The 49,303-nt window shown below is 35.4% G+C and carries 31 protein-coding genes and 1 pseudogene; 18 read left to right on the top strand and 14 right to left on the bottom strand.

The features are described 5' to 3' along the window. Together BMW37_RS10605 and BMW37_RS15155 are read right to left on the bottom strand one after the other, a co-directional pair. Nucleotides 1-458 (bottom strand): inverse autotransporter beta domain-containing protein (locus BMW37_RS10605; protein WP_177168647.1); only part of this gene is annotated, 458 nt, incomplete at its 3' end. Nucleotides 459-926: 468 nt separating this feature from the next. Next, nucleotides 927-1,073, bottom strand: a complete 147-nt coding sequence (locus BMW37_RS15155; protein WP_218139525.1) for a hypothetical protein — start codon at nt 1,071-1,073, stop codon at nt 927-929. Between the two features lie 220 nt (nt 1,074-1,293). Here BMW37_RS15155 and BMW37_RS10595 point away from each other — a divergent pair, with 220 nt between their 5' ends. Both BMW37_RS10595 and BMW37_RS10590 read left to right on the top strand, forming a co-directional pair. After that, a complete protein-coding gene (locus BMW37_RS10595; RefSeq protein ID WP_093320766.1) occupies nt 1,294-3,246 on the top strand; it encodes a tetratricopeptide repeat protein in 1,953 nt (650 codons plus the stop codon). A 214-nt stretch (nt 3,247-3,460) separates the two neighbouring features. Next, on the top strand, nt 3,461-5,263 hold the full coding sequence (locus BMW37_RS10590; protein WP_093320763.1) for an inverse autotransporter beta domain-containing protein: 1,803 nt from the start codon (nt 3,461-3,463) through the stop codon (nt 5,261-5,263). A 243-nt stretch (nt 5,264-5,506) separates the two neighbouring features. Here the strand turns inward: BMW37_RS10590 and BMW37_RS10585 are convergent, their stop codons facing one another. The 4 genes from BMW37_RS10585 to BMW37_RS10570 all read right to left on the bottom strand — a co-directional run bounded on the left by BMW37_RS10585 (nt 5,507) and on the right by BMW37_RS10570 (nt 10,945). Beyond that, nucleotides 5,507-6,136 (bottom strand): IncC plasmid conjugative DNA transfer DtrJ family protein, encoded by a 630-nt coding sequence (locus BMW37_RS10585; RefSeq protein WP_093320760.1) that lies wholly within the window; start codon nt 6,134-6,136, stop codon nt 5,507-5,509. After that, the gene (gene traD / locus BMW37_RS10580; RefSeq protein ID WP_093320757.1) at nt 6,133-7,968 is read right to left on the bottom strand and encodes a conjugative transfer system coupling protein TraD; all 1,836 of its coding nucleotides are present in this window, start codon (nt 7,966-7,968) and stop codon (nt 6,133-6,135) included. The genes BMW37_RS10585 and traD overlap by 4 nt, the downstream gene beginning before the upstream one ends. Nucleotides 7,969-8,017: 49 nt before the next feature. Continuing rightward, nucleotides 8,018-9,601 carry a MobH family relaxase gene (gene mobH, locus BMW37_RS10575; protein ID WP_093320753.1) on the bottom strand — a complete coding sequence of 528 codons (1,584 nt, stop codon included), beginning with the start codon at nt 9,599-9,601 and terminating at the stop codon, nt 8,018-8,020. 132 nt (nt 9,602-9,733) lie between these two features. Next, nucleotides 9,734-10,945 carry a hypothetical protein gene (locus BMW37_RS10570; RefSeq protein WP_093320751.1) on the bottom strand — a complete coding sequence of 404 codons (1,212 nt, stop codon included), beginning with the start codon at nt 10,943-10,945 and terminating at the stop codon, nt 9,734-9,736. A gap of 811 nt (nt 10,946-11,756) precedes the next feature. Here BMW37_RS10570 and BMW37_RS10565 point away from each other — a divergent pair. From BMW37_RS10565 to lipB, 6 genes are all read left to right on the top strand, one after another. Next, nucleotides 11,757-13,217: a catalase gene (locus BMW37_RS10565; RefSeq protein WP_093320748.1), complete on the top strand. Its 1,461-nt coding sequence runs from the start codon at nt 11,757-11,759 to the stop codon at nt 13,215-13,217. Between the two features lie 208 nt (nt 13,218-13,425). Further along, complete coding sequence (locus BMW37_RS10560; RefSeq protein WP_093320746.1) at nt 13,426-14,412, top strand: glucokinase; 987 nt, start codon at nt 13,426-13,428, stop codon at nt 14,410-14,412. Nucleotides 14,413-14,485: 73 nt separating this feature from the next. Next, nucleotides 14,486-15,016 (top strand): cytochrome b, encoded by a 531-nt coding sequence (locus tag BMW37_RS10555; protein WP_093320743.1) that lies wholly within the window; start codon nt 14,486-14,488, stop codon nt 15,014-15,016. A gap of 45 nt (nt 15,017-15,061) precedes the next feature. Further along, complete coding sequence (gene ycaO, locus BMW37_RS10550) at nt 15,062-16,825, top strand: 30S ribosomal protein S12 methylthiotransferase accessory factor YcaO (protein ID WP_093320741.1); 1,764 nt, start codon at nt 15,062-15,064, stop codon at nt 16,823-16,825. A gap of 142 nt (nt 16,826-16,967) precedes the next feature. Then, a complete protein-coding gene (ybeD, locus tag BMW37_RS10545; protein ID WP_093320738.1) occupies nt 16,968-17,231 on the top strand; it encodes a DUF493 family protein YbeD in 264 nt (87 codons plus the stop codon). A 92-nt stretch (nt 17,232-17,323) separates the two neighbouring features. After that, the gene (lipB, locus tag BMW37_RS10540) at nt 17,324-18,082 is read left to right on the top strand and encodes a lipoyl(octanoyl) transferase LipB (protein ID WP_218139524.1); all 759 of its coding nucleotides are present in this window, start codon (nt 17,324-17,326) and stop codon (nt 18,080-18,082) included. A gap of 168 nt (nt 18,083-18,250) precedes the next feature. Here the strand turns inward: lipB and BMW37_RS10535 are convergent, their stop codons facing one another. Further along, nucleotides 18,251-20,506: a UvrD-helicase domain-containing protein gene (locus BMW37_RS10535; RefSeq protein WP_093320736.1), complete on the bottom strand. Its 2,256-nt coding sequence runs from the start codon at nt 20,504-20,506 to the stop codon at nt 18,251-18,253. Nucleotides 20,507-20,640: 134 nt separating this feature from the next. Further along, nucleotides 20,641-23,334, bottom strand: coding sequence for a DNA topoisomerase (ATP-hydrolyzing) subunit A (gene gyrA, locus BMW37_RS10530; protein WP_093320733.1), 2,694 nt, complete (start codon nt 23,332-23,334; stop codon nt 20,641-20,643). Nucleotides 23,335-24,071: 737 nt separating this feature from the next. Here gyrA and trpB point away from each other — a divergent pair. From trpB to BMW37_RS10510, 4 genes are all read left to right on the top strand, one after another. Further along, nucleotides 24,072-25,280 (top strand): tryptophan synthase subunit beta, encoded by a 1,209-nt coding sequence (trpB, locus tag BMW37_RS10525; RefSeq protein ID WP_093320731.1) that lies wholly within the window; start codon nt 24,072-24,074, stop codon nt 25,278-25,280. A gap of 1 nt (nt 25,281) precedes the next feature. Then, a complete protein-coding gene (gene trpA, locus BMW37_RS10520) occupies nt 25,282-26,088 on the top strand; it encodes a tryptophan synthase subunit alpha (RefSeq protein ID WP_093320778.1) in 807 nt (268 codons plus the stop codon). A gap of 237 nt (nt 26,089-26,325) precedes the next feature. After that, a complete protein-coding gene (locus BMW37_RS10515) occupies nt 26,326-26,769 on the top strand; it encodes a DoxX family protein (RefSeq protein ID WP_093320728.1) in 444 nt (147 codons plus the stop codon). A gap of 336 nt (nt 26,770-27,105) precedes the next feature. Continuing rightward, nucleotides 27,106-28,416, top strand: coding sequence for an MFS transporter (locus BMW37_RS10510; RefSeq protein ID WP_093320776.1), 1,311 nt, complete (start codon nt 27,106-27,108; stop codon nt 28,414-28,416). 154 nt (nt 28,417-28,570) lie between these two features. On the opposite strand, the gene nrdG is transcribed toward BMW37_RS10510, so the two are convergent. The 4 genes from nrdG to ybbA all read right to left on the bottom strand — a co-directional run bounded on the left by nrdG (nt 28,571) and on the right by ybbA (nt 35,377). Then, nucleotides 28,571-29,080, bottom strand: coding sequence for an anaerobic ribonucleoside-triphosphate reductase-activating protein (nrdG, locus tag BMW37_RS10505; RefSeq protein WP_093320774.1), 510 nt, complete (start codon nt 29,078-29,080; stop codon nt 28,571-28,573). A gap of 10 nt (nt 29,081-29,090) precedes the next feature. After that, nucleotides 29,091-31,265 carry an anaerobic ribonucleoside-triphosphate reductase gene (nrdD, locus tag BMW37_RS10500; RefSeq protein WP_093320726.1) on the bottom strand — a complete coding sequence of 725 codons (2,175 nt, stop codon included), beginning with the start codon at nt 31,263-31,265 and terminating at the stop codon, nt 29,091-29,093. Between the two features lie 825 nt (nt 31,266-32,090). After that, nucleotides 32,091-34,598 carry a putative ABC transporter permease subunit YbbP gene (gene ybbP / locus BMW37_RS10495; RefSeq protein WP_093320724.1) on the bottom strand — a complete coding sequence of 836 codons (2,508 nt, stop codon included), beginning with the start codon at nt 34,596-34,598 and terminating at the stop codon, nt 32,091-32,093. Nucleotides 34,599-34,600: 2 nt separating this feature from the next. Then, on the bottom strand, nt 34,601-35,377 hold the full coding sequence (gene ybbA, locus BMW37_RS10490) for a putative ABC transporter ATP-binding protein YbbA (RefSeq protein ID WP_093320771.1): 777 nt from the start codon (nt 35,375-35,377) through the stop codon (nt 34,601-34,603). Between the two features lie 201 nt (nt 35,378-35,578). Between ybbA and BMW37_RS10485 the strand changes: the two genes are divergently transcribed. The 4 genes from BMW37_RS10485 (at nt 35,579) to BMW37_RS10470 (ending at nt 43,362) form a co-directional block, all read left to right on the top strand. Next, on the top strand, nt 35,579-36,223 hold the full coding sequence (locus tag BMW37_RS10485; RefSeq protein WP_143047635.1) for a GDSL-type esterase/lipase family protein: 645 nt from the start codon (nt 35,579-35,581) through the stop codon (nt 36,221-36,223). A 6-nt stretch (nt 36,224-36,229) separates the two neighbouring features. Next, nucleotides 36,230-38,455: a primosomal protein N' gene (gene priA, locus BMW37_RS10480; protein WP_093320718.1), complete on the top strand. Its 2,226-nt coding sequence runs from the start codon at nt 36,230-36,232 to the stop codon at nt 38,453-38,455. A 208-nt stretch (nt 38,456-38,663) separates the two neighbouring features. Continuing rightward, entirely contained in the window at nt 38,664-40,226 is a 1,563-nt protein-coding gene (gene ptsG / locus BMW37_RS10475) for a glucose-specific PTS transporter subunit IIBC (RefSeq protein ID WP_093320714.1), read from the top strand. Nucleotides 40,227-41,088: 862 nt separating this feature from the next. Beyond that, on the top strand, nt 41,089-43,362 hold the full coding sequence (locus tag BMW37_RS10470; protein WP_093320711.1) for a hypothetical protein: 2,274 nt from the start codon (nt 41,089-41,091) through the stop codon (nt 43,360-43,362). A 432-nt stretch (nt 43,363-43,794) separates the two neighbouring features. Here BMW37_RS10470 and BMW37_RS10465 read toward each other — a convergent pair whose 3' ends face one another. Continuing rightward, a complete protein-coding gene (locus BMW37_RS10465; protein ID WP_093320709.1) occupies nt 43,795-45,585 on the bottom strand; it encodes an ABC transporter transmembrane domain-containing protein in 1,791 nt (596 codons plus the stop codon). A 580-nt stretch (nt 45,586-46,165) separates the two neighbouring features. Between BMW37_RS10465 and hcp the strand changes: the two genes are divergently transcribed. Next, complete coding sequence (gene hcp, locus BMW37_RS10460) at nt 46,166-47,800, top strand: hydroxylamine reductase (protein ID WP_093320706.1); 1,635 nt, start codon at nt 46,166-46,168, stop codon at nt 47,798-47,800. A 110-nt stretch (nt 47,801-47,910) separates the two neighbouring features. On the opposite strand, the gene BMW37_RS10455 is transcribed toward hcp, so the two are convergent. Then, entirely contained in the window at nt 47,911-48,501 is a 591-nt protein-coding gene (locus tag BMW37_RS10455) for an MltR family transcriptional regulator (protein ID WP_093320704.1), read from the bottom strand. 598 nt (nt 48,502-49,099) lie between these two features. On the opposite strand from BMW37_RS10455, the pseudogene BMW37_RS10450 reads away from it, so the two are divergent. Next, nucleotides 49,100-49,303 (top strand): annotated as a pseudogene (locus BMW37_RS10450) (IS982 family transposase); the annotation flags it as partial.

The raw sequence follows: 49,303 nt of genomic DNA, 5'->3' as shown, positions 1-49,303 counted from the left end.
AAGTATTCACCACCTAGGCTAACACGGTCATTTTGACCGGTTAGGTCACGGTCATAAAATGCATTAACGCCCCATAAATAGTGTTCATCTAATTGACGATAGCCTAAACCAAGATTGACAGTATTACGATTATCATAATGACGGTAACCAAATTGGGTAAAGGTGACATCAGACCCATTATCTTTAAGTGCAAACAACATATCAATCAACGAATCATCAAATTTTTCAGCATCGAAATCATAATGTGTTTTGATACGGGAATTTCCGTATTGATTTAGCCAAGCTTCAAGGCCATTAACGGCTTGAGTTTGAGCATAATTGCTAACTGTAGCTGTTGCATGTTCGTTAGTTTGTTCAACTGCTGAAGCAATGGGTATAAAAATGAATTGGAATAGTTGAGAGGCAAGGGCAATATTAGCAACAGTACGCCCGTGATTGGTATTAAAAATATATAGCATAAGATAAGGTAATCCTTGTTAAAGTATTACCAGATTAGCAGCCTAACTCATATATCAGCCACGACAGAAACCCCTACAGCATAAAATAAGCTGCAGTATGTACAATGACTAAATAATCTAAGTAATGCTATCCTGGTGTTAGCATGAATTATATGATGCGAATTATTCTTTTTATGGTTTATTGTGTTAATTAAGACAATACAAGAAAATAAATCTAAACAGTATTAAGTCTTACGATACATAGAAATCAAGGTTTTATTAACCATTTTATATTGAAGTAACAACATGCGTTGATTCAGCATTGTTTCTACTTAATGCAAGCTTACTAAAATATAAGCTAAAAAGCACAAAAAAACATTTTGAAATACATCACCAATAATATCACTATATACACATAAATCGACAATTAATTTTACATTAATTTACCTACTAGCAGTCTGTAATTATTGAATTATACAACAGCTAAATCTAATTACTGTTTAATTTTTCAACAGATCTATTAGCTTTAGTTCCTTTTGTGCGAACTACAATAACATCATAATCATTGTCAAAAACAAGTCCCATTATTGCCATAAATGTTTTAGTTTTATCTGATTGAATTTTTCCTAATAACATAGCAAGCTTAGTTCCAAGAGCCTCTGTATTTTTAAGTTTATGAACTGTTTTCTCGATACATTTTTTCAATTTCATTATATAGAAAATGTGATGGTCAACTTTTTTGCACTGGTATAGATTTATAAGTGAACGCAACAGCAAAAAATGTTACAATTTGACAACTTAAAGATATATATTTACAAGCTGTTTCACATAAAGCTTATACATTAAGAGAAAGTTTATGCATAAAATTTTACTGGCTGTCTATATTATTTTGATATCTTATTCCGTGATGGCTGATGATTTGCAAGCACTAGAACGTAAAGCTCTCAGCGGCGATACTGCTGCACAAGTCTCTCTAGGTGGAAAGTATTTTTATATCGATCGCATGCGAGATTATACTAAAGCAAAAGAATACTTTGAATTAGCGGCAGCTAAAAACGATCCTGAAGCACAAACTGCACTTGCCAAGATGTATAAAAATGCCACAGGGGTGAAACGAGATTTTGCTAAAGCAAATTATTATTTGGAACTCGCTTCTAATCAAGGATTTGCAGAAGCCTATCTTGTACTGGGCTCTGTATACCGTTATGGACTAGGTGTAGACCAAAATTTTAATAAGGCGGCAGAGTACTATCAAAAAGCAATTGATGCGGGTGACACAAATGCTGCAACTGAACTCGCTTGGCTTAATTATTATTGTTTAAACTTTAAAAATGAGCCTGAACCAGATTCCGAAGAAGATATTTCATTTATTGGCTCGCATGAGAATGCTAAAGAGTTGCTTGAGCTTGCTGCATCAGCTGGGGATACTGCCGCAATGATTGAACTTGGAAAAATGTATTATTATGGCACTGGTGTAGAACAAAGTTTCACGTCTGCCTATCACTATTTTGAATTAGCGTCTCAAAACGATGATAAAAATGCTTCTAGATGGTTAGGTTTAATGTATTTAAAAGCAAATGGTGTGACCAATGATTATTCAAAAGCCAAAGATTACTTAGAGTTATCAGCTAAACATGGTGATTCAATTGCTCAATATGAACTAGGCAAAATGTACAAACATGGACTAGGTGTGAAAACTGATTATTTAAAATCATTTGAGTATTTTAAGGCCTCAGCTGAACAAGAAAATGCTTATGCGCAGTATGAAGTAGGAATGATGTATAAAGATGGGTTAGGAGTTCAGGAAGATTTTAGAAAAGCCAAGCATTATTTACTATTAGCGTCGATCGCTGGCATAAAAAATGCTGAAAACCAACTTAATATTATCACCAATCATTGCCTTAATTATAAAAACTACCCATTCACTGATCTTTATCAACATGCCCTAAAAGCCCATGCTGAATTAGAAATAGCAAAAGTACTTGAATACGCTGCTTATCAAGGAAATCAATACGCGCAATTTAAATTAGGGAAAATATTTTATGAAGGCAATTTAGCGATTAAGCCAGACTATAAAAAAGCGAAAATTTTTTTTGAACTTGCCGCAAATCAAGGTCATGCCGAAGCTCAATACGAACTTGGTGGCCTATACCATAGTGGAAAAGGTGTAACACAAGACATGAAAAAAGCAAAGGAATATTATGAACTTGCTTTTAAACAAAATAATGCAGGTGCCCAAATGGCTTTAGGTATTTTAAATCAATACGGATATGTCAATAACACTATAGAATACAAAAAAGCGCTTGAATATTATTCCCTTGCAGCTAAACAAGGATTAATTAAAGCAAAAACACAAGCAGACATCATAACTCATTATTGTTTAGATGAAAAAATTGCCAAAGGGATAACAAATGAACATATTTCTAATTATAAATTTGGTTATCAATTTAGCAGCGATGAAAATCAGTCTTCAGTAGACACTAAATTAATAGCAAAACCAGTTAAATGGAATGACCAGGCTCAGTTTCAATTGGGTAAATTATATTATCCATCTCCTAAAGCAAAACATTATTTTGAGCTATCAGCTAGCAATAAAAATACCGAAGCAATGTTTTATTTAGGTGAAATTTACCACAACCCAAGTCGATATCCAAGTGGAGGATATGGCACTGAATTTGAAATAGATTATGCAAAAGCAAAAGAATATTATCAAGCTGCCGCTGATAACGGTATTGAAAAAGCAACCCATGCGCTTCAGGATATCTATATAGATAAATGCCTTGGTATTCCTGTTCTTGGCTATGAGTAACTTATTTAAAAAAAACATACAGCATAGAATGCACTAGCAGCAATCATTAAGATGCTTTTAGTATAAACACGTATTACTTTATCGCGATCAAGTATTTAAAATAAGTCATAATCAGAACTCACTGGTGTGTAATAGTCTTGTTATTCTTGGTACAGCGTGTTTTAAGCCATCAATTTGCATTATAAGATATCAAAAACTTTAAGAGAATTATGATATGAAATTAAAGATAAAATCCACACACCATCTAATTGCAAAGATAGGATTATGCACGATATTTTACATTCCGATGACTTATTCATTTGATGGGACAACACAGATTAGAGTGGGAAATGAGAAAAACATAGAATTATTGATTCCATTAAAACAAGGTGATAATTACACAACATTTACTCAAGCAGGCGTCACAAATGATGCTTATTACTTAGGTTTTGGGCATAGAGCTGAAGCTGAAAATTATCTGTTTGGTCTCAATTCATTTTTAATCACTAATGACGATCATAACCAACAACTAAGCATAGGGTTTGAAGCGTCTAATGAAACATACAACTTTAAAGCTAATCAATATTTTGGATTAGATAGCTGGAGGCTGAATGGGGATTATTTGGGTAAAACTGCAGATGGTTTTGATATGGGATTTACTGCTCGCCCCGCTAAAATACCGAGTTTATTAGGCAGAGTAACATATTCAAAATTCGAAGAACAAACTGAAAGATTTAGACTAGGTATAGGTTATCAACCCATACCTTTGCTTTCATTTAATATGGATTATGACATTGAGCAAGATGATGTTAATGGGTATATACAACTTACTTATCGTTTTGGTGAAAAATTATCTGAACAGCTAGATCCAGAAAACCTACCAAAATATCAATCTCTTAAATCGCAAAGATTAGATTTGGCCCAATTTGATACTAGTTTGCATCAAAGAAAAAAAATGCAAACCAAAACACCCCCAACACTTGAAGTTCCATTTAGAAGATTAGAACTCTCTTCTACTAAATCCGATGCTTTAGTAGGTGAGATAAATACTTTGGAAGTTAAAGTTTTTAAAGTAAAAGATGGAATCATTTATTTAATTGATGATGTTGTCATTAAATTTAAAAATGAGGAGATGGTTCTTGGCGTAGCTACGAGTAATCAGGGCTTAGCCAGGCTAGATTTTAGTTCGCAAACACCAGGGATATTCCAGATTTATTCACAACTTGATGACCTTATCTCAAATACTGTAGAAATTGAATTTAATCCATTAATCCAGGATAATATAAAACCACTCCCTCCAGTTATAGAGTCATCTCCCCCCCCAGAAGAGAATGCAGTGATACCACCAGATGAAACAATTCAAACTCCACCCGAGGAAACTGTGGTAATGCCACCTGACGAGACGGATCAAACTCCACCTGATGAAACTGCGATAATGCCACCTGACGAGACGGATCAAACTCCACCTGATGAAACTGCGGTAATGCCACCTGACGAGACGGTTCAAACTCCACCTGATGAAACTGTGGTAATGCCACCTGACGAGACGGATCAAACTCCACCTGATGAAACTGTGGTAACGCCACCGGAAGATAATAAGGAAGATTTAATTCCTGAAACTAATCCAAATTGCCAATCCGCAGGTGGGCCAATGAATAGTCCTAGTGTAAGCTCTCAAAAAAGTTTAAATGGTGATCCGCCTTCTATTCAAAATTTATATTTGCATGGCAAATTTGGCACTGGCGAAATAATCACTGTGAATTATACTTTTAGTCCCGGTAGTGGTGACAATGCCGCTTTCAAAAGAAATTTTTCGCCATATGAGTTTGCACCCAAAGGATTAGCCTATGATCTCATAGACCCATTTACTTCCACTCGCCATCCTAATCAAGTGAATGGATTTAATACATTTACTTTACCACCTTTAACTGCTGAACAAGCTGGTCAAATTATGGAAGTTGCTATGTTGCCAATTGATGGTTTTTTTAGAGTTGGTTATGAGGTTGTAATGCAAACGAACTTTTTACCTTGCCAATAAGAAATACTAACCGAGGTAATCTTATTAAGTGATCATGGCATACTTATTGACTTGAAAAGCAATAGTGAAAGTATAAGTAGGAAAATTAGATTCGTCTTTCATAACAATTTACTTACGGTTGTAAAATAGAACAATCTAATCATCGAATTGACTTACGTGAAATTGGTTAGGTTAAATATCGTAACAGTCGTGAGGTGATAGGAGCAGTTAAAAACTAACACGGACATAAAAACTGATAATTGACTATATTTTCTTTTGCCTGTTTGCAATAACGCTCCCTAATAGTCCGCAACCGCATGAGATAAGTAAAGGAACTAACCATGGATAAATAGCTATTGGAATAATAATTAATAAGATAGCCATAAAAAATAATATAAGTGCTGATTTGAATCCATACCGATGAATCGTTGGGCTTGAGTAACTAAAATTAGATTGACCTATTTTTAATTTAATATATCCACTTGTGATGGCACTGATTAAAATGATCACCCATACCGGCCACCACAGTAGCAATAAACTCATTCGCTGGATAATATTTTCTAGTGCACTGAATAATGCGGCTAGTCTATTTTCTATCCAATCAAACCAAACATCTCCTAAGCTACTCATTCCTCTTGATTTTAATTTTTCTAATTCAGTGGGAAGCAAAAAATGAGTCACTTCAAATTTCACATGACTTTCAATAAAAATCTGATTATAAAATATATTTCCTCGCTCACTTGTAAAACTAAGCGTCTCATTCCCATAAAAACCATAATCACGTTGCCATTGAGCCTTACCAATTTCGTTATGCCAATCATAAGAAATAAACACCAAAATAATGATAAGCTCCGCGCCTAAAATCAATAAAATTAACCAAAGAGGATGCTTCATTTTTTCATCTGAAGGTTATCTGCCACCAAAATAGGTAATCGTCCTTTGATAAGCCTTCCTCCTGAAATCATAGCTAAATATTCTAAATTAGGTAATTGTCCTAACATAGCTGATGGAAAAATCTCCATTTCTTCTTCCATTAATCGTTCTGCGTAACTGCCACTATATTCCATTAGATCATCCCCTTTTGTACTACCACCTTGGTCACGAACAACTGTATTAACTCTGACTTTGGGCAGATTCTCTGTCACATACTGCTGAGTTTGCGCATCCATCACTCTAAATACTATTAAGTTATTGATATTACCTAATACTTGCCTTGCTTTTGCTTCACTACCGGTCCTAGCAGCAAAATCAGAAAAGGTTTGTGTCGCTATAATACAACGCATTTTTGCCCCTCTACCTTTGTTTAATAATTGAATAAAAGGATCATTAATCACTTCAGCAGCTTCATCTATAAAGATATTAACAGGCTGATTATCGATACCATAATTGTAGCGGTCACCCGATACCGCAGTTAAATCAGATAATATTAAAGAACCAATAGCGCTACCAACCATTGCATCAGTCAAGGAATCAAGTCCAATATACGCCACACTAGCAGTTTGAATGATTCTTGCGCTATCAGTAAGCGTAATATTAATATCAGGATCAGAGCGTTCAGGTGAAAGCAATGGCCCTAATTCACTTGAGGTCAACATATTTAAAATTGGCATTAACGAAGCTACCATCTTAGAATAGTGAGTTTTATCATGCTTGAACATACTCAATAATCCTTCAAGATCACTATTTGGTGCTATTGATTGGATATGTATAAAATAATAGTCATACAAATAATGAGCTAATTTATATGCGTTGCGGTTGGCTTTAGCTTGTAAATTGGTAAAATCCACTTCAAATTGCTTAAAACTAATTAAGCACCATGCACTAACTGCCTCAATGACTAATTCATCAGGCCCACTTTCTAAATAGTACCGAAGCGTTTTTAAATCAGGCTTTCTACCAATAATTAATAGACCTTGTACGATGTTATTTAAGGCCATTTGCCCAAATGCTTTAAATGGATCAGCGCCCGTTTCAGACGGAATTAGTGCAGCAATACGACTTGCGATTTCAGTTCCTCGATTAAAATTACGCAGTGGATTAATTCTTGCAGATATTTCTGGAAAACCGGGATGAAAAAAAACAAATCTCCCTAAATCCCCACTTGCTATACATGCTCGTTTTGCGTTATCACAAAGCTCCTTGTCACCTTTAGGATCAATAATAATTACAGCTTCATTTCTCAAAATAGCCTGGGTAATCAGCGTATCAAAGCAACGGGTTTTTCCAGCGCCTGTCGTTCCGACAATAAGCGTGTGTCCTTCTGTATGCGCTAAGGGTTGATAAATCGCATCATCGCCTAAATTTAGGCCATGTATCCAGTTAGAACCAAATGCATCAGATGGCATTTTACGTGTAAGATCATGCTTTAATTGATATCTTTGATAATCTATCAGTTTTTGTGTATGAGCAGCTGTCCATTCAAACCCATACCCTAACCATAAGCTATTCGGTGTGGACTTCATAATCAATTTCACTGCAGATAGCGTCGTAAAGGTTAATTTTTTGCCAGAGATGCCTTTTTGTAGAACCCACATTGACCTTGCACCTGGAAGGGTAATTAAAAACATGATGAGGGCATATCCCATCCCTAAGAAAAAAATAAACTTAGGCAGTCTGGAATTGAAGCTTAAGCTGAAAAACGCTAAAATGCTGCTCCCCCAAATAATTAGGAGATAACCTTCATATATTGGCCGCCATGGCATCTGATAATCAGTTTTTAATTTCATTATTCATCCAAACTAAAAGTATTATTTATAGCAACCAAAATACATTCCCCTATGTTTTGTTGTTCAAAATTAATTCGGTCAACGTCATAAGAATTCTAATCTGACCATTAGGCTCAAATTGACAAAGTTTATGTTCCATTAACGCACTAATTAAATCACTATCACTTATCCCTGATGTCTGATTAATTTGTCTAAGCTCATGTAAATTCAGATAAAGCCCATCTTCATCCTCTTTGATTAGTATTATCCATTCAGTGCTTAACTTAGTCAGAATAGTGTTAAAGATTTTATTTGTTGTCTTTCGCTGAGATTTGGCTTCATCAGATGACGAATTTAAATTTGAAAACATCGTAGGCTGACTGTTATCATTATCAGAGATATTATTAGCCAGTTCTGTCAATTGGCTGGCATCAACTTCTTCCTGCGTCCTGTTTTTTTCTAAAAGGGGGGCATTAACACAATCAAAACAATTCTCAAAAGTAGTTAAGTCTTCCTGCCAATTTTCAAGATGTTCTATTAACCAAGCTGGATCATTTATTTTTACCATATTCAAAAATATAGATTTATTTGTTTGAGTTAAACATTTTGGCGCAAGTTTAAAAAAACCATCTCTGGTTAAATCAAGTGAAACAATGTCTCCGGTAATAAATAAGTCAAGAAGTGAATTTTCATCTAAATTTAAACCTGTTAACTGCAATTTTGAGGCCCTAGCAATCATCTCTGAAATAGCTTGACGCCAAACCAAATAGAGTTCTGCTTTATCTCCTTTTCTACTTCTACACACCCATAGCCTTGCGCCCTTTTGATTTAAAGTCCAAATACCTTCTTGAACAAATGTTCGCATTAATTGTTTTAAAATTAGAATAGTTGGAGTTTCAGAGCCATTAGCAAAATTTCGATTATGCTTTTTCAAATCAGCTTCAACACTTAATTGATCTGCTTTAATCACTAGTTTTGACAAACGACTTTTTTTATCACCATATGATAGTGCTGTAGTTAAAGCTAAAATAATTTCTTGGTTACTGCTTGAAAGCCAAGACATAGTGACAGGTGATAAAACTAAATTCATCCCTACCACTCCAAAAGCTTCATGCTGTTTAAATCGTTCTTTTTGCCATTTGACACAATAGTTCACAACTCCATATTGTGCTAGCCAATCTTTAAATGAGCACTCATACGGATTCCAATGAATATTTTTGTCTTGGCAAGTGATTTTAAAATCTGTTAAAACTCTTCCCATATCATGCAATAACCCAGCGAACAAGGCTGCAACTCTCCACTTTAAATCCAACTCCTTTTTCTCTTTCGGTGATCCTGTAATGGCAAATAGATGTTCCTCAGCAAGCACCAACGTATAATACCCCACTTCTAAACTATGTATTAAAAGTCCATATTCGTAGGCATGGTGGTGTAACTCAGAACTTGGAAGAAAAGATAAATAGTCAACTAGCTTATCTAAATTAGGCTTAATGTACTGTACATATTCAATTTCATTGATTGCAATCATTTTTCTAATTTTAGATAGAAGATTTAAGACACAGTTCGGGGTATGGTTACACTGGAGAGATAGGCCTCTTAAAGGAGAGAGGATAATGTCAGTATTATTCTCAGAGAAGATACTATTTTGTCTCATATTGCATCCTAATTAAAATCATTATAATGCAATATAATTAAGGAATTAGGAGACAGAAAAACTTAATATTTTAAAATTTCTCCGAATTAATTTATCTATCTGATAATTGATATTTTATGATAAATTTTTGGTTTAATGCATATCAATATTCAGAGAATCAAATGGAATAATTGCCCAGTTAATAAATTTGCAAGATCGCTGATATTCTGGAAAACCCTCTGGGATTAGCATCAATCCATCTGGAGTTAATGCCCAGCCAGATTCATCCATCCATTCCCAATTAGACGCTTTTTGGTAATCACATTCAGTATCCGAAAGATGTACTTGATGGTGAGTTTTTATTTGTTCCACGGCCCAAGGGGCTATTGCACTAGGCTCAGCAAAATTTAATAACTCCGTTAAAGTCATCCTATTACCTGTTCTTCGATTAAACGTTATTCCCTTTATTATTTCTACAGGGTGTGCTCCACCACAATCCATATGAGTTTCTAGCTGAATGCTTAGGAATTTATCACTTAAAAAAACCGGCATCATGGTAGTTGAATACTCTTCATAATGAAAACAAGTTGCAAAATCTGCTAGCATCCTTCTAAAGATAATCTCTAGCTCAGAGTTAATTTTATTATCTGCATTTTCAATATTTGGTGCTATTGTATCAGTGTTTTGCTCTGCATTATTTTGAACGATTAAATTACCTTTATTTTCATCATCAATTACTAACTTAAAAAAATCAAATCCTGATATCGATTCATTAAACCAAACAAATGAATGTTTTAAATTATCCGGTAAAATCAAAGGAAGATGATTTCTTTTATTATAATTCATCTGCATTGATTGGTAATCTATTTCCTTGAACTGAAACTTTTTCTGCCTTAAATATTCGTATGGATTTTCGACTGAAAGCTCAAGTAAATAATCCGAATCTGAAGGGCTTGTTACTATATACTGTATTTTATGAAGATATACAGGTTGTTCATTTGTTGGTAAGGTGCTAGTTTCTATTCGTTTGCCAATGAATCCTGCATCTTGATATAGTAATTGAATATAGGTTGAAGAATCAGTACGTTCAAACCCTTCAAATAGCTTGAGTTCTTCTTGATTTTCAATGCCTATTACAGGCATATCCACTAATAATTTTTGTTTAAAATATCTACCAATATAGCTAATTTCAGGTTCACGTTCATCATCCGTTAATTCCAAAATAATTTCTTCGTTACCAATTCTACCAGTATAAGTTGCCGCCTGAGCACAAACTGAAATAAACAATATTGCTGATATCAGCACAATTAGGATAAAGCGAATACGCTTAATATAATTATTGTTCAAAAATAATAAATACGGCATAGGTGTCTCCTTGACAGAAAATCAAATCATCCTTTTAAAAATCAATCATATAAAAATAAAAAATAATAATACAAATACTATTAGTTCAATAACAAAAATTAAATAGGAATCTACAACCCTAAATAGATAGAGAGCTCAGAGATAATGAAACTAAGTAAATTTTATGGTATAACATTTTAGTGCACTGTATAGGTAATGATACTTAAGCTACTGTAAAATAGTCATCAAATTCCATAAAAGTTTATAATGATTTGTAGTTTTATTTTATTTAAATATAACAATACCTTAAAAATTATTCACTTAGTAAACGCTTAAATATACTCTGTAAAAAAAACGAATAAAAATATATCATCATTCATTTAAACTCTAGACAAATAATCTAATATTTTATTTTTAAACAATATTCATTCAACTGCATATTTACTGATTTGAAACGTGCAAAATATGCTTTAGTGTGCATATTTACAAAATAGTCATATCTAACGATTTACCACAAGGTTCTGCTTATGTATCTTCTATCTATCAACTTAATTGCTAAAATTGATTGGTATTAAACTGTATCATGCTTTAAGGTTGATTATGTTATTCATTAAATATCTCAATTTTATCACCAACAAAATCGAATATAATTTTAATGAAATAATTAAAATAGCAACAATTATTGATAAGTGTCATGACTTTTATAAACTGTCATGTCTTTTTCATTTAAGTTCATTACACTGTTTTTAGCGTGAATGAATATTGAAGTAATTGTGACATAACAGCTAAATAATGTATATTAAATCAAAGTATTAACCTATGGAGCGTATTTATGGATAAAAAAGTAACATGCCCCGTTATGACCACAACGGCAGGCTCACCAATTGCAGATAACCAAAATAGCTTAACTGCTGGAGCAAATGGGCCACTACTTATGCAAGATTGGCAATTAATTGAGAAATTAGCACATCAAAACCGCGAACGAATTCCTGAACGTGTTGTTCATGCTAAGGGTTGGGGGGCGTTTGGTACATTTACCGTAACAAAGGATATTTCTGCTTATAGCTGCGCTAAAATATTTAGCCAAGTTGGCAAAAAAATTGATATGCTTGCAAGATTTTCTACCGTAGCAGGCGAATTAGGTGCTGCTGATGCTGAAAGAGATGTGCGTGGATTTGCGTTAAAATTTTATACGGAAGAAGGTAACTGGGATATCGTTGGCAACAATACACCCGTATTTTTTATTCGTGATCCTCTAAAATTTCCTGATTTTATTCATACTCAAAAACGCCATCCTGTCTCACATTTAAGGAGTGCGACAGCAGCTTGGGATTTTTGGAGTTTGTCTCCTGAATCACTTCATCAAATTACAATTTTAATGAGTGATAGAGGTATTCCGGTCAGCCCACGCTTTATGAATGGATACGGATCGCATACATATAGTTTTTGGAATGCAAATGCAGAACGATTTTGGGTCAAATTCCATTTTAAAACACAACAAGGACACAAAACATTAACTAATGAAGAAGCAGAAGCTGTAATTGGTAAAACACGTGAGAGTTACCAAGAAGATTTATTTGGTGCAATTGAATCAAAAGATTTCCCTAAATGGACTGTTTATGTCCAGATTATGCCTGAAAGTGATGCTGAAAAAACATCATATAATCCATTTGATTTAACAAAAGTTTGGCCACACAGCGACTATCCCTTAATCGAAGTTGGGGTAATTGAACTAAATAAAAATCCTCAAAACTATTTTGCACAGATCGAACAAGCTGCATTTTCTCCAAGTAACGTTGTACCAGGTATTGGCTTTTCACCAGATAAAATGTTACAAGCCCGCATATTTAGCTATGCAGATGCACACCGTTATCGTCTTGGTACTCATTATGAAGCGCTGCCAGTAAACGCACCAAAATGCCCTGTTCACCATTACCATAAAGATGGTTCGATGAATTTTTTTGCTCATGAAGCAGGTAAATTGACAGGCCATGTGGATGCCTATTATGAGCCTAATTCTGTTGGCGGAGCTCAGCAAAATGCTCAGTTTAAAGAGCCGGCTTTAAAAATTTCGGGCGATGCAGATAGGTATGATCACAGATTAGGAAATGATGATTTTTCACAACCAAGGGCATTGTATCAACTTTTCAGTGATGCAGAAAAATCAAGACTATATAATAATATCGCCGCATCAATGAAAGGAGTACCAGAACACATTATTACAAGGCAATTAGCTTTATTTGAAAAAATAGACCCTAATTATGCAAAAGGTGTTCAATCTGCATTAAAATAATGTTAAACACTATAGATTAACACAATCCCCACCTCAAAAGCTCAAAGCCTGGAAGCAACACTTCCATGGCTTTTTTTATTGCATGTTTAAAATACATTTTAAATATGCTTATCAATAAATGCTAATTGAATAACACACCTGATAGTAATCTAGTCTATAATGGTAGATAATTAATTCATTTTATTATTCACTTAATGAGGATATTTTTATGTCTGTTTCAATAAAATTATTAGTTGGAGATATAGGTGGAACTAATGCAAGGCTTGGGCTATGTGACTTTGCAACAGGTGAGATAAGTCAAATTGAAAATTACCCTACAGCTGATTATCCAGGTATTGAATCTGTTATCGAGATTTACCTAGCTAAACACGCTACCCCTTCAAATATCAAAATTGATAAGGGATGTCTTGCGATAGCGACAGCTATTACTAGCGATAAAATTAGCATGACAAATAATCATTGGTCATTTTCTATTACTGAGGTTAAAAATAGATTCGGTTTTACATCGCTCTTTATGATAAATGATTTCACTGCTGTTTCCATGGCTATTCCGATGTTATCAGATAAAGATGTCATTCAATTTGGTGGACAAGCTGCTCATAAAGATAAACCAATTGGAGTGTATGGGGCTGGAACTGGGCTGGGTGTGTCTTATCTTATCCCTGCAGATGGTAAATGGGTGACCTTCCCTGCAGAAGGCGGTCATGTTGAATTTTCCCCATCTAATGATGAAGAAATAGCCATTTTAAACTATACGCGTAAATTCTATCAAGGACGTGTTTCAGCAGAGCGGATTTTATCTGGTATGGGATTAGTGAATATATATAACGCACTATGTGAAATGCAAAATATCACCCCTGAACAGTTAGAACCAAAAGACATTACTGAACGTGCCTTAAGTCAGTCATGCAAAATTTGTCAACGAACCCTTGAAAATTTTTGTATTTTACTTGGCCGTTTTGGTGGTAATCTAGCATTGACTTTAGGGGCATTCGGCGGGATTTACTTAGCAGGAGGAATAGTCCCCCGTTTCTTATCTTTTTTTGAACAATCTGATTTTAGAAAAGGATTTGAAGATAAAGGTCGATTTAGCGAATACATGGAAAAGATACCCGTATTTCTGATAACGCACCCTCAAACAGGACTTCTTGGTTCAGGGGCATTTATCAGGCAAGAGCTAGGAATAAAATTATAATACAGTTAGTTACTGATATAAATTAGAATTTATCACAGGGAAGTGATATTTTTAATATTTAAAGGAGAAACTTTTGAGAACTAAATATACTAAAATTCAAATTTCACTTCACTGGTTAACACTGATACTCGTTATTGCTGTTTTCGCAACAATCTATATAAGTGACTGGTTTCATGGGCCTATTAGAACAATGCTAAAGAACGCTCATTTTAATCTTGGCGTGTTTATTTGGTTAGTAATAGCATTTAGGTTATTCCTTAGAATTATTTTTAAAGCTCCGCCTATTGAGCCTCCCCTTAATAGAAAACAACAGATTGCATCTCGTGCTATGCATGATAGTTTATATCTTTTATTTTTAATCCAACCAATATTAGGGCTTATCACAAGAGCTTATGATGGAAGAACTTGGACGTTCTTAGGTATACCCATTGAACCCTTCGTAACTATAGATGAGACTTTTTCTTATACCCTCAGGGAAATTCATGAGATAATAGCAATTATTCTTATGATAATGATTGGGCTTCATGCATTTGCAGCGCTTTTTCATCACTATATAAAACGAGATAATACATTGATTAGAATGTTGCCTTCATCAAAAAAATAGGCATATTCTATCTCCCACCAATCACTGATTTTATTGGAATTTTTAATGCAAAAAACTTATATTCCTGGCAAAGATGCTGCTCTTGAAGATTCAATTGATTTTTTCCAAGCTCAACTATCCAAGTTAGGATTCAATATTGAAGAAGCTTCTTGGCTTAATCCTGTACCAAATGTCTGGTCTGTCCATATAAAAGATAAAGAATGTGCGTTATGTTTTACAAATGGCAAAGGAGCAACGAAAAAAGCAGCGCTTGCTAGTGCACTAGGTGAATTTTTTGAAAGACTGTCAACTAACTATTTTTTTGCGGATTTTTATCTAGGTGAAGAAATAGCAAATAGCCCTTTTGTCCATTACCCATCTGAAAAATGGTTCCCAATTTTAAATGATACAACTCTACCAGAGGGGCTCTTAGATGAAAGGTTGTATGAATGGTACGACCCTGATAAGGAACTCAATCCGTATGACTTGATTGATATGCAGTCTAGTCTTCCTGAAAGGGGGATTTGTGCCCTGCCTTTCACTCGTCAGTTAGATGGTAAAACAATTTTTATTCCGATGAATATAATTGGTAATTTATATGTATCAAACGGTATGGCTGCTGGTAACAGTTTCAATGAAGCAAAAGTACAAGCGCTATCTGAAGTATTTGAACGGTACGTTAAAAACCGAGTGATTAGAGAGAGAATTACTCTACCTTCCATTCCGGATGAAGTAACACAGCGCTTTCCTAAAATATATGAGGCAATTTCCACTTTAGAAGCTGAAGGTTTCCCCATCTATAGATTTGATTCATCATTAGGTGGAAAATTCCCTGTTATTGCCGTTGTCTTACTTAACCCTGAAAACGGAAGTTGTTTTGCATCATTTGGTGCTCACCCTAAATTCGAAGTTGCCTATGAAAGAGCTGTAACAGAGCTACTACAGGGTAGAAGTTTAAATTCGTTAGATGTTTTCCCTGCACCAACATTTGATGATGAGGAGGTTGGGGATGCTGCGAACTTAGAGACTCACTTTATTGATTCAAGTGGTGTTATTTCATGGGATTTATTCAAATCTAAATCTGATTACCCATTTATAGAATGGAACTTTAGTGGTTCAACTGAAGAAGAGCTTATCAATCTAACTAAACTTGTTAATGAACTTGGCTCTGATATATATAGCATGGAGTATAACCATTTAGGAGTCACTGCTTGCAGATTGATAGTCCCTGGATTATCTGAAGTTTATCAACCTGAAGATCTGATTTATGCAAATAACACAATGGGCATACATCTTCGAAATCAATTATTATCACTTGCGTCAACTCCAATCACGCAGGATGAGGCTGAATCATTAATTAATACATTATATGAATTAGATTTAGATGAAACTATCAGAATTCGAGAGCTATTAGGTATTGCCACTGGCCCAGCTACTCCTTGGTATACACTGAGAGTTGGCGAGCTTAAAGCAATGCTTTACCTAACTATAGGTGACTTTGAGAATGCTTTGATGTGGGTTGAATGGACTCTAGATTTTAATCAGTCAGTTTTCAGTAAAGAGCGAGTAACTTATTATCGCTGCTTGCATAACCTTTTGTTACTAACACAAGAGCAAGACAGAAATGCCATTGATTATTACCCAATTTTTATTAAAATGTATGGACAATCTATTTTTGATGCTGCAATACAAGCAATGAATGGTAGCGAACCTTTTTATGGTCTAAGCATTAATGGACAAACTCAATTAACTGCGCTAAGTTTTGAATCACATCGTTCATTGATATCTGCCTATAAAAAACTTCAACTTGCTAAACGCCTCAACGCTTAGGATTAACCAAGATTTGAGTTAATCATTTGAATTCATGCTTGAGAAATTATGTCATTCATCAGATAATAGTCGCGTATTATTTGATGAATGGAAATTCCCCCTCTCATCTCCCCAATTAATTTATTAATCTGTGATATTAAATATGAAAACAAACTTAGAACATTTACTCGAATTTCCATGTGATTTTCCATTTAAAATAATGGGAGTTGCATCGCCTGCACTAGTTGATAATGTCATGGCTATCGTACAAAAACACGTACCAGGTGACTATCAACCTATTGTTAAACCTAGTGGTAAAGGTAATTATCAGTCTGTATCAGTTATGATTAGAGCGACTAAAATTGAAGAAATAGAAATGCTATATGAAGAACTCGGTGCAATTGAAGGTGTTAAATTGGTTCTCTAGTAAACTCATACTAAAGTCTTTTATTAATTTGTTTTAAAATGCATAAAAGTTAATTTTATCTTATACAAAAAATCATCATCGCGAGTAGCATTATGAATAGCCTAGTATCGAATGTGCCAGTTTTAATAAAGCAACTTGGTACCTTACATTATAATGTGACAGATAAAGCGATGCATGAATTTACAGCTAACCGTCAAGAAGATACGTTAGATGAAATTTGGATTGTTGAGCATCTGGGTGTTTTCACTCAAGGTAGAGCTGGCAAAGCAGAACATATCATAGGCCATACTGATATTGAAATAGTTCAAAGCGATCGCGGTGGCCAAATAACATACCATGGGCCTGGTCAACTTATTATCTATCCACTAATCGATTTGAAAAGATACAAATTAAGTATTAGGCAATTTGTTTCAATACTTGAAAACAGCTTGATAATCACATTAGCATCTGTGGGCATTAAAGCTTATTCTAGGCAAGACGCCCCTGGTGTATATGTCGATAAGCTTAACCCTTATATTGACGCACCATTTGGTACTACTCTCGCTAATGCTACTTATAATAAGATAGTGCAAATTAAGGATTCAGTCAAAACATCAGAGATAAAACAAGAGTGTAAAATAGCTTCACTTGGGCTTAGGGTGAGTCGAGGTTATACTATGCATGGATTAGCCTTAAATGTTGATATGGATTTATCCCCTTTTGATATCATTAATCCTTGTGGGTTGATAGGTATGCAAATGACTTCTATTGCACAGCTACTATCCCCTTGCCCTCCCCTTTCTTTGATTTCAAGCTATCTTAGCAATGAGATTATTACTCAGATTAGATTAGCTTCAACTAACTCATTCTAATAGTTTTTTAGTGAAAAATTGCAAACTGAACCAGGTTATGGGTATGTTATCTATTATTTAGCCTGTCTTTAGATCTTATTTTAATGCTAATAATATCTAACAATCCCCTTTATTAAAAAATAAATCCAACGTTAAATATACTAACGATACAGTTGTAAAAAATATCAACTACTTAATTTGTTTTGCCCCGTAACCATTTAATTCATTGATAAATATGGAAGGTTTTTCTATATCATGCAATAACCAAGTGCTGTACTTTGCCCTTGTCATCGCAACATACATCCAACGCCTCATTTCAGCATCTAAAAATGATTCCATAATAGGTAACAAATGTTTTTCAAGTGCTGTATCACGAATAAATGCAGGGAAACTATCGCCAAATTGCTGAAGTCCGAAAACAAAAGTAAAATCTGACTCAACTCCATGTAATTGATTAAACGGTTTAAAAATAAAATTAAGATGTGGCCATCTAGATTTAAGACTGATAATTATTTCAGGGATTTGATAAAGGTACTGAGCGGTAAATAAAACCTGACTTGACTTTGGTGCAAATCCGCTAAGTTTATCTAATAAATCAAGCACATTAATATCAGGACTTGTGTAAATCGCATTTTGATGTTTTGGTGCCATCAATTTAACTGCAAATGCCCCTAATTTCGATGGTTTGTCATCTATAACGAGATAAGGCTTGATTTGCTGATTTGGATTTTGGTTAATAAAAGTATCAGTCAATTTACGAATATCAGGTGATAAACGATAGTCGTGCTCGAGTTCATAAACAACATTTTCTTCTGGTTTTAATTTTGCCTCTTCGATAAGCTCATCAATGCCAGCAGGAGTTTGCCCAACTGTTAAAATTTGAGCATCATCTGCGCAATAAAGAAAATGGCCACCAGCAGATTTCTCTTTCAACCCTTTAAGCAATAACCTGGCTAATAAAGAAAATTCTTGATATGTATCAATCAGTATATGGCGCCAAGGTGTCACAAATTTAGCCCGCCCAACAGCTTTAAGTGCCTGAATAAGTGCATCTGGCTCATCAATTGCCTGTTCAGATTTTATTTTATCTTTCCAAGCTTTTAGTAATGGTGCAAATAATTTTCTTTCAGCAATCACTTGTGCTTCGTCTGGTGCTAACAATGCATGATCAGGGATATCATTTGCAACTGCTAATTCGTTTTTTTCATTGATATCTGATTGTTGACTTGCTTCATGGGCAGCGCTTGAGTGGCTTTGTTTAGATTTTTCCAGTACAATCAATGCATCATTAGCTGTTTTATTAGCCTTTTCAAATCTTAAATGTTTAAGCCATCTGTCTAATCTTGCTCCCATTCTTATTGCAATATCAGGTTCTAACCAAAAATCCCCAGCAATAATTTCCCATTCGTATTGATTGCTTAACCAATTGCGCCATAATTTTGCGAATGGTTTTTTAGTCGAACATAGGTGCTGCCACGTTTGAAGTAACCATTTTTCACGCTCTTCAGTATCGTTTAATAATGAAAAAAGATTCAGCGTTTTTTTGCTCGTTTGTTTTAATAGGTAAAATGCTAGCTCATATGGGGTTTTTAAGTCTAATTGATTAACCGTTCTGTCGTTAAATGTACGACGAATCAACTCTAATCTTTGTTTAGATGGACTATCAGCAGCCATTAATAAAATATCATCTGGCAAAAGTGGTAAAAAAAGCGGTTGTAATGTATCTAATGCTAGCTCATGCTGATATAAGAGCCAAGATGCTCTTGCTATTAAAGCTGTCGATTTACCACTTCCCGCAGAGCCTAGTACGAGCATACTAGGCTCTTGCTGCAGAACAACGTAAAATTGTGATGGATCTAATATAAATGGAAATCTTTCAAAAAAATTTGCATGAGTATGTCGTATTTTTATAGCCCATTCATTATTGTGCTCATGCCATCTTTCAATACCCTCATGCTGCCATTGCTGTAATAGATAATCTAATTCACTTAAGGCCTTAAATTCTCCAATTCTTTCTTCAGGAAAAGGGAGGGACTCATAAGTATTGTCTAACTCTTTTGCTAATCGAATAAATTCTTTTTGAGGTAACCAACAATCACGGTTACTCAATGCATTAATTGATAAAATTTGTTTTTCAAGATGCTTAGTTGCATGAACTAAAATATCCTTACTCCACTCTTGCCAATTTATGACTAACTGGTCATAAAATTGAACTGTTGCTTGCCACTCAGTACCATGTAAACTAATTGCATTTTCATGTGATAAGATAAACTCAATTTCTCCCCAAATCAAACCACGCTTACAAGAGAAACTAACAATTTGATTGAAAGCGATAATACGTGTTTCTTTAGGGCCTGAAAGCTCAACGCCCGCGTCTAGGAGTTGAATCTGATGGAAGGGATGTTGCGCTAAGTGTTTACCTAAAAGAGTCGCTTTTAATATCATTTCTATATTCCGACAAGTCACAGAACATCGTATACGATGCCTTAAATTGATTCAATTATGTGCTAGGTACTTATGGATAAATGAAGGCTGAATAAGTTGATTAATCAGCCTTCATCTAGGAATGTGAATTTTACTTATTCATCGTCACTCAATTCATCAGACTCATCATCGATCATATCTTCTGATTCATCTTCTAATTCTTCGGCACCATCAATTTCAACTGGTTGTTCATTTGCTAGAATTGCTAATTTAGTCTCTTCATCCAGTTCTTCTGATTCAGCTACACTTTGCAATCCAACAACATGTTCATCTTCTGCGGTTCTTATTAATGTCACACCTTGAGCATTTCTGCCAACACGACTGACTTCTGCAACTCGTGTTCTGACCAATGTTCCTGCATCTGTAATAAGCATAATCTCATCGGTTGCCACTACTTGAACAGCCCCCACAACTTGACCATTTCGCTCGCTGACTTTAATTGAAATGACACCTTGCGTTGCTCTAGTTTTTGATGGGTAAAGCTCAAGAGGAGTTCGTTTACCAAAGCCATTTTCAGTTACCGTTAAGATATCCCCTTCAGGTTTTGGAACAATTAACGAAATCAGCTTAGCACCTTTTCTTAGTTTAATACCACGCACACCTTTTGCTGTTCGACTAAGAGGTCTAACTCCCTTAACAATTACACCTTCTTCATTACGCTCTTCTTCAAGGAATCTGACCACCTTACCATCAGAAGAAAATAACATGATTTCATTGCTACCATTAGTCAAATCTACACCAATCAACTCATCGCCTTCAGCAAGTTCTACAGCTTTAATCCCTCCTTTACGAGGTTTACTAAATTCTGTTAAGGCTGTTTTCTTCACCGTACCACTTGCCATAGCCATAAATACATTCAGCCCTTCGGTATATTCATGTACAGGCAAAATAGCAGTGATCCGTTCTTGTGGTTCTAATGGCAATATGTTAACAATTGGTTTACCTCTTGCAGCTCTACTTGCTTCAGGTAACTGGTAGACTTTTAACCAATAGAGTTTACCTCGGCTAGAGAAACATAAAATGGAATCATGCGTGTTAGCAACTAAAAGTCTCTCAATAAAATCTTCATCTTTAATATTAGCAGCAGATTTCCCTTTACCACCTCGTCTTTGAGCATCGTAATCACTTAATGGTTGGTATTTAACATAACCTTGGTGGGATAGAGTCACAACAACATCTTCTTGAGTAATTAAATCTTCTAAATCAATATCAGATGTATTATCCGTAATTTCAGTTCTGCGTTCATCTTTGTATTGTTCGCGTATTGCTTCTAGCTCCTCACGGATAACTTCCATTAATCTTTCTGGTACATTGAGAATATGAAGTAATTCTGCAATTTTAACCAATAATTCTTTATATTCTTCTAGCAATTTTTCATGTTCAAGCCCCGTCAATTTATGGAGTCTTAAATCTAAAATTGCTTGAGCTTGTACTTCAGTGAGCGTATAGCGGCCATCATGAATGCCGTATTGTGCTTCTAACCCTTCTGGTCTTGCTAAATCATCACCTGTGGCTTCAAGCATTTGAGCAACATGGCCTAACGCCCAAGTTTTTTCAAGTAACGCTATTTTTGCTTCTGCAGGAGTGGGTGCATTACGAATAGTTTCTATAATTTCATCGATATTTGCTAATGCAATTGCAAGCCCCTCTAAAATATGCGCTCTTTCTCTTGCTTTACGGAGTTCATAGATAGTTCTGCGCGTTACAACTTCACGTCTATGGTTCACAAACGCTTTTAAAATATCTTTTAAGTTCATTAATTTTGGTTGACCTTGATGTAAAGCAACCATATTAATTCCAAATGTCGTTTGCATTTGGGTTTGTGAATAGAGATTATTGAGTACTACTTCCCCAACTGCATCACGTCTTACTTCAATAACGATACGCATACCATCTTTATCAGATTCATCACGTAACCCTGTAATACCTTCAATTTTTTTCTCTTTAACAAGTTCTGCAATTTTTTCGATTAATCGAGCTTTATTAACCTGATAAGGAATCTCATGAACAATAATAGTTTCACGTCCAGTTTTTTCGTCAACTTCTACTTCTGCTTTAGCGCGAATTGAAACCTTACCTCGCCCTGTTCTATACGCATCAACAATTCCTCTCCGACCGTTAATAATACCGGCGGTCGGAAAATCCGGCCCTGGAATAAAATGCATTAGACCTTCAACTGTAATATCTTCGTCTTCAATAAATGCAAGGCAGCCATCAATGACTTCAGTTAAATTATGAGGGGGGATATTAGTTGCCATTCCCACAGCGATACCAGATGATCCATTTAAAAGCAAATTAGGTACACGTGTAGGCAAAACAGAAGGCATATGCTCTGTACCATCATAGTTAGGCACAAAATCAACCGTTTCTTTATCTAAATCAGCCAAGAGCTCATGAGCGATTTTCTTCATCCGAACTTCGGTATAACGCATTGCTGCAGGTGAATCACCATCAACAGATCCAAAGTTACCTTGCCCATCAATTAGGGTATAACGTAGTGAGAATGGTTGTGCCATTCGTACAATCGTATCATACACTGCACTATCACCATGGGGATGATATTTACCAATTACGTCACCAACGACCCTAGCTGATTTACGGTAGGCTTTATTCCAATCATAACCAGATTCATGCATTGAGAAAAGTGCACGCCGATGTACTGGTTTTAATCCATCTCTCACATCTGGTAATGCACGTCCAATAATGACAGACATAGCATAATCCAAATAGGAATTACGCATTTCATCTTCAATATTGATAGGTCTAATCTCTTTGGCAATCTCACTCATAGCGCCGGTCATCCTTATCGTTTGTTACGTTAATAAAAATGGATAAATGATACTTACCATAGTAAGTTTATTTTTCAATACAAGTTTGATAAATGAGCTAATACATAAAGAGCTTTTCTTGCGCGCATCTATTATCTCAATTCACTAGCTTAGTTAACCGACTGGTCTAATCTAAACATGTTATTTTCAATCCGTAGTTAATAAATTGATTTAAAAATCGAACAATAATCTTTTCTTAACGATTTGACCTAGTTAATCTTTTGGTTATTACTCTAAACATTATCTCTCTTTATTTTTAACACACTACTTGTATTGATAATTCAATTAACACCGCTTATATGTCAAATTTATATGATTAAATTAATTATCAGCACTTTGGCCCTAATGAATAAATAGAGCCGTCTGTTGACTTTAACTCTAAAAAACATGTGGCTTTATACGCATGACTCAATAATTTTGACTTAGCAATTGATTAATCAATTTACCCAAATGATAATCATGCATTATAGCATAAAAATGTAAAAGATTCGCCTTTAAAAAAGGAAAAAATGATGTATCACTTGAATAGTACACTTTAATCCGTTATAGTGAGTTTCGTTCAGATATACGCCTTATCTGATAGCAAGATAACAAGTATTTAAAATGTATGCGACTTGAAACCTATTGAGAAAAAACCTCAGTAGTATGCCATCAAACTGATTCAATGATATCTAACACCTAGCAATCGTGAGAAAACTATGACAAAAGCACATAAAACCATACTAGACCCTTATTTTGGCGATTTTGGTGGGATGTTTGTTCCACAATTATTAATGCCTGCGCTTTTGCAATTAGAAGCCGCATTTGTTGAAGCGAACGCAGATCCGAGTTTTCATTCTGAATTTCAATCATTATTGACTGAATATGCCGGTAGACCAACTCCTCTTACCTTATGCCGAAATCTGACAGAGGGTACTAAAACGCAACTATTTCTTAAACGTGAAGATCTCTTACATGGTGGCGCTCATAAAACTAACCAAGTGCTAGGGCAAGCGCTTTTAACAAAACGCATGGGTAAAAAAGAAGTTATTGCTGAAACGGGCGCAGGACAACACGGTGTTGCTACAGCATTGGCATGTGCATTATTAGGATTAAAATGTAAAATTTACATGGGTGCTAAAGATGTCGAACGTCAATCGCCTAACGTATTTAGAATGAAACTAATGGGTGCAGAAGTCATTCCTGTTCATAGTGGATCTGCTACCTTAAAAGACGCATGTAATGAAGCGCTTAGAGATTGGTCTGCTAGCTATGAAACCACTCATTATATGCTTGGTACTGCAGCAGGTCCCCATCCATTTCCGACGATCGTGCGCGAATTTCAACGTATGATTGGTAATGAAACGAAACAACAGATTAAAACAAAACTCAACCGCTTACCTGATGCTGTTATTGCATGTATTGGTGGCGGGTCAAATGCAATTGGTATGTTTGCTGATTTCATAGAAGAGTCAAGCGTAAGACTAATTGGTGTAGAACCTGCGGGTCATGGTATTGACAGTGGACAGCATGGCGCTCCATTGAAGCATGGTAAAGTCGGAATATATTTTGGTATGAAATCGCCAATGATGCAAACTTCTGAAGGTCAAATAGAAGAATCTTATTCAATATCCGCAGGGCTTGATTTTCCGTCTGTAGGACCACAGCATGCCCATCTTAACCAAATTGGTCGTGCTGAATATGTTTCAGTAACTGATGATGAAGCTCTTGAAGCATTCCAAGCACTTTGCAAATCTGAGGGGATTATCCCTGCTTTAGAATCCTCGCATGCACTTGCCCATGCTCTTAAGATGATTAAAGCAGAACCTGATAAAGAACAAGTACTCGTAGTCAATTTATCAGGTCGTGGAGATAAAGATATTTTTACCGTGTATGATATTTTAACGGAAAATGGAGCAATTAAATAAAATGAATAGATATAAACGCACATTTGACACTTTAGCAGCTAAAAAACAAGGTGCATTTGTACCTTTTGTAACGATTGGCGATCCTTCAATTGAAGTTTCCAAACAAATCATACAAACCTTGATTGATGCAGGCGCAGACGCACTTGAGCTCGGGATTCCTTTTTCAGATCCGCTTGCTGATGGTCCTACCATTCAAAATGCAACTTTACGTGCATTTGCATCTGGCGTGACAACTGAAGCATGCTTTGGACTATTAAAAGAAATTAGACAATCCAATCCAGATATTCCAATTGGATTACTCATGTATGCTAACTTAGTGTTTAGTAATGGTATTGATACTTTTTATCAAAAATGTCAACAAACAGGTATCGATTCTGTATTAATTGCTGACGTGCCATTTGAAGAATCAGAACCCTTTAGGGAATCTGCAATTAAGCATGGGATTGCTCCTATTTTTATTTGTCCTCCTAACGCCACAGAACAATTAATTCAAGACATTGCCAAAGCAGGACAAGGATATACCTATTTTCTGTCAAGAGCAGGTGTTACAGGGGCTGAAACACGCGCAAATATTCCAGCTAGCCACTTAATCGAATCACTTAAAAAAGCTAATGCAGCCCCAGCATTGCAAGGATTTGGTATTTCAGAGCCTAGCCAAGTAAAAGAGGCAATTGAAGCTGGTGCAGCTGGAGCCATTTCAGGTTCTGCTATTGTAAAAATTATTGAAACTCACCTAGAAGATGTTCCAATGATGTTAGGCTCACTTTCTAAATTTGTATCAAGTCTAAAAGCCGCCACCCATTACTAAGCATTAAAAAACAACAACTTAAAGCCTAAACTCCAATCTATCCTCGTTAATATTAACTTAGAGGATAGATTAACTGTTTTATCTACAATAAGTAAGTTTTCAGCGTGCATTTAAAAATTTTCAACATCTTATATAATATCTTTAACTTTCAATCTAATGCTATACCAATAATACTATTCATCTGACTACGAGGTAGCAATCATGCGACCTAATTTTATTAAATAATGGGATGTTGAAATGAGTATTTTTGGAAACAAGCGTTTTACTAGCCTTCAGGCTAACACTATTTTATTGATAATTGCTAAGCTACTTATCATTTGGTTATTTTTACCTGCCGGAATTAATAAAATAACAGGATTTGAAGGCACTGTAGGCTACATATCTTCTGTTGGATTACCTTTTGCAACGCTAGGGGCAATTTTAGCAATTTTGATTGAAGTCTTTGGTAGCTTACTTCTTTTAGTAGGTTATCAACAAAGATTAATTAGCTTAGTGCTAGCAATATTCACCTTATTATCTAACCTATTTTTTCATGCATACTGGAATGCCCCAGCTGACAGCGCGTATGTTCAGCAACTGCTATTTAACAAAAATATCGCAGTGGTCGGTGGATTGTTAGCTTTATTTGTAGCAGCAAGCATGCCTCACTCATTGAGTATTGATAGCAAATTGAGAAAATAATTCAAATCAAAAAGGTGTATTGAATTATTTCAGTACACCTTGCATATTATTCTTGTACGTTGCTCCTTCTAATAATAGTCTATTTTCCTTATTAACACCCAACAAAAACCTGCCTCTTCATGATTTTAAATCACTTCTGAACAATCGTCATGTACACCTATTAAGAATTCTCCACTTGCTGTTTTTTTAAACCAATTAATAAGGATTATTCATTGACATTTCTTTAAATTTTCTTTACGTTGATATGACAAAGTATAAGTTAGATAAAACAATTTATGTTTGCTAAATTATTTATTTTCAACCAAAGGGCTTTAGGAGAATATTGTGTCAACTAAAATGAATACTGCTGGACAACCACCTGCAAGACGGCTTAATCGAAATGATTTTAAAACACTAGGACTTTCCTCTCTAGGAGGAACTTTAGAATTTTATGATTTTATCATATTTGTATACTTTACCTCGACTTTATCGCAACTCTTTTTCCCAGGAGATAATGATTTCATTAAACAAATTCAAACTCTAGGTGTATTTTCCGCAGGATATCTAGCACGCCCACTTGGCGGTATCATCATGGCTCATTTCGGTGATACTATTGGCCGCAAAAAAATGTTTACCTTGAGTATATTTTTGATGGCATTACCAACAATCGTTATCGGAATGCTGCCAACCTATGAACAAATAGGCTATGCAGCGCCTATTTTGTTATTAATAATGAGAATACTACAAGGTGCTGCAATTGGTGGAGAAATGCCTGGTGCATGGGTGTTTATTGCAGAACATACACCAGCTCAGCGGTATGGATTTGGAATTGGTACATTAACATCTGGTATTACTGGTGGAATATTCCTTGGGTCAATTGTTGCTATCATTATCCAGCGAACATATACACAAGAAGAAGTTACAGAATTTGCATGGCGTATTCCATTTATTTTAGGCGGTGTATTTGGTTTTATCTCTGTATTTTTAAGACGTTATCTAGAAGAAACTCCTATTTTTAAAGAACTAGCAAGCAAACGTCAACTCTCAAAAGAACTGCCTCTTAAAACGGTTTTCAAAGAGCATCTCGCAGCTTGTGGCTTAACTGCTATCATGACTTGGGCTTTATCCACAGCAATTGTTGTGACTATCCTTATGACTCCTGGCACTATATTGGAAAAAATGCATGGCATTCCCAGAGATTACGCGCTTGAAGCGAATGCTGTTGCAACATTAATGTTAACAATAGGTTGTATTTTTTGGGGCTATTGTACAGATAAATTTGGTACAAAGTTAACCTTAATTGCTTGTTGGGGCGGGTTAATTATTACTGCATTTTACTTCTACTCATCCCTTCACCCAGAAATAAGTGCTGGTAGATTAATGTTTAATTACGGATTAATGGGCTTTTTTGTCGGTTCAATTGCAACAACCCCTATTCTCAGTACGCGAGTATTCCCTGCTGAAATCCGTTACTCTGGCTTATCTTCTGCTTACAACCTTTCTTACGCTTTATTTGGTGGGTTAACACCGGTATTAACAGCTTGGGCATTAGGTAAAACCGATCTCGCAGCAGCAATTTATGTCAGCTTTGTGGCACTTTTAGCCATCATCATGGCTTGTATTCCACTAGGTTACCGTGGATATGTCGCTAAGAAGAATAATACTTAATCTTCTTTAATGACCTACTATAGATTACAGTAGGTCATTATCTTAATGCGAATCTCTGCTAACAGCTATTGTGATCAACTTTTGCCCTACCAACTCATGACTCTATACAGTAATACTTGTAGTAATATTCATACTCAATGAAGCTTAATATAATTCACTCAATTTGGGATGATACATCGATCTTTTGATTAAAATGATCCCATGGATTGGTGTAAATGACCTGATTTGAGCTTCCCCTAAAAAGTAAATTAGCATCATAAAGTGATTGTTCAAATTTACCATCTATTAGCACATTGATATAGGGTAATATCTGCCTCTGCTCAAATGATAGCTCATGTAACTGGTACCCAGTCCAGAGCCAGATATCTTTTTCTGGCACCAAGTCTTTAACCAATTTCACCAACCCAAGTATAGTGGCACAATTTTGCGGATGTAACGGATCTCCGCCAGTTAATGATAAACCTTGCCTGTTAATACGATTATCAGATAAATCATTTAAAATCGTCCTGATAAGGTTATCATCAACAGGCTGACCACCCGATAAAGACCATGTTGATTGATTATAACACCCTTTACATGCATGCTCACAGCCAGATACAAATAAAGTACAGCGTGTACCAGGTCCATTTAGTACATCTATTGAATAATAGCGTTGGTAATTCAACACGGTTCTCCTACATATGTTTAACTCTGCGCATCACTTCTTGTTGCTTACCTGCATTAAACGCTCGAGTATCAGGGTTGCCTAAATAGCCGCATACTCGCCTAGTGACTGACACAGTTTCGCTATCATGATTACCGCAACCTGGACAAACAAAACCTTTGCTTTTTGCTAAAAACTCACCTGTAAATCCACATTGATAGCAAGCATCAATAGGTGTATTCATCCCATAATAAGGGACTTTTTTATAACTATAATCCCATACATCTTCGAGTGCTTTTAAATTATGCTGTAAATTAGGATACTCTCCATAACAAATAAATCCACCGGTTGATATCTTTGGAAAGTGTGCTTCAATATCAATCTTATCAAACGGATTAACTTTTTTCTCAACATCTAAATGAAAGCTATTTGTGTAGTATCCTTTATCAGTCACACCTTTTACTAACCCGAATACTTTGGTATCTAATCTACAGAACCTATCACACAAATTTTCACTCGGAGTGGCATATAATGAAAATCCATACCCAGTTTCAGCCTGCCAGGTTGTTATTTTAGTTTTTAGAAAATTCAGCACAGCTAATGCTGTTTTTTGCTTGATCTCTGAATCAACATAATGAGGTTCTTCTCCAAACAACGCATTCATCGTTTCATGCAATCCAATATATCCTAAAGAAATCGATGCTCGTCCATGTTTAAAAATTTCGATGATATTCTCATTTGCTCTTAATCTAACACCACATGCCCCTTCCATATATAAAATTGGTGCAACGCTTGCTTTTACCCCTTTTAAACGCTCAATTCTAGTTAACAGCGCATTTTTAGCGACTAAAACTCGCTGTTCTAGCAATTGCCAAAAATAGGTAATATCTGTTTTAGATTCTAGAGCTATTCTAGGTAGATTAATCGTCACCACGCCAAGATTATTTCTTCCCTCATGAATCGTTTGTCCATTTTGTTCATAATGATTTAAAAAACTTCGACATCCCATTGGTGTTTTAAATGAGCCTGTGACTTCAACGACTTGTTCATAGTTAAGAATATCAGGGTACATTCTCAATGAAGCAGACTTGAGTGCTAATTGTTTAATATCATAATTAGGATCGGTTTTTGCTAAATTTAAACCAGCTTTAAGTGCAAAAACTAGTTTTGGAAAAACTGCAGTACGCTTATTTTTACCTAGGCCTATAATCCGATTATTGAGTATTGCTTGCTGTATCATTCTTGCAGCCTTGCATGTACCTAAACCAAAACCGAAAGTCACAAATGGTGTTTGACCATTTGCAGTATGAAGTGTGTTAACCTCATATTCTAATGATTGGAATGCATCAAAACACTCTTTTTCAGTTTGCGATAAAGCATAAGCTTCACTATCTGGTATTTGCCACTGACTAGCTATATATCTATGCTTGTCTAAACTCGCATAAACATAAGGTGCTAATACTTCATCTATGCGGTTAATTGTCGTACCGCCATAGATATGGCTCGCAACTTGAGCAATAATTTGTGCAGTTACTGCAGTTGCTGTTGCAATGGATTTAGGCCGTTCAATTTGAGCATTACCCATTTTAAAACCATTAGCTAACATTCCTTCAAGATCGATTAACATACAGTTAAACATTGGGAAAAATGGTGCGTAATCTAAATCATGGTAATGAATTTCACCTGATTCATGGGCATTTGCCACGTCTTTAGGTAGCATATATTTTAAAGCATAATGTTTTGCAACAATGCCAGCAAGCAAATCTCTCTGAGTAGGGATCACTTTACTATCTTTATTTGCATTTTCATTAAGTATTGATATGTCAGTTTGATCGACAAGCCCCCTTATCGTTTGATTTAAAAAACTATTCTGTTCTCTCGCTATATCTCTATCATGTCGATATTCTATATAAACTCTTGCAATTTCAGGATACTGGCTTTTCATTAATTGTTCTTCAACAATCTTCTGAATGAGGCTAATTTCTAAAACAATAGGCATGGATTGCTGTGAATTCACTTTTGGACTTTCTAACAATGTTTGATTAGGCTCTTCGTTAAGTCTTTTTAATACCCTATCAGTTACTTGATTACAATAGACTTCATCTATTTTGTTTGTAGAAATAGCAGCATTTTTTATGGCATTGTAGATTCTTGATCTATCAAAAGTCACTAAGCTACCATCTCTTTTTCGTACGTAAATATCCAAAACCTTACCTCATATTACTGATGCGCTAAATTTAGGTGTTTAAAACAAGCTAAAACACCATATATAGTTAAATAAATTAAAATTAACACTACATATAGAATTAAAGAGTTTATCTGAATTTAATTTCTATAACTTGATTAAGCGCAATTTTGTGCGATTTTAGAGTTATCTTGTACAATACTTACTTTTTCTGACTATCATTTTTAATGATTTTAAACCTTAAAAATTGAATATTTATTCGTCAGTAAAATTTGATTTATCAAATAGATTTTGTTTAATAGGGTTCAAACCGCTCATGATTAGTATTAATGTTGCTTTTTTTAGGCATTTTTGCTTATCTAATAGTTAATCTAGCTAATGCCTGCTCATAGATAATTATCAAAGGACTTTTTGATTGAGCACGTTTTGTAATGTTAATTCTTTTGGCTTTTTGTTCTAAATAGTCAGCCAGTTTTACCTTAAATTCGATTTCTATTAATACTTAAAAAAAGCTCGTCACTAAGTGTGATGGCTATTTTTTAAAGGCATTGTTCAAATTCAAGGATTAAAATCTAATAATAAGTTATTGTGGATTGTGATATCAAAAGTTTGTAGAAAAGATAGTGTACTGAATGTATCGAAAATGAGTGAAGTATTTAGTGAACTGGTAATGTAGCATATTGAAAAGTAAAATATGACAGTAACTCTATTAGCGAGTTTTATAAACGACACTCGACAAAAGAGCCGTTTATTTAGCTTTACTACTTGTCGAAACATAGACCAGTTCGCATCCTCCTGCCACTAAAGGGCGAGGAGGTAAAATCAATATAAAAGCGGGCTCAAAAATTATACGCTTAACGCTCTTAAATTTGCACGGTAATTAAGTAATCTACGACTTAATAACCAGCCACAACTTACTAATAGGACACTTGCGGTAATTGGAGTTAGCATCCAAAGAAGAAAATTTGGTGACCATGGGAAATCAAACACAAATTTTTGTAAACTCCAAAGTGCAACTTCTGCTCCAACTACAGCTACAAGCCCTGAAACCGCCCCTAGTATCAAAAATTCAATCCAAATAGTCTGGTTAAGAATTTTTGAAGAGGCGCCAAGTGTGCGATACACTACCAGTTCGACATGTCTTTGTCGCATACTAATTTGCACCTGCGCAAACATTAATAAAACACCGCATAAAATGACTAAGCCAGCCATAAATTGCAATGCTCCACTTACCTGGCTAATAATTTGTTGCGCTTGTTTTAGTAAGGCTGTCACATCTAACACACTGACAGTTGGAAATTGTTTTGAAAAATTAGCCATCATCTGCAAGCGTTCTAATTCTGATGCAGCGCTATTTTGTAGTGACTTATTTTTGTCAGCATCAAGGACTAAAGGAGTTACCCACATTTTAGTATAAGCATCCAGATCGCCTAATGGAAATATAAAATAAAAGTTAAGTTGCATACTTTCCCAATCAACCTTACGAATGCTGCTAACTTTTGCGGTAAATTCTCGCCCACCACTATCAAATGTGACTTCATCTCCTATTTTAATGCCTATTTGTGAAGCCACCCCTTGTTCAATTGACGTTTCTCCAGGTTTAGGAGGCCAACTCCCTTCTAGCAATTGATTAGATGAAGGAAACTCAGTCAATTGAGTTAAATTAATTTCACGGTTTAGGGACTCAGTTTTAGCTGCTGTCTCGTCAACTGCTTCTTTAATAGGAATTTGGTTTAATTTTGTGATCCTAGCAAGTACTATCGTGAAGTAATCAGTTTGAGCCGATATAGGTTGTGATTCAAAATAAGATTCAATTTCAGCCTTTTGCGGTTCATTAATATTCATCAGAATATAGCTAGGTGTTTCTTTTGGCAATTGTGCTTGCCAACGACTGAGTAAATCTCCTTGCATAGCAATTAATAAAGACAAAAGCATAAATGATAATGAAAATGCGGATAATTGACTAATCGTTACCGAAGGTTGATGTAATAATCGATTAATCGCCAACCTGAAAGATAAATGTGTTGTTTTGACCCGTTTTAACATTTTGAGTAATACAAAACCCATCATCCCAAGCATTAATCCTAGCAATATCATAGCTAAGAGCACAGACCAAACTATTTTATTAAAACCAACGAGCACCAGTAATGCTGTTATAATAATTATCGAGACGATAGGAATATAAACTTTTAATGGCCAGTGATTAGTTAAGGAACTTTGCCTAAGGACCCTAATAGGTTGAGTCAATAATAATTGTATATACGGTCTTAGACCAACTAGCAGCGCCATCACGATAAGACTCAAACTAGCCCATATCCAAGGTTTAACGGTTGGTGTGGGAAGATCGTTTGGTAAAATATTACCAAGCGCTAAAATTAAGCCTTGTTCGGTCAAAGTACCGAGTATGCCACCTGTGACAATAGAAATGCACAGAAGAAAAATCCATTGGCCAATTATCCATTTTCTCAAAATACGGTGAGTAGCACCAAGTGTTTTGAGTACGGCAACCAATTTATAGCGTGTTCTTGTATAATGAGTCATCGCAACTGCTACCGCAGAGGCACCAAGTAATAATGTCAGGACAGAGCAAAGAATTAAAAATTGTTTAGCTCTATCTACTGTACGGCTTAGTCCTGATGCTGAATCTGAATCACTCAAAAAACGATAACCAACGGGTAAGATGGGCTCAATATACTGACTAAATGCCTCTATATTCGTAGCATTACCAGCAAACATATATCGATAAGTCAAGCGACTCCCTAACTGAACTGCACCTGTTTTGCTCACATCCTCTAAATGCATTAGAATTTTTGGTGCACTCTGAATACCCGAAAACCCTGCATCTGGCTCTTTAATGAGAATACCGGCAATTTTAAATTGGCCATCACCGATATCAATACTCTCGCCAACGGAAACATTTAGTCTAAGCAGCACGTCTTTTGCAACAATCACTTCACCTGGTTTAAGTTTAATGTCGGTTGGCTCAGTAATCAGTGCGCCATATAGAGGGTAAGCATCATCAGTCGCTTTGATTGAGACAAGTAAAGGGGATGATATTGCTGTTGTATCAACAGGCTCTTGTGATGCAAAAGCCATAGTTTGGAAACTAAGTTGCTCGCTTGTTTTTAGCTCAAATTGTTTAGCCTCTGCCAACCAAGCCTCTTCAGCAGGCCTTGTAGAGCGTAATACTCTATCACCTGCCATAAATTCACGACTATAAGAATTTAATCTTTGCTCAAGCCTATCACCTAGGTTACCTAGCGCTAAAATAGCCGCGACAGACAAACTCATAGCGAGCCAAACGATAATTAATGAAGGGGTCTTCCATTCACGCCAAAACCATTTAAAAATCATGATTAAGCCTCTTTATTCGTAAGGTTAAACTGATTTGATACATCTAGTAGTTTTCCTTCCACTAGTCGAAGCTGCCTGTCGCAACGACTTGCTAAGGTTTCATCATGCGTGACCAAAATTAAAGTCGTACCATTTTGTTTATTTAGTTCAAATAACAAATCTGCAATTTTCTCCCCTGTATGCCTATCGAGATTACCTGTTGGTTCATCTGCAAATAAAACTTTAGGTTTGGCAATAAAGGCTCTCGCAAGAGCTACTCGTTGTTGTTCGCCACCAGATAATAGTGCAGGTAAATGATTAATTCGCTTTTCCAGCCCTAAGGTACCTAATAAAGCTTTGGCCGCTAAAGCGGCTTCTGTTTCATCATACTTGCTATCAGCTGTTTTAGGTTTCAATAACAAAGGTAACTGTACATTTTCAAGTGCGCTAAGGGTTGGTACTAATAAAAATGATTGAAACACAAATCCAACAGCATTAGCTCGCAAAAGTGCCCTATCATCTTCACTCATATCTTTCATAGAATGGCCAAGTAATTTAACTTCACCTTCACTACCGTCATCTAAACCTGCTAAAATAGCTAAAAGTGTCGATTTACCCGATCCTGATTCACCAATAAGCGCGCAGCTTTCACCAGATTTGATTGCAAGGTTGACCTCTTCTAAAATCGTTAACGGTTCATCACCTTGCCTGACAATTTTTTTAAGTTGCTTGACGCTTAATACGGTTTCGCTATCATGTGTAAGAATTTGGTGATTTTGGTTTGTCGTATCATCCTGCATTGTATGCGTAACGTTGTTAAAATTGGGTTGTTTTGTCTGATTTTCTTGCTGCATATTTACCTTCAATTGTTTGTTTAATGAGGCACAGAGATGTTTTATAAAATTTTCTGTTTTTTGGATAATCCTAATTCTAAGCTATTTTCCACTAAAACACCCCTCAAATCCAATATATCTAATTTATTGTTAAAGGGTTTGCTATCTATGATACTCTTTTTAAGTAGCATAATGTCATCCTTTGCTGATGAAGATTCTCGTCCAAAATTATTAATTTTAGGTGATAGCCTAAGTGCAGGTTACCGTCTTTCAAATGAAGTAAGTTGGCCTGTGTTATTAAATAATTTGATCGGAGAAAAAACTCAGTCTAGTAATTCATCAAAACTTAATATTCAGATCATTAATGCGAGCATTAGTGGTGACACAGCTGAACAAGGATTAGCTCGTTTGCCTAATTTACTAGAGACCTATAAACCAAATTATATTTTAATAGAACTTGGCGCCAATAATGGTCTGCAGGGACTAGATACAAATAATTTAAAAACAACATTGAAAAGCATAATATCTGATTCTAAAGCAGCTGGTGCGGAGCCAATTTTAATGCAAATAGATATTCCAAGAAATTATGGTAAACGCTACGTTGATGCTTTTAGTGCAGTCTACCCTAGTATTGCAGCTGAACTAAATATACCTCTTATTCCATTTTTTATGGAATCTGTGGTCATTAATAATGCGCAAAATGGCGGTTTGTGGTTACAAGATGATGGCATTCACCCTACAGAAGCGGCGCAACCATTTATTGCTAACTGGATGTATGATACTCTAATATCTACACTCAAACCTAAGGAATAACACTTAATGCCCTCATGTTTTGTTTCCATAGCACTACAAATACCTCTGTATAACACCTATGACTATATATGGCCATTTGAAGTAGAGCCTACAATAGGAGGGAGAGTACTTGTGCCTTTTGGTAGACAAAAAAAAGTCGGAATTATCCTAGAAAGTAAAATTTCAAGTGATATTCCTACTCATAAATTGAAACCCGTTATAGATAGATTTGATGACTCTTCTATTCTAGATGAGCATATTTTCGAGCTACTTAAGTTCGCTAGCCGTTATTATCAATACCCTTTAGGTGAAGTGATTTTTCATGCACTGCCCACTAGATTAAGGGAGGGACATCCTCTAATTGAACCTAAGGAAACCTATCGCTGTCTATGGCATGTCAACTCAAGCATTGAACCCTCTGAAATATTATTACCAAAGCGCGCAAAAAAGCAAATAGAGCTATATCAATTACTGATTGATACGCCAAGCACCTCAAATGAACTTAAAGCAATTGGCTATAGCGATAGTATAATTAAAAGTCTTAGTGATAAGGAATTAATTCAAGAAGTTAAGTTAGATATTCAAACTGAAGAATCTATTCCTGCAAATTGGCAAGATTCTTATGAACAACCAAACAATGCGCTGATACTCAATCGAGAACAAGCTACTGCAGTTGGTATCATTAGTACCCACATTGATACTTTTAACACTTGGTTAATTGAAGGTGTGACTGGCTCTGGTAAAACAGAGGTATATTTGCATTTAATTGATATTGCATTGCAAGCAGGAAAACAGGTGCTCGTATTAATTCCAGAAATAGGACTAACGCCACAAACTATTTCCCGGTTCCAAGCCCGTTTTAAGGTCCCTATGGCTGTTTTGCATTCAAAATTAAATGATAAAGCTCGCTTAAAAGCTTGGAATGAAGCAAAAACAGATGCTTGTGCCATTGTAATTGGTACTCGCTCATCAATCTTTACACCCTTTAAAAATCTTGGCTTAATTATTATTGATGAAGAACACGATACTTCTTACAAGCAACAAGAAGGTTTTCGATATCATGCAAGAGATTTAGCAATCATTAGGGCCAAGACATTAAATATTCCTATTATTCTAGGAACAGCAACCCCATCATTAGAAAGTACTTACAATGCTAAAATTGGCAAGTTTCAACTAATACAATTAACTCATAGAGCTGGTAACGCTCTCCTACCTAAACAACATATTATTGATCTTAAAAATCAACCCCTTGAATCTGGACTCTCTCACCAACTTATGCATGTTATGCGTACTCATTTAGCAGCCAATAACCAGGTATTACTCTTTCTAAATAAAAGAGGGTATGCCCCTGCATTACTCTGTCATGAATGTGGATGGATAGCTGAATGTAAACACTGCGAAAAATATTACACATTACATCAAGCCATAAAAAAACTGCGCTGCCACCACTGTGATCATCAAAAAACAATGCCTATTCAATGTGAAAAGTGTGGTAGTACTCAGCTAATGCCTGCTGGCATAGGCACAGAGCAGCTTGCTGAAAAACTAGCTGAACTATTTCCTGGTGTTCCTATTAGCAGGATTGATAGAGATACAGTGGGTCGTAAAGGACAACTCGAAGAAGAGTTAGATATAATCTATCAAGGTGGCAGACGGATTATTGTGGGTACACAAATGCTAGCCAAAGGGCATCATTTTGCAGATGTAACATTAGTGGCGTTACTCGACGTAGATGGTGCGTTATTCAGTGCTGACTTTCGTTCTGCAGAGCATTTTGGACAGCTTTACACCCAAGTAGCGGGAAGAGCCGGTCGTGCAAGCAAACCTGGAGAAGTTTATTTGCAAACACATCATCCAGAACATCCTTGGCTGATGACTCTTTTTCAAAGCGGTTATGCGGGTTTGAGCGATATGTTACTTAAAGAAAGAGAAATGACAATGCTCCCACCTTATGCCCATCATGCTTGCTTAAGAGCTGAATCTATTCAAAGCCAGCATGCAAATCAATTTTTAATATCAATAAGAAATCAATTGCGTTTACATCCTAATTTTGATGCAAATTTATGGGTACTAGGTCCTGTGCCAGCATTAATGGCAAAAAAAAGTGGTCGATATCGCTGGCAGTTATTATTTCAGCATACGAGCAGACAAGATTTACATCGCCAATTAACGTTAATATTTTCACTTATTCAAGCTGATGTGAATTTATCTAAAATTAGATGGATATTAGACATCGATCCTTTAGAAACTTAGTGATAATTTCTACCTTACCTTCTGTTTTTTTAACTAAGATCATTAATATTGCTCTTATTGATGTAAAAATCATCAATTGATGTAAAGTTTTATTTTTATCTGACCTATTTTAGCATAGAATTCGAATGTTCAAGTTTAGTATCCAAAGATATTAACTTTTATTTTTTACTATTTTAACTAACAAGACATAAACTAAAAGGAGTTTTAAATGTTTAAAAATCTCTTTGGCTACCTTCAAAAGGCCGGGAAAGCACTGATGCTACCAGTTGCTGTACTTCCTGTTGCAGGTATCATGCTAGGAATAGGTTCAGCAGATATAGCGCCCCTATTTTCGAATGAAGTTCCAAGAATCCTAGTCGTTACACAATCATTATTAAAAAATGCTGGTGATTCTGTTTTTGCTCAAATGCCATTATTATTTGCAGTTGGTGTTGCACTTGGCTTTACCAAAAACGACGGTGTTTCTGCTCTTTCTGCAATTGTTGGCTACGGAATAATGAAAGCTTCAATCATTGTTGCCGGTCCTGCAGCTAACACCCTATTTTTCAACTACGACGTCATTTCTAATGCTGTTGCAATGGAAGCGGCTAGAGCACTAGACCCATCTTTACCAGCACCTCAAGTAGCCTTATCACAATTGTTTGACACTGGTGTGCTTGGCGGTATTATTGTAGGGGGTATCGCTGCTTGGTCATTTAATCGTTTTTATAACATTAAATTACCTGATTATTTAGGTTTTTTTGCTGGTAAACGTTTTGTACCTATTATGACTGGTTTCTTGTCATTATTTATGGGAATATTACTAGCAATTTTATGGCCACCTATCGGTACAAGCATCAAGGTATTTTCAGATTGGGCTTCTGAAGGAAATCCAGTATTAGCTTTTGGTATGTATGGTCTTATTGAGCGTAGCCTCTTACCATTTGGTTTACATCATATTTGGAATGCAGCTTTCTTCTATGAAGCAGGTAGCTGTCAAAATGCTGCAGGTTTACCATTAAGAGGTATTATGACCTGTTTCTTATCTGCTGATGATGCAACTCGTGCTGCAGGTAATGGATTTGGTCAATTAGCTGGTGGTTACTTATTTAAGATGTTTGGTCTTCCAGCTGCTGCAATTGCAATAGCGATGGCTGCAAAACCTCAAAATCGTAAAAAAGTAATGGGAATCATGATTTCCGCTGCCCTAACCTCTTTCTTAACCGGTATTACAGAGCCAATTGAGTTTGCATTTTTATTCGTAGCGCCAGTATTATATGCAGTTCATGCATTATTAGCAGGCTTAGCTTATGTCATTACCAATTCATTAGGTATTGTTCATGGTCATACATTCTCTAATGGATTTATTGACTTTTTATTATTATCGTCTAAATCAGAGAACATTCTGCTACTTGTATTACTAGGTCTAGGTTATGGCGTACTTTACTTTATCGTGTTTACATTCATGATACGCGTCTTTAATCTTAAAACTCCTGGTAGAGAAGATGAATCTGAAGAGGTTGAGTCTAAATCAACTTCTAAAGCTTCAGCAGGTTCAATTGCAGCGGATTTAGTTGCTGCTTTTGGAGGAAAAAATAACATCACAAATTTAGATGCTTGTATTACACGTCTTCGTGTATCAGTTGAAAATGCAGATTTAGTTGATCAAGCGCAATTGAAGCAACTTGGTGCAAAAGGTGTCATCATGGTAGCAGGTGGTGTACAAGCAATATTTGGAACACAATCAGATAATTTAAAAACTGATATGGACGAGTGGATTAAACATAACTAATTATTATGGCTAAGGCCACAACACTTAATTAGTTATTAAATAAGTTAAAAATTCAAAATGGGGCTTAGGTCCCATTTTTATATGTAAAAAAGAATAAACATTGACGCTATTGTCAATATGATGACTAGGATTATTGAATACACTATTACATTTTATTAACAAACACTTACTAACAAAAAATATTTTTTGACATTCTAAAACGTTAACCCTGGTCCTGTATCTATTTAATTTCTACAACATACCATTAGTTGAGCGAATTAATATGCCAACTCTCTACATCTAATATGCTTGAATAAAAATTTGAGTAAACAAGCCGATCAATTATCGTGCTATGCTCTTTGAATTTAAATAACTATTCCAATAAATTACACGAAGAGCACATTATACTTATTAAACTTTAAATTTGATAACAAATAGAATGCTGATTCGATTCCCTTAATTTATTAGCGTACTTAAGATACAAGAGTCCCATTCAAATAATTGAGAAATGGTAACGCTTTAGTTACCCGACCAGATAACACTAAAATCAATAATTATCAATAAAATTTACTTAAAAAAAGCAATATTTACGGAACATTACAGCAATGGGGTATGAGAATAATAAATAAACATTTAAAATCCAATCTTTAGTTCATTCATAATAATTTAAATCATAAAATAACGCTGAAATCTGCAACTATACAAATAATCTCTATAACGTTATTTGTAAATTCAATATTTCACCTTTGAATTCAGAGGGCAAGGATGTCTTAAAATATTTGCACAAATTTTTCACTAAGTAGTGGATTGATAAATCGGTAAATCTTTTTGTGTAAATCGGAAAATAATGAGTACGGTAATATTTATTCACTAAGGAAATCACATGAATTCAACACACAATACCCCCTATAAATTAATTACTTCGTTGTTCTTATCTATTGTATTGATTGTGACTTTTTCACATGAATTGTTAGCTAATAATAAATCAGGCTCTTCTAAAAAGGCAGAGAATATTATAGGACACCTGCCTTATATGGAATCTATTGGCGCTTATCTATCGCTTTCAAATCAATTTCTTTATGATGAAAATCAGTTACCAGTTCTAACAAGTGGCTCTGAACTGTTTATTCCATCTATTTTTTGTCAAACATCGCGTTTAGAAGAAACTTCTACAATGCAGATGGAAGCTTCTGACTTAAGCGATCAATTTTTTATGCTTATAGATCAGGATAATGACCTCTGTTTGACCCAGAACCATGAATCACAATTAGCATGGTTCGCATTAGATCCTGGAGAGAATGAATGGGAAAATATCAAAGCTTGGGAAGATTTATCGACTACCATCTTGGATAATAATATATACCTCATTCCTCCTGGAACATCGCAGCAAAGTCCGTATACTCATGGCCTACGTATTCCAGAATCTGCAATTGGGAAACGTATTGGTTTTACATACTCACCGATAACAGCGACAGGTAACCCTAACATAGGTTATCCAATTAAAGTATGGGACATAAGATATTTTTTTGGTCAGGACAAATATGATTCAGCTGGTTATCCAACCTACGTGAATGAAGGTAAACGCTTAGAGGAAATACCGCTAAATACAAGTTTGGAAGAGGTCGTGGAAAGTCCATCTCGGCCCCGGATCGAAAATTTGATTATGAAAGGTACTTTTTTAACTGGTTTTCAATTAACAGCTGAGTATGATTTTATCGCAAATAGCGAAAATGAGTTTGAAGATGTATCACGTTTTTGGTGGGGAGAAGTCGGCACAACAGAAATACAAGCCTATTTCCAAAATCCAGTTTATCTATCAAATCCCCAATCCCCTGTTCTAACAATTGAAGATGTAGCCAAGGTCTACTCTGTTTCGGTTCTCCCTATCAAGAAAGAATCGAGAGTGAGCTCTGGCAATAATTCTACTTATTATGTAGTTGGGAATACCGTCACTACCACATCAGAAAATACAAATAATCAATTTACACAACCATCAAACATTTCAAATTTGAAATTTAGTAATGCTCTGAATATAGAAAACTCGGTTTCTGCAACTTATATTTATGAAAAGGGTGATCCTATTGCAGAGGATAATTCTGAATATACTTGGAGCTATATTGATGCACAAGGCGTATCACATATTTTAGCCAGTGATAAAATAATCGAGTCAGGAAAGGTTCCGGATTCACCTAAATTGCTACTTGAGCAATCTGGTTTAACACTCAAGTTAGACATGTTACCTAAAGATCAGTTTAATCGAGAAGGAAAACCTGTCTCAATTTCGGATAACATCGAGACTGCTGAATTTATTGCAGAACCTACAGTTGTTCAATTGACTTTGAATGATACAAATTCTTATCCTGTGAGCATAACAGCGAAATATACGTCTGGCAGTGACGATATTACTTTACTTGGCAATTGGGCTTCAACTGATGAATCAATTGCAACAGTAGATAACCAAGGCAATATCAGGCTAAACCCAAGTTTAAGCACTGAAGCGATTGGATCTATTACGTTTAATTATATTGGAAAAACGGTAACAATTGATGTGATTGTAGATGCTCTGCCACCTAGTATTCGTAATTTAAAACTGATTAGTATTATGGAAAATGGAGAACTCTCTCTTTTTGAAAATCAAGGTGCAACCTATGACTTTGATAATGGAGGTAAATTGAATTCGAATGATAGGTCAACCTATATATGGCGTATTCAGAATGAAACTACAGTAATAGGTAGTGGTGTCGTTGTAAATTCTGGAGTGGTACCATTCCCATCAACCTCATCACCGATATATCACTCCGGTAAGGTAGTTGTTTTAGAAGTGACCCCAAAAGATAATTTTAATCGTTCAGGGGATATGATACCAATAGAAGGTACATTAGAGGAAGTTAATGGAATTGAAGTTGAACCTACACCACTTGAAATCAAACGTCAAACTACGGCTCAGCTTAGAGCCTATGCTTTATTTGATGGCGGAAGAAAGTTTATATCCCCTATTGGTATTCCAGCATTAGATGGAACTTGGACAGTTAATGGCCAAGGGGTATCAATAAGCTACTCTGGTTATGTCACCGCCGGAAACTTCCTTACAAGTGGGACCATTACATATCGATATAAAAATTTTAACATAGTCATCCCTTATACGGTAATTGAATAATGGTATATTACTCTAATAGTAGTATATGCTAACGTTACCCATCAGATGCCATTTGAAATGGTATCTGATGACTTTTTCCGGTTTTATCAAAAGTGCGTAAAACTTTACCCTTTAGGGCAGAGATGTAAGCACTTTTGATAAATTGAATCAACCAAATCGAGACGGATTGATATATATTGTTTTTTCAATCAGGAAACTATCAATCAGTTTAGAGCAATACAATAAACAGTTAATCCCCTAGAGATACCCTCAGTATTCAAGTTTATCAGGAGGACACATGATAGTAACTTTTTCCCATCAGCTTTAGCCCCCATAAAAGCAGATTGATTGATTGATTGATTGATTGATTTCTGAGCCATGTTTAACTTTAACAACTTTTAAGATTTAGGTAAATACATCAAAAATGGACATATACAATGCTGCATCTATTAATTACATCAACTGTAAGCGAGCGAATTCAGCATAAAGTCCTTTTTTTTGCATTAGTGATTCGTGATTACCCTGCTCAATTATCTCCCCTTTATCAATTACAATGATCCTATCTGCTTTTAATACTGTTGAGAGTCTATGTGCTATTATGATGGTAGTTTTACCTGCCATTAAGCGCTCTAATCCCTGCTGCACAAAATATTCACTTTGTGCATCAAGTGCACTAGTAGCTTCATCAAGTAATAGTATCGGTGCATTTTTTAGCATTGCCCTAGCAATTGCAATGCGTTGCTGTTGCCCACCTGATAGCTGAGCACCACGTTCACCCACAAGTGTTTCAAATTGATTGGGTAGCTGATTGATAAATTCAATCGCTTCTGCTTCTTTTGCAGCATTTTCAATAGCTGAAAAAGAAGCAGTTTGATCTCCATAAGCAATATTATCTCGTACACTCGCTGCAAATAAATCAGGTTTTTGCGGCACAACAGCAAATTGGTTACGTAAAGCATGCAGTTGCCATTGAGCTAATGGATGACCTCCTAATAAAATGCGTCCATCTGTTGGGTCATAAAACCGCATCAATAAATTAAACAAAGAGCTTTTTCCACCTCCAGAAGGTCCGACTAAAGCAACTGTTTCTCCTAATTTGATGGTAATACTGATATTTTTGAGTACTTGTCTATCTGGATAAATTGGATAAGCAAATGAAATAGACTCTAATACTAGTAAATCTGCTGTTTCCTGAGTAATTGAAGTATATTTTCCCTCTTCCTGTAGGCTATTCGTTTGGGCTAACAAGTGGCTAATACGTTGCATGCCACCTGTAGCTCTTTGTAACTCATTAAACATTTCAGAAAGTGATCCTATAGATGTCCCTGCAAGTAATGCATACATCACAAATTGTCCTAAACTACCAGCGGATAAGTTGCCAGCTACGACATCATGTGCCCCTAACCAAAGTACGAACACAATTGCACCAAAAACTAAAGTGATTGCTAACGCTGTAATTAAGGATTGAGCTGAGATCCTTGCTTTTGCAGCTTGATAAGTGTGATTAAGCGATATTCCAAATTGTTTAATTTCTATCTCTTCTTTGGTGAAGGCCTGAACGGTATAGATAGATGAAAGTGTTTCTGCAGCATGCAAATTTGCTTCTGCAACTTCATCTTGATTATTTTTCGCCTTTTTCCTAATTTTTTTTGCTCCTAACAAAATTGGTAAAATCGCTATTGGTAAGCTTAACAAAGCAATCGCAGCGAGTTTAGGTTGCGTTATTACCATTAAAGTAATACTACCTATAAATGTCACTAAACTCCTAAGTGCTACGGACATGCTAGAGCCTATGACACTTCGTATAAGTTCACTATCAGCAGATAGCCTTGAAACTAACTCACCGCTTTGGTTCTGATGATGAAAAGCAAGATCGAGCTTTATTAGATGAGCATACAGTGTTTTACGAAGCCCCATCACTACTCTTTCACCAAGTAAAGAGACAAATAAAAATCTTAATGCGGTAGCAGTAGCCAGAAACAGTGCCACAATAAATAATCCTACAAAAGCTTCATTAATTTCAGTGCTTGCTGTAAATCCCTTATCTATCATTTGTTTCATTGCAGCAGGGATCATCAAAGTAGCTGTAGATGAGGCAGCTAATGCCACTAACCAAGCAATAAGCAACTTTCGTTCCTGCCTTAATAGTGGCGCAAGTTGCTTAAATAAAGTAAAACTAGAGGTAAATCGATTGTTTTTTTTCACTACATCTTTCGATTTATTTATTTCAAGTTCAGTTGTCATAAGTTGAAACTCTGCAATTTAGCGGGAAGGATTGAAGTAACACCAGTATTCTTCGTATTGTCCCTTGGATATTATGGGGTATATTCAGTTATTTATATCAATGATAGATGCGCATTATCAGCTAAAAAACATAAAATAAAGTTAGACGAGAATAATGCATGACAATATTAAGAAATTTAATTTTACAATTTGAACAGGCGACTTATTTTACCTGTCAGTTAGCGATAGACTAGTTTATCCTTTTATTTTTAATTCTTCAATGCAGGCTATTTAGTAGGATCCTATGCTATTACTCAACATCGCACTTTAATGCTAACAAAAAGTCCATCTCTTATTAATATTTCCGATTAGCTATCTTGTTTGTTTCTAATATGTTTAAAATTAATTACCAGCATGTTAAACCCATTTGTGATTCAATTCACAGATTCAAAGCGATCTTGCTTTATATCAACAATACAACTAATTTACCCCACTAATCGTTAACACTCGCTCCATTTAATGTTTAAGATGGCATCTGAATGATAAACGGCATGAGTTTAAGTGATGCCCCAGAATAAAATTTTTAAAGGAGCGCAGCATTATGTTTTGTATTCAATGTGAACAAACCGTTAGAACATCTGAAAGTTCAGGTTGTCAATCCCAAAAAGGCGTCTGTGGTAAAACCGCTGAAACATCAGATTTACAAGATTTACTCATTACGGTTCTTGCAGGTTTAAGTGGATGGATCATTGAGGGTAAAGCACAACAATTAGAAACGGAAAATGCACAAAGATTTATCCCCTTCGCACTTTTTTCAACATTAACCAATGTTAATTTTGATCCTGAGAGAATTGTCAGTTTTGCTATCCAAGCAACTCAATTAAGAGATGAACTTGCCAAGCAATTAGGAAAAAATATTGACCATCCTCTTGCTAATTTAAGCCTAAAAGGTAATGACGTAGCCACTTTGAGTAAACAAGCTAGCAATTTTAGTTTTAATGCAACAGGCCATATCAATAAAGATACCTTGGGTTTACAACTATTGAATCTCTATGGTTTAAAGGGAGCAGCCGCGTATTATGAACATGCTCAAGCACTTGGACAATTCAGCGATGAACTCAGTTTTGAAATCGTCAAACATCTTGCATGGCTTGGCTCAACACCGACTAATGATAATGAGTTATTAGATAATGCCATGGCTATAGGCCAGCTTAATTTCAAAATCATGCAACTTTTGGAGCTTGCTGAGACGAACTCGTTTGGCCATCCTATTCCAACTGAAGTCAATCGTAAACCGACTAAAGGAAAAGCCATTTTAGTATCAGGACATGATTTAAATGACCTAAAGCTACTCCTGGAACAAACTGAAGGAACTGGTATTAATGTTTATACCCATGGAGAACTATTACCAGCACATGGTTACCCACTATTAAAACAATATACTCATCTAAAAGGCAACTATGGTGGCGCTTGGCAAATGCAACAAAGAGAATTTATGCGTTTTCCTGGTCCCATTTTAATGACCTCTAATTGTATTATTGATCCAACTTTAGGAGCCTATCAAGACCGAATTTGGACAAGAAGCATGGTCGGTTGGCCCGGTGTTAAGCACATTACTGATGATAATTTTTCTCCTATTATAGAGCAAGCTAAAACCATGATAGGATTCACTCAAACTGAAATAGAAGAATCCATTACGGTAGGATTCGGAAGAGAAACTCTACTAGGCGCAAGTGATTCATTGCTCTCCATGTTTGGTGATAAATCACTTCGCCATGCTTTTTTAGTTGGAGGATGTGATGGACGTAGTGTAGGCAGAGATTACTATTCTGAGTTTACTCAATCCGTGCCAAAAGACTGCGTGGTTTTGACTTTAGGATGCGCTAAATATAGATTCAACGACCAAGCTTTCGGAGACATTAATGGGCTACCTCGCCTAATTGACATTGGTCAATGTAATGACTCATTTGCAGCCATTATGCTAGCAGTAAACTTGGCTGAAAAACTGGGTTGTTCAGTAAATGATTTACCACTTTCTATTGTACTTTCTTGGTTTGAACAAAAAGCAATTGTTGTATTACTCACACTACTTTCTCTTGGTGTTAAAAACATATACACAGGTCCACAAATGCCTGCATTTTTGACTCCAAACCTACTTAAAATATTAACTCATCAGTATGGTATTAAAGCCATATCTGATGTTGAATCGGATATGAAGAAGATGTTAGTAGCTTAAATATACCATCTAATAACCAAAAAATTGATTCACCAGATCTAATTCAAAGCAGTGATCTGATGAATCAATTATCATGCTTTAATAAACGCAATGAATATTATTATAATCAGTTATATTTGAGGCAAGGGTGAGATTTTTTCAGCTGGTTTTTTATACAGTTGACTAATTAAAGCTGAAACAGAAAGCACCAGGGTTGATTTAATCACTTGTCTATTTCTTTTCTGTTGCATCTGAAGCAAGTTATGATCATGGATGTCATCATTTTTTCCATGCACATTTTGAAATAAAACGGGTTTTACTTCTACACAATTCAATTGATGACAAATTGCAATCACTTCTTCATCAGTAAACTGATAACTTTGATTTGAATGGTTTGTACAAATCAAATCAGACGTTTTATCCATTACTTCATCATACAGCGCTAATAAGTGATCAGTGTCTTCATATTCCTGTCTATTAATGATACCAAGGGCATAAAGCAATTTAAGCTTGACACCGAGTTCAGATAATGGACCATTTCCACCAAAAAGCGGATCAATCGCATAACGAATAGCATAATCATCTTTACGAAATATTTTGCTGATAAGTCTTGTTGTCACTTCAGCAATAAATTTAACTGCATGATCTAAAAATTCCTCAACTGATTTACCTGAGTTAAGCGTTTCTAATATGTGGTTTTCAAAATCAACATCTATTGTCATAAATCAGTGTGGCCTAATTAGAAAATTGTATCTTAATTATACACATTTTCAATCTCAGCAAGTAATTTATATCCCTTACACAAACGCATTATTTTTACTAATAGGTTAATCAATTAGCGATTAAATTGAAAATACTCAGATTGATTCAATCACTGGTCTATTTATTCTTTACTACTTTTAACATAAATTAACCCAATTTATTTTATTATTTTTTTCAATACCCACATTGAAACAGGTGGCTATTTCCTTACAATTCAGCTACATAATAAAACGCAACTAAACCCTTATATGAGACAAAAAGTTTAATCTAAATTCTTTCGTCTACTGAAACAGTATATTGAACAGACAGTTTACCAGTATAACTATCTACTCAAATTAAAAATAATAGTTACAACTGGGGAAATAATAATTTGAATGAACCTTAGTTAATTTTTTACTAATGCATTTAAAGATGCAAATCAGGTATACTGATTATTTATGTAACCTGCTATCTGATTTAGTAGAACACGCGATGCTCGACTTTTTTGTTGCATAATTTGGAGGGAGATGGCATAACTTACAACTAATTAAGAGACGAATCAAAATTAGGAGTAAAATCATGCCATCATTAGTAGATTATATCATCTATACTTTTATTAAAATAGACGATAGCTTAAATAAAATACTGGAAGAATACGATAGACCTCTTAGAGCAAGAGGGTTCAAGCCAAAGCTTTCAGATAGCGAAGTCATTACAATGGAGCTCATTGGTGAATTATTTGGCATTGATAGTACGGTAGGGATTTGGAGATACTTTAACAAG

This window comes from Thorsellia anophelis DSM 18579, from assembly GCF_900111395.1.
Taxonomy (GTDB): Bacteria; Pseudomonadota; Gammaproteobacteria; order Enterobacterales; family Thorselliaceae; genus Thorsellia; species Thorsellia anophelis.
The sequence above is the reverse complement of the archived record's forward strand: the minus strand, read 5'-3'. Positions and strand labels throughout refer to the sequence as shown.

Excerpts from the sequence above, each read along its gene's own strand:
- BMW37_RS15155 (WP_218139525.1), bottom strand. The coding sequence starts at position 1,073 with ATGTTATTAGGAAAAATTCAATCAGATAAAACTAAAACATTTATGGCA.
- BMW37_RS10595 (WP_093320766.1), top strand. The coding sequence starts at position 1,294 with ATGCATAAAATTTTACTGGCTGTCTATATTATTTTGATATCTTATTCC.
- BMW37_RS10590 (WP_093320763.1), top strand. The coding sequence starts at position 3,461 with ATGAAATTAAAGATAAAATCCACACACCATCTAATTGCAAAGATAGGA.
- BMW37_RS10585 (WP_093320760.1), bottom strand. The coding sequence starts at position 6,136 with ATGAAGCATCCTCTTTGGTTAATTTTATTGATTTTAGGCGCGGAGCTT.
- traD (WP_093320757.1), bottom strand. The coding sequence starts at position 7,968 with ATGAAATTAAAAACTGATTATCAGATGCCATGGCGGCCAATATATGAA.
- mobH (WP_093320753.1), bottom strand. The coding sequence starts at position 9,601 with ATGAGACAAAATAGTATCTTCTCTGAGAATAATACTGACATTATCCTC.
- BMW37_RS10570 (WP_093320751.1), bottom strand. The coding sequence starts at position 10,945 with ATGCCGTATTTATTATTTTTGAACAATAATTATATTAAGCGTATTCGC.
- BMW37_RS10565 (WP_093320748.1), top strand. The coding sequence starts at position 11,757 with ATGGATAAAAAAGTAACATGCCCCGTTATGACCACAACGGCAGGCTCA.
- BMW37_RS10560 (WP_093320746.1), top strand. The coding sequence starts at position 13,426 with ATGTCTGTTTCAATAAAATTATTAGTTGGAGATATAGGTGGAACTAAT.
- ycaO (WP_093320741.1), top strand. The coding sequence starts at position 15,062 with ATGCAAAAAACTTATATTCCTGGCAAAGATGCTGCTCTTGAAGATTCA.
- ybeD (WP_093320738.1), top strand. The coding sequence starts at position 16,968 with ATGAAAACAAACTTAGAACATTTACTCGAATTTCCATGTGATTTTCCA.
- lipB (WP_218139524.1), top strand. The coding sequence starts at position 17,324 with ATGAATAGCCTAGTATCGAATGTGCCAGTTTTAATAAAGCAACTTGGT.
- BMW37_RS10535 (WP_093320736.1), bottom strand. The coding sequence starts at position 20,506 with ATGATATTAAAAGCGACTCTTTTAGGTAAACACTTAGCGCAACATCCC.
- gyrA (WP_093320733.1), bottom strand. The coding sequence starts at position 23,334 with ATGAGTGAGATTGCCAAAGAGATTAGACCTATCAATATTGAAGATGAA.
- trpB (WP_093320731.1), top strand. The coding sequence starts at position 24,072 with ATGACAAAAGCACATAAAACCATACTAGACCCTTATTTTGGCGATTTT.
- trpA (WP_093320778.1), top strand. The coding sequence starts at position 25,282 with ATGAATAGATATAAACGCACATTTGACACTTTAGCAGCTAAAAAACAA.
- BMW37_RS10515 (WP_093320728.1), top strand. The coding sequence starts at position 26,326 with ATGAGTATTTTTGGAAACAAGCGTTTTACTAGCCTTCAGGCTAACACT.
- BMW37_RS10510 (WP_093320776.1), top strand. The coding sequence starts at position 27,106 with ATGAATACTGCTGGACAACCACCTGCAAGACGGCTTAATCGAAATGAT.
- ybbP (WP_093320724.1), bottom strand. The coding sequence starts at position 34,598 with ATGATTTTTAAATGGTTTTGGCGTGAATGGAAGACCCCTTCATTAATT.
- ybbA (WP_093320771.1), bottom strand. The coding sequence starts at position 35,377 with ATGCAGGATGATACGACAAACCAAAATCACCAAATTCTTACACATGAT.
- BMW37_RS10485 (WP_143047635.1), top strand. The coding sequence starts at position 35,579 with ATGATACTCTTTTTAAGTAGCATAATGTCATCCTTTGCTGATGAAGAT.
- priA (WP_093320718.1), top strand. The coding sequence starts at position 36,230 with ATGCCCTCATGTTTTGTTTCCATAGCACTACAAATACCTCTGTATAAC.
- ptsG (WP_093320714.1), top strand. The coding sequence starts at position 38,664 with ATGTTTAAAAATCTCTTTGGCTACCTTCAAAAGGCCGGGAAAGCACTG.
- BMW37_RS10470 (WP_093320711.1), top strand. The coding sequence starts at position 41,089 with ATGAATTCAACACACAATACCCCCTATAAATTAATTACTTCGTTGTTC.
- BMW37_RS10465 (WP_093320709.1), bottom strand. The coding sequence starts at position 45,585 with ATGACAACTGAACTTGAAATAAATAAATCGAAAGATGTAGTGAAAAAA.
- hcp (WP_093320706.1), top strand. The coding sequence starts at position 46,166 with ATGTTTTGTATTCAATGTGAACAAACCGTTAGAACATCTGAAAGTTCA.
- BMW37_RS10455 (WP_093320704.1), bottom strand. The coding sequence starts at position 48,501 with ATGACAATAGATGTTGATTTTGAAAACCACATATTAGAAACGCTTAAC.